The organism is Novosphingobium mathurense (assembly GCF_900168325.1).
Taxonomy (GTDB): Bacteria; Pseudomonadota; Alphaproteobacteria; order Sphingomonadales; family Sphingomonadaceae; genus Novosphingobium; species Novosphingobium mathurense.
In genome coordinates this window covers 789,821-846,124 of record NZ_FVZE01000002.1, presented here as the reverse complement: position 1 = coordinate 846,124, position 56,304 = coordinate 789,821, and the positions used below count along the sequence as shown (strand labels likewise).

The window sequence follows — 56,304 nt, the reverse complement described above, 5'->3', positions numbered from 1 at the left end:
TTTCAGGGCGGATCGCGACGATCGATGAAAGGTATAGGTTGTCGCCCTTGCCTTCCGATCGGATGCCGTGATTCCAAGGGCTTCCATTGCCGACACCGATGTAGAGCAGATCGAGTTCGGGATCGTAGGCCATCGCATCCCAGACGGTACCGCCGCCACCTTGTGCCCACCACTTGCCGTTCCAGGTCTTCTCGGCATCCTTGAGATATGTCTCGGCATTCTTCCCGGGCCGGTCGGGCACCGTGTAGAAGCGCCAGGCCTGTTTCCCGGTCTGTGCGTCATAGGCCGTGACGTACCCGCGCACGCCCATCTCTGCCCCGCCATTGCCGATGATCACTTTCCCGCCGATGACGCGCGGGGCACCGGTAATCGTATAGGGCTGGCTCTGGTCAACGGTAACCTGGCTCCATAGCGTCTTTCCGCTTTTGCGATCGAGAGCGATGAGACGCCCGTCGAATGTTCCCAGGAACAACTTGTCGCCCCAGGCCGCCAGCCCGCGATTGACGACGTCGCAACAGCCATTGACACCCGCCTTGCCGGGAACCTCCGGATCGAAGGCCCACAGTTCCTTGCCCGTCACCGCATCATACGCTTTGACCTTCGACCAGGCAGTGGAGATGTAGATGACGCCATCGATGACCAAAGGCGTCGCTTCCTGACCTCTGGAGGTGTCCAGATCCGCAAACCAGGCAAGTCCGAGATCCCTGACGTTCTGCCTGTTGATGTCGGCAAGCGGCGAATGGCGCTGTTCGTCGTAGGTACGCCCATAAGAAGGCCACGCGTCATTCGCTCCCTCGGCGATAAGCCGCCCGTTGACGCCGTCTTGGGCGAGATCCTGCGAACTGTTGGCAAGACCCATCCCGCAGCCTGACAGGGCTAGGCATGTGCCCGACACGACAACCGCCAGCAACGAGAAACCCTTCGCAACCATTCCACTCTTCCCGCATTCCGGCCGTCAGCTGCGCCGGTTGATGATTTTTTGGACGTATTCGGGGCGACGCACGGTCATCCCCAGCGGTTGATCTCCGGACCGGGAGCCCAGAAGGTCGCAACATCCGCTCCGCAATCGGCAAGGACAGAAGCCACAGCGGGACGAGAGCGAACGCGCTGCAGCCAGGCCGTCGTCAGCGGCTTGTCCCGGAAGGACTCGGGAAGAACCCGTTCCATTCCTGCAAGCCAGGCGAAGGTGGCGAGATCGGCGATCGTCAGCTCGCCCATCAGCCACTTGCGCCCGTCGCCAAGCTGCTTCTCGCAGCGCTCGACCGCCTGCAGGACCTTGGTCCGGCTGTCGACGATCTGCGCAAGATCCACCGCGCCGTCGCGCAGGATCTCCCAGCGCGAACGCAGGTCTGCACTGACGATCCGACCCGCCAGTTCCTCGAACCGTTCATCCGACATGGCCCCGAGAGTTTCCTGCGAGAATTCGATATTGCCCAGCAGGGCCGCAGCCGGAGACAGGCGCTCGGTGATCTGGCGGCACCACATCATCATTTCCCAGTGCGCATAGGGATCGCTTGGCTGGAGCGAGGCTTTGTCCGAAAGCTCGTCGAAATACTGGGCCAGGAAGACGGCATCGGTCATCGCCTCGCCATCGACCACCAAGACGGGGCCTTCCCCTTCGATACCCATGTCCAGGGCCACCGCTTCGCCGATGCCGGGCAGGACGTGTCGCTCGCCGGCAAGCAAGTCGATCGGGCGCCGTTCGACGTCCACGCCGGTTTCGGCAAGGGCCGCCAGCACGATCAGTGACGGGCCGTTCGGCGCGCCGTGATAGAGGATCATCGCCATCAGATCTGCTCCCCGTCGAGAACGGCGACACGCTTCACCATGTCGGTCCGGCCCAAGGCCCAGCATTTCTTCACGGCCGGTCGGGCATAGACCGCCCGCAGCCAGCGCAGGAGATTGGGCGTCTTTTCATCATTGCAAAGCGATGGTTGCGAGAGCGGGATGGCGTAGGCCAGATTGAAGCCATTGATATCGGCAAGGCCATAGGTGTCGCTGGCAAGCCACTCACGCTTGCCCAGCTCTTGCTCCAGCATGTTGATACCCAGGGCCACGCGCCTTTGGCTTTCGGCGATCTCCGCTTCGGAAAAAGTGCCGTGGATCGCCTTGCGCCAGGATACGCGCCGCTCGGGCAAGGGAATGCGCTCAATCGCCGCTTCGAGTTCGGCCGGGTCGCGCTGGCGAACTATCGGACCGACAAAGACGCTCCAGCCGATCATCGAGAAACTCGGAGCCAGCCACTGATCCATGAACTTCATCCACCAGCGGACCCGCCAGCGATCCCGGGCATCCTTCGGCATGAGTTCCGGCCCGGAGAACGCCTCGTTCACGTATTCCATGATCGCCGTGCTCTCGACCAGGACCCGGGATCCATGCGTCATGGCCGGTATCGTACCCTGCGGATTGATGGCCAGGTATTCAGGACGATGCTGATCGAACTGCAACATATCGATGTAGTGGCTTTCGAATTCGACACCCTTTTCCATCAGGGTCAACATCGGCTTGCCTGAATTGGCATTCGGCTCCCAGTGGTACAGTGTCACTTGCGCCATGGCGCTTATCTCCCGTTCGTATTCATGCCCGCCCCTGAATCGGGCCAGATCGCCTTTACCTGCTTGGCATTATGCGGTTGCAGCAGGCAGGAAAAGCCAACTGCAACCGGCATGATCAAAAGGTCTTCCTGGCGGTAACGGCCCATTCGCGCGGCCGCCCAACCGTGCTGTACCCGGTCCCCGCCGTGGCATAGACAGCCACGAACCGCAGGGGGAGCAGGTAATACTTGTCGAAAAGGTTCTGGACCTCGAACGAGATGGAAAGATCCTCGTCCTTGTTCTTCCAGGTCAGTCGTGCATTCGCGAGAACGAAATCGGGCCGGTACTCCAGCGGAGAAGCGAGCGTCAGACGCCCCACGCTGCGCTTGCCGGTATAGGCAAGGTCGAAGCGCGGCGTGATCGATCCGGCATCGCCCAGATCGGCACGGTATTGAATGCCTGCGCTCCACTTCCAGTTGGGCGTGGTAATCGGGTCACCGATCTTGATGGCTCCACCCACAACCTCATCGATCCGTTTCCACTTGCCGTCGATCCAGCTCAGCGACGCATCGATGTCGAGTCCATCGACGAGGTTTGCGAAGACCTCCGCCTCGACGCCGTACATCTTGCCGTCACCGGCATTCTGGATGGCTGCGCAGGTATTCGTACCGGTTCCCACCGGCAATTCATCGAGTACCGAACAATCCGAGATCGGCAACTGGATATTCTTGAAGTCGTTATAGAATCCGGAGAGATTGAGGCGCACACGATGGCCGAAGAAGTCGGTCTTCACGCCCATTTCATAGGCAGTTAGCGTTTCCGGATCGAAAGCACCGTTGATGGCCTGGAGTGCCGTGAAGGGGCGAGCCACAACGCCGCCGCCCTTGAAGCCGGTGCTCACCGTCGCATAGCCCATGATTTCGGGGCTGAAACGATAGTCGGCGGAAATGCGCCAGTCGACCCGGTCACCGTCGTAAAGGCCAACCAGCCCATCGAGCCGACCGACCCCGAAGCTGTCATTCAGCACGCCTCCGTCCAGGCCCTTGCGAACGAAAGTGTAGTCCTTGTGCTCCTTGGTATAGCGCAAGCCCCCGGTCAGAGTGAGTTCTGCGGTCGGACGCACGATGACCGTACCGAATACCGCCTTGCTATCGGCGTTTACCGGATCGTTGCCCTGGAACTGCAGGTTACAGAAGCCCATGCCTCCGCAGAAGGCATAGTCGATGTAGCGGATATCCTGCCGCGTGAAGTAGAGGGTCTTCTGGTCGCTGTAGAATCCGCCCAAGGTCCATTCCGCGTCAGGCCCGATATCGCCGGACAGGCGCAATTCCTGGCTGAAGAAGCGAAACTTCAGGTCATTGAAGCCAGCGCCAACGATGTTGGGATTGGGTGTAAAATCGTCATCGGTGCCAAAGACCTGCCGATAACGCCGATACGCGGTGATCGACTGCAAGCGCAGATGGGAGCTGAACTCGTAGCTCAGGTTGCTCGAAACGCCCCAGCCCTTGAACTTCGTCTTGCTGGGCATGTAGTACGCCTGATCGACAGCGCCGCCCGCCGGAGCGAAGAAATCTGCGTAAGTGCAGAAGCGTCCGCAGATGAAATTGATACCGTCGGTCTTGCTCGTATCGTTAACCGTCAGAACGCTCGCGCTGTAGGAGCGATTTTCATAGGTATAATCGCCCGTGATCGTCCAATCGAGCTTGTCATCCGGATTGAAGCGGAGCGAACCGCGAAGGCCGGTGTAGTTCTTCTCGCCGAACTTATCGACGACGCAATCCGAAGGCGTAGAGGGTCGAGCACCGATGCCCAGGGCGTTGCCGGGATTGGCGCAGCCAAAGTCTACCTGATCGACGTAGCCTTCCTGCCGCTTGTGAACGGCAGCGATACGGGCATAGAGGTTGTCGGTCAGCACGAAGTTGGCACTGCCTCGCAAGTCCGTGCGGTCACGCGAACCATAAGCAACCTCTACCGAACCGCTGTTCTCGTTGCCGGGCTTCACCGAGAACAGCTTGATCGCGCCGCCGATCGAGTTTCGCCCGGTCAGCGTACCTTGGGGGCCCCGCAGGACTTCGACCCGATCGAGATCGAGCAAGTCCATGATCGAACCGGTCAGCGTCGCATAGTAAACGTCATCGACATACATGCCCACACCGGGTTCGTAGGCCGGATTGAAGTCGTACTGGCCGATCCCGCGGACATAGACTGCCATCGACGAGCCGAAGGCACCGCCCATCTGCGTAAGCTGAACGTTCGGTGCCTGAGCGGCGATCTGGGAGATGTCCGTCTGGTTTCTTGAGGCCAGCAGGTTCGCATCGACTGCCGTGATCGACAGCGGTGTATCCTGCAGGTTCTGCGCGCGGAACTGTGCGGTGACGATGATTTCATTGAATGAAGGCGATTGCTCCGCCCGGTCTGCCTGCTTCGCTTCATTGGGCAGGTCCTGCGCTAGGACAGGCGCAGCAGCAAACAGCAAACTGCCCGAAACGGTTACAAGCAGCACGCGACGCAAGTGTGCCCTGGTGAAGATCTGCATCTTGGTCCTCTCCTGAACCGGCACCCGGACGGTGTTCCGAACTCGGCGCCATATGATCGCCTAGATAGCGACATTATGTTTGTATGACATACTATTTTTGGATGGCAAGAGTATAGTCTCGGATGCCATCGATCGAACGCATCGGAACGCAGACAGCCATCTGCATGTGGACCGCAGAAACAAGGGATCCGAGCCCTGTTCCCGCGCGACGACAAGCATCGCTATTGACTGTTAAAACTGGGAAATTCGAAGTTATCTGAAATTGGCCACGCGGCCGGCAAGGCTTCCAGAATGTTCCATAGCGCCAATGATTCTTCACGCGATGGCATTACGACTGCCCCAAGAACCCTGCCGATTCACGATGTCAGGGGATCGATAACCTCTCTCCATTTTGAAAGATTACAAATCATATCAAAAGTTATGGTTGCGCAGGCACTGCCATTTGAAAGTCAGACATCCGATCCACGCCAGAACGAAGCGCCCTCGCTTCTGGCCTAACTTGCCAGGTCGGATCTGATGATCCCGACGGGACGGGGCATACAACGCTTATCGGAACGCGCGCTCCTGCGCGGCACGCTCGACAATTCCCGTCCAGCCCGATTTGCACATGTCGACGTTTCCGGCCGAACAGCCGAAGCCTTCTCCCGACGCTCCGCCCCCAGCGGACTACCAAGTCCCCCATGCGCAGCGCTCACTACAACATCTGGAGCGCAGTCATCCCTCCCCCGAGGACGTTACTCTGGCGCTTTGCAAGGCAAGAACCGTCTCACCAGACGACCTGCTTCCTTCAGAAGCCATCTACGATCGTGACGGTAAAGACCTCTGGTCATTCGAAGGACCGGTGCCGGCCCATTCATCGCGGCATCGCTGGTGCTGGTTCAGCGACATGACGCCGGGCGCAGCACTTGTGTTCAAGACTTACGACAGCGCACCGGACGTCGCTCGATGCGTACCGCACGTCGCCTTCGACAATCCTGACGCGAACCATCACGCAGTGCCGCGCGCCTCGATCGAACAGCGGGCGATCGCATACTGGTTCTGACGCAAGACGCCCCGCCGAAAGCCAAATGGACAGATCCGTCCAAGCTTTGGCGGAGCGCCGAACGACTATTCCAATTCAGGCGTCGGCACGCTGGGTGCGCCAGCCTTCGTGGTAGGTTTCACGGGCCACGCGCGAATAGGGAACCGGCGAAACGATGGCCCGCACCGCGAGCTGTTTGTGCGGCTCGACGGTGGTCTTGCGCGTGCCGCCGTCCTCTTCACCCCAGACGACCTGCACTTCGCTGCCGATGGGGATTTCAGGATCGATCGTCGCGAGCGAAAGCGCCTGCTTCTCGTTGTAGGAGTAGCCGGTGAACATCGACAGACCGACCGTCTTGCCTTCGGCGTCGGTCACGCGATCGTAGTTCGACGAAGCATAGTTCGCGAGAGGCACGTCGAAGAACTTGTACTGCTCACCATCCGGATCGAACAGCGACGCCATGATCTTCGCCATGTCCTCCGGATGCCACGCCAGGGTCACCTTCCTGCGCTGCTCAGCCGGATCGATTGCTTCAAGCGCTTCGCGCCCATGGAAGTCGTGGTCGAACTTCACGAAGGGGCCATAACCCAGTTCCCAGGGATTGAGGTAATAGTCCTCGATCGCCTGCGAGACGAAGCTGCCACCGATCGACCCTGTCGCTTCGTAGCTGTCAGCCCCGAGCCACTCACGATAGCCCTTGAGCTTCTCACCCGTGTAGATCGCCGGCAATGGTGAGGGGATCCAACCCGATTCCAGCGTATTGGAAGGATAGGCACGGCTGCCGCAGGCGATCAGGCCGAATTCCTTGCCTGCCTCGAGAATGGCCGCGCGGACTTCCTCCTGCTCCTCATAGGGCCCCCAGATTTCGAGACCCGGCGCGCCGGACATGCCGTGGCGCAAGGTCCTGATTTCCCGGCCGGCGATTCGCATCGTGCTCATACTGAAGAAACGCAGTTGCTCGAGCGGGCCGCCATTGAGTTTCTCGATGACGTCCCAAGCCTTGGGACCCTGGATCTGGAAGCGCCAGACCGAGCGCGAAACCGGCTTGCCCATGGGTCGCATCGGCGAACGATCGTCAAGTTCGAGCTCGACATCGTAGCCCTGCTGGGCCTGATAACGCAGCCAGTTCGACGCCGGAGCGCGGCCGACGTAGCAGAACTCTTCGGGGGCGAGCCAGAAGATGATCCCATCGCCGATGACATGGCCGTACGGCGTGGTCGGCACATACTGCTTGGCCTTATTGACCGCCCACCCCTTGGGCGAATTGATCATCGTATCGGTCAGAAGCTTGAAGGCATCTTTTCCGCGGATGTACAAATTCACCATGTGGTGGGACTGATCGAACAGAACCGCGCTGTTCTGCCAGGCCCACTGTTCCGAACGCCAGTTCGAGAATTCCGGCGCCACGACAGGATAGACGTAAGCCCCCAACTGCGAATTGCGCAGCATCTCGACGGGACTACCCGCGCCCTGCAAAACCTGCTCAAGATTCATGGCCATCTAAATTCTCCCACGTCACGCGCACAACCTCGTGGCGCTTTCCCCCAGCCTAATACCGGCATGGCCCTTGGGACAAGGAGAATGTTTGCCAGAATTATCGTCACGAATGACATAATAGTCTTTCGCGCAGTCAACAGCTCGGCGCAGGGAATTCTGGGATAATTTCCAGAGTTATGAGACGACAATGTCCCGATTGACAGAATTCCGCTCCTACACAGAAATAACTTTCGTTACCATTATGAATGAAATGCAGGCTCAGCGCAGGATGCAATAAAAGGGCTCGGACAAGGCGAACGAAGGCCGCGCCAGGGAATCTCACCCCGGTGCCGACGGATCCGGAAAAGGGAGCAGGAAGATAAGCGCGCCCTTACCGGACCTCGCGACAATCAAGGGCGCGAAAAACCGGTTCATCGCCGCTCTGGGCGCTTCGCAGGTCTTCTTCGACGAAGAGGATATCGCAAGCTATCGCGACAAGTACGCGGTCGACGACGCACTTCACCTCCCTGCCGGCACGATCGCGCCGGACAACGTCGAGCAGATCCAGGCCGCCTTGCGCATCGCTCGCGACAACGAGCATCCCGCTTTGGCCCCTCAGCCAAGGCAAGAAATTCCGCCAATCCGGTACCGCCACGTCCGGCCAAGAAAAAAGGGGCCGCGTTGCCGCAGCCCCTTCTTCCGGATTTCGAATTGTCGAAAACCTATCAGTCTTCCTTGAGGAAGGCCGGCATGTGGTTCGGATCGCCACCGCCGTTGTCACCGCGCTCGCGGCGCGGGCCACGCTCGCGGCCACGGCCACCGCCGCCGCCTTCGCGACGCGGACCACGACGATCGCCACCACGGCCGCCGCCTTCACGGTCACCGCGCGGTTCGCGGGGCGGACGGGTATCCTCCAGCTCTTCACCGGTTTCCTGGTCGACGACGCGCATCGACAGGCGGACCTTGCCGCGATTGTCGATCTCGAGGACCTTGACCTTCACTTCCTGACCTTCCGACACGACGTCGGTCGGCTTCTCGACGCGCTCGTTCTTCATTTCGGAAACGTGGACGAGGCCGTCCTTGCCACCCATGAAGTTCACGAAAGCGCCGAAGTCGACGATATTGACGACCTTGCCGGTGTAGATCTTGCCGACTTCGGCTTCCTCGACGATGCCGAGGATCCACTTCTTCGCGGCCTCGATCTGGTCGAGATCCGAGGACGAGATCTTGATCACACCTTCGTCGTCGATGTCGACCTTGGCGCCGGTCTCGGCGACGATCTCGCGGATGACCTTGCCGCCGGTGCCGATGACGTCGCGGATCTTCGACTTGTCGATCTGGATCGTCTCGATGCGCGGTGCGTGAGCCGACAGCTCGGTACGGGCCGAGCCGAGAGCCTTGGTCATTTCACCCAGGATGTGCGCGCGGCCGGCCTTCGCCTGCTCCAGCGCCTTGCCCATGATTTCCTTGGTGATGCCGGCGATCTTGATGTCCATCTGCATCGTGGTGATGCCGTTCTCGGTGCCGGCCACCTTGAAGTCCATGTCGCCGAGGTGATCCTCGTCGCCCAGGATGTCCGAAAGGACGGCGAACTCGTCGCCTTCGAGGATGAGGCCCATCGCGATGCCCGAAACCGGACGCTCGATCGGAACGCCCGCGTCCATCATCGAGAGACAGCCGCCGCAGACGGTCGCCATCGAGGACGAGCCGTTCGACTCGGTCACGTCCGAGAGAACGCGGATGGTGTAGGGGAAGTCTTCCTTCGAGGGCAGCACCGGGTGCAGCGCACGCCACGCCAGCTTGCCGTGGCCGACTTCGCGACGGCCCGGGGCGCCGAAGCGACCCACTTCACCGACCGAGTAGGGCGGGAAGTTGTAGTGCAGCATGAACGCCGAGTACGACAGACCTTCGAGGCCGTCGATCATCTGCTCGGAATCCTTGGTACCCAGGGTGGTGGTGCAGATGGTCTGCGTTTCACCGCGGGTAAACAGGGCCGAACCGTGAGTGCGCGGCAGGAAGCCGACCATCGATTCGATCGGACGGACCTGGTCGAGCTTGCGGCCGTCGATGCGCTGGCCGTCCTTGAGGATGGCGCCGCGAACGATCTCGGCTTCGACCTTCTTCATGGTCTTGATCGCGACCATCTGGGTCTGCGGCTCGGCGTCGGCGAAAGCTTCCTTGGCCTTGGCGCGGGCTTCGTTGAGCGCGTTCGAGCGGGCCGACTTGTCGGTCAGCTTGTAGGCAGCGGCAACGTCCTTGCCGACGACCTTCTTGAGCTTCGCCTTGATGTCGGCCGTGTTGTCCGACAGGTCGATTTCCCAAGGTTCCTTGGCGGCCTGCTCGGCGAGGTCGATGATGAGGTTCACGACCTTCTTGCACTCGTCATGCGCGAACATGACGGCGCCGAGCATTTCTTCCTCGGTGAGTTCCTTGGCTTCCGATTCCACCATCATCACGGCATCGCCGGTCGCAGCGACAACGAGGTCGAGGCGGCCGTCGGCCAGCGCAGCTTCCTGCTTCGGGTTAAGCGTGTACGCACCGTCGACGAAGCCGACGCGGCAGGCGCCGATCGGGCCCATGAAAGGCACGCCCGAGATGGTGAGCGCGGCCGAAGCAGCGATCATCGCAACGATGTCGGGCTCGGTCTCGCCGTCATAGCTGAGGACCTGCGCGATGCAGTTGATCTCGTTGTAGAAGCCTTCCGGGAACAGCGGGCGAACCGGGCGGTCGATCAGACGGCTGGTCAGCGTTTCCTTTTCGGTCGCGCCGCGCTCACGCTTGAAGAAGCCGCCCGGGATGCGTCCGGCGGCGGAGAACTTTTCCTGGTAGTGCACGGTCAGCGGGAAGAAGTCCTGGCCTTCCTTCACCGACTTGGCAGCCGTGACGGCGCAAAGCACAACAGTTTCGCCGTAAGTGGCAAGGACCGCGCCGTCAGCCTGACGGGCAATGCGGCCGGTTTCCAGAGTGAGGGTCTTTCCGCCCCACTCCATCGATACGGTTTTGACGTCGAACATAGAGTTTTCCTCAACCCACCGGCCCTATTGCCTGGCGGGGTTTACTGCCGGGGATTCCGTCCCGGTCCGGTGCGGGGCCTTTCTCGGCCCCAAGGCCCCTCGCCGAATTGCGAGGATACCCAGATAGGGTGGCCCAGATGCAAGAAGCGGCCCACTCAGGGGCCGCCTCCGCGTCAGTCTTACTTACGCAGACCGAGCTTCTGGATCAGAGCGTTGTACCGCGCGACATCCTTCTTCTTGAGGTAGTCGAGCAGCGAGCGGCGCTTGTTGACCATGGCCAGCAGACCGCGACGCGAATGGTTGTCCTTGTGGTGCGACTTGAAGTGTTCGGTCAGGTTGACGATGCGCTCGGTGAGGATCGCGACCTGTACTTCCGGGCTGCCCGTGTCGCCAGCGGCGCGGGCGTTGTCCGAAATAATTTCCTGCTTCTTCTCGGCGGTAACCGTCATTCATTCTACTCCGCGACATCCGAAAGGTTGAACCCCCTGACGACGCGGGCTTCGCCGCCCGAAAGCTCCATCAACGCGACCGGAACAAGTCCTTCTCGCGCCCAATGCAGCCCGTCTTCATGGGGCAGCCCGGTCAGAACGCGGCCCTGTCGGACCGCCCTTGCCTGCTCCGGACCGAGGTCGATGGCCGGGATGTCGTCCAGCCCCACCTCCAGTGGCAAGAGTATCTGTTCAAGAGGCGCGCCCTTACCGATTTCGTTCAATTTGTCCAGCGAAATCGCGTGAGACAGGTCGAACGGCCCCGCCTTTACGCGGCGCAGCATGGTCACCGTGCCGCAGCTATCCAGGGCCCTGGCGATATCGCGCGCCAGCGACCGGATGTAGGTGCCCTTGGAGACATGGGCAAGAAATGTCGCTTCTTGAGCCGCTTCGCCGCCGGGATCGCACAGGGAGAGCGCATGGATCGTCACCGCCCGGGACTTGAGCGCAACTTCCTGTCCGGCCCGGGCCAGGTCATAGGCGCGCTCACCGTCGACCTTCAGTGCCGAGTAGGCCGGAGGAACCTGCTCGATCGGGCCGGTAAAGCGCGGCAGCACCGCGCTCACCTGTTCGCGCGTGGGCACGACGTCACTACGGGAAACGACTTCGCCCTCGAGATCGAGCGTGTCGGTCTCCTCGCCGAAGCGGACGGTAAAGGCATATGTCTTGCTGGCATCGAGCATGCGCCCGGTCAGTTTGGTCGCCTCGCCCACGGCGATCGGCAGGATACCGGTCGCCAGCGGATCGAGGGTGCCGCCGTGGCCGACCTTGACCTTCTTGCCGTAGCCCGCCTCGCGCAAGTTGCGCTTGACCGCGGCCACGCCCTGGGTCGAGCCCAGCCTATGCGGCTTGTCGAGAATGATCCAGCCGTGCGGCATTACGAGACGATATCGGAAAACTTCATCGCGCCTTCCAAGGCCGCCGACGCCGGTTTGTCAATCTCGCCGCCCCTGCGGATTACTTCGCGGGCTTCGCCTTGACCGCGTCGATCCGGTGGAGGCCCTTGGATCCCTTGCTGGGCGGACCGTCGACCCGCTCGAACGAAGCGATCTGGTAGCGCTGCCCCTTGACGATGACCGCGCCGAACTTGTCGAGCGTGCCGTTGGGACGGGTATCGATCCCGATATCCTCGACATAAGGCAGATCGTAGGACGGCGACATCAGCTCCGCGCGATACCACTGGCGATGATTGTCGCGGAAATAGATCGTGTGACTGTCGCCTGCGCGCCAATCGTCGACACCGCCATGATCGGCGAAAGGAATGGAAGCTTCGCTGTGCCGGGCCGAAGCAACGGGCGCCGGACCCGCCATTGCCGGCGTAGCGACAAGCAGGCCGAGCGGGATGAGCAATGCGGACATCTTCATGGTTACTTCCTTTCGAATTCTCGAACGGTTTCACCCCCTGCCCTCCCATTTCGGCTCCGGCGCGGGTCACTTCAAGGGCAACGACACTTTGTTACAGGCTCGCGCCGAAGCGGATCAGCCTCCCGCCACGGCTTCGGCCAGGGCATAGTAGTGATCGCTGGCCCAGATTACCGGCGGCAGGACCAGCCGACGCACGATGCCCCAGTCGGGGAACAGGTAAGGGATCACCAGCAGGACGAGAAACAGCAGCGGCAATCCATAAGGGCGCATCCTGGCATAGATCCGCGCGGCATGGCGTGGCAGCGCGCCCTCAACGATGTGCGAGCCGTCGAACGGCGGGATCGGCAGCAGATTGAACAGCGCCAGGAAGACGTTGATCAGGATGAAGTTGTTGAAGTTCATCGCCGCGAACTTCTCGACCGGGCCCAGCTCCGCTCCGGCAAACCGGACCAGCAGACCCAGCATGACCGCGCCAACCGCTGCCAGCACGAGATTGGTTCCGGGCCCTGCCGCAGCGACGGCCATCATCCCCTTGCGCGGATCTCGCAAGCGATGGTGGTTGACCGGCACCGGCTTGGCCCAACCGAATATCGGCATGCCGGTCAGTGCCAGGAACCCCGGCAGCACAACCGTGCCGATCGGGTCGACATGGCGGAACGGATTGAGGCTGAGGCGCCGCTGCTCATAGGCCGTCGGGTCGCCCAGCGCCCTCGCGGTCCAGCCATGGGCCACTTCGTGGAACACGATGGCGAAAATGAGGGGAATGATGAGCGCTGCGGCCTGCAGCAGTGTGTCGTTCATGCCTCCCATCTAGGCACAGAGCGCCGGCGCCGCAATCTCGCCCGGAAGATAAGTCCCGCCAGGCGCGCTGTCGACGCGCGAGTTTTCGGGTGGCAGCCCCACTTCCTGCTGGCGCAGATGACAGCGGAATCTCGGATGTCCAAGTTGCGTCAGTTCCTCAGGCCCGTGCGGCGGCCATTTCCATTCGATTGCGAAAGCAAGCCCCAAAAATCGGAACGTGCGAGCACGAAGTCTTCGGACAATGGCCTCAGGACAGCGCCAGTGCCTTGCTGAAATGCCGGCGGCAGAGCGCAACGTAGCGGTCGTTGCCACCGATTTCGGTCTGCTCTCCCTCGCTGACGGCAGCGCCTTCGGCATCGACGCGCAGGTTCATGGTTGCCTTGCGGCCGCAATGGCAGACCGCCTTGAGCTCGACGAGCGCGTCGGCGATGCCGAGCAGTATGGCCGAACCGGCAAACAGCTGCCCCCTGAAATCGGTCCGCAGGCCGTAGCACAGCACCGGGATGTTCTCGCCATCTGCCAGACGGGCGAGCTGCCAGACCTGCTCCGCACTGAGGAACTGCGCCTCGTCCACCAGTACGCAGGACAGCGAGGCCGCACGATGCAATGCGAGGACGCTTTCCTCCAGATCGGTATCGGCCGCGAAACGATGGGCATCGGCATGCAGGCCGATCCGGCTCTCGATCGCACCTGCCCCACCACGGCTGTCGATGGCCGCGGTCCACAGCATCGTGCGCATGCCGCGTTCGATATAGTTGAAGTTCGCCTGCAGCAGCGTTGCCGACTTACCGGCATTCATGCTGGCATAGTAGAAGTAGAGCTTGGCCATCGCGACGGTGGATAACACGGCCAATTCAGCCCGGCACGAGGACTTCGGCAGTTCTCCCCGCTTGAATGAATTCCTCTGAAGTTCTTTAAGATGAACCACGCAGGCCGTGGGAGTTCGCAATGAAGAAATTGCTCGCCATGTTCGCTGTCTTCGGGTTGGTCGCACTCGTCGCCGCCTATGTGGCGCTGGCTCCTCTATCGACTTCAGGCCCTGGAGCCGTGCAGACCGCGCTCGCCTTTCTCGATGAAGGGGCGGCGCGCATTTCCGCCGTTGCCGGACGCAGCGAAGCCGTCCTGGCCCTGCTCGGCTCAGGGATGGTGCTGGGCCTGATTGCGGCCGTGGCTGTCGGCAAGCGCTCCTCGCCACTCGAAGACGAAGACGCAATACCCGCTGCCGGCCCGGTCTGGCGTCCCGAGGCCCACTCGCACGAAGACCGCATTGCCGGACTGCGCAGGCGGGCCAGCGGCGCGGCTAACCCGGAGCCTGAAATCGAAGGCCCGGTCATCACCGCCGTGGTCGACGAGGTGGACTTCGCCCAGGTAACGGAATTGCAGCTCGCATCCCCAGCCGAGCCTGAAGAGCCTGCAGAAGAAGCGCCTCGCCCGGTCGTCCTCGTGCGCAAGAAGCGAGAGCGCAATCGCGACTGGACCTGGGACCTGAGCTGGCTGGGCGGCCTGCCGAGGCTGGGGACCGCGCAATGGCCGCGCGATGCCCAAGGCACGCCGCTACCCTTCGCAGCGCAAGTCAACCTGTCCGAACTGGCCGGAACCTGCCCGCAAAGCCCGCTTCCCCATGCCGGATCTCTGGCCTTCTTCCTGGGCGAAGGCGCGGTCGTCGCGGTCACGCCGGGCGAGCACGATTTCACCGATCCACCCGCCGACCTGCCACCCGCCTACGAGGAAGACGGCGCACCGCTGCCGACAACACCGACGCGGCTCAGTCGTTACCTTTTCCCGTTCTGGCCTGTCGAACCGTTCGCACAGGATGGCGCCGAAAGCGCGGGCGCGGCAATCCTGCAACAGGGCGGCATGACCTCGGCGGCACTCGTCGAAGATGGCGAGGCCGATTTGTGGTGGTACGGCGTCTTCCACCTGACCGACCACTTGCGCGAGGCCCTGGACGGCGCCCAGCGTGAATACGATGCCGAACTGCGACAGGAGAAAAAGGCCAGGGATGCGCTGGAAGCCCTCGAAGCACGCGGCGATGCCCTGCCCGAAGCCGTCGCCGGAGCGCGTCGCAAGGTCCATGACGTGACCGCAAGGTTGCGCGAGATCGAGGAGCAGGCAAGCGACTTGCCGGCCATGATCGAGGCGCTGGAGGGCTTCACATCAGGCCGCGGTCCGTGGGAGCCACTGACCGAGGAAGAGCGCGGCCTCGTTTCGGATATTCTCGGAGAGATTCATGCCCGCCACGGCAAGCTCGTCGACGGGCGCGTACCGCACGCCCTGGCGCCGCTGAGAGCCCTGTGCATCCGGGCCATGGCAACCGGCGCACCCAAGGCCTTTTCCGCCCTGCCCGACGACCTGCTCGAGAAGATAGGCAAGGACCTCACGGTCCCGCCGCGCGATCATCACCAGATCTTCAGCGACCCGACTCACGGATCGGAAGGTGAAGATCTGCTGCTGCTGCAACTGGCCAGCGACGACATGATGGAATGGCGCTGGGACAACCTCGGGCGCTACCAGTTCCGCATCGACCGCCAGGACGCGATGGGCGGTAACTGGCACAAGGCAAGACTGATCTTCGAACCCGCCTGAATTCGTCCGGCTGCGATCAGTCTTCCTGACCGAGATCGCGCTTCACGCGCGGATCGGACAGGAGCGCGTCGATGCGGCTCGCCTCGTCGAAGGTCTCGTCCGCGCGGAACCGGATCTTGGCCGCGAACTTGAGCTTCAGGCGCTGCGCCACTTCGCGCTGGAAGAAGGCCGTGTGCGTCCGCAGGGCCTTGAGGACAGCTTCCTCGTCCATGCCGAGCAGCGGTTTCACATACACCGTCGCCTGCCGCAGGTCCGGCGTCATGCGCACTTCGGTGACCGATACCGAATGCCCGCTCAACGTGTCGTCATGCACTTGCTGACGGATAAGGACTTCGGAAATCACATGGCGCACCTGTTCCCCCACCTTCAGGAGGCGGACAGAGTGCTGTTCGGGAGTAAATTGCTGGCGTGCCATCGTCTGCGTCCATTTGGGTGCCCGGCGGCAATTTGCAACTCATGAGGCCGGCCCGGCGCCGTCCTCCTGCGGCTTTCCTCATGAGAACTCCTCACAAGGGAAATGGGGCAGCGATTTGCGATCGCCGCCCCATCAATCCTTCGATCCGACCGGTCCCGCGACGCGAAACCGGGGAACGCGCGGCCGGCCTTAGCCGATCGTGCGTTCGCGCTCGCTGACCTCGAAGACTTCGAGGTGGTCGCCCGGCTTGATGTCGTTGGTGTCGGCCAGAACCACACCGCACTCGAGGCCGGTGCGCACTTCGTCGACGTCGTCCTTGAAGCGACGCAGCGAAGCGATGGTCGTTGCCGAAACGATGACGTCGTTGCGGGTGAGACGGGCATGGAGTCCCTTGCGAATGACGCCCTCGACGACCAGCAGACCGGCCGCCTTGTCCTTCTTGCCGGCCGGGAAGACCTGCTTGACTTCGGCGCGACCGACGACCGTCTCGACCTTTTCCGGACCCCAGATGCCGGCCATCTGCTTGGCGACTTCCTCGGTCAGTTCGTAGATGACGTCGTAGTACATCATCTCGGTCTTGGTCTTTTCGATCTGTTCGCGCGCCTTGGCGTTCGGACGGACGTTGAAGCCGACGATCGGCGCGCCCGAGGCCGAAGCCAGGGTTACATCGGTCTCGGTGATCGCGCCCACACCCGAATGCAGGATGCGGACCTTGATCTCGTCGTTCGAGAGGTTGTGCAGCGCGTTGTTGATCGCTTCCACCGACCCTTGCACGTCGGCCTTGATGACCAGCGGGTACTCGATGACGTTCTGCTTGGCGGCCAGCGCCGAGAACATCGTGTCGAGGCTCGCCGGCGCCGTTGCCGTGCGCTTGGCGGTCGCCTGCTCCTGACGATAGGACGAGACTTCGCGGGCGCGCTGCTCGCTCTCGACCACGGTCAGGACGTCACCGGCCATCGGCACGCCGCCGAGACCGAGGACCTCGACCGGCATCGACGGCCCGGCTTCCTTGACCTGGCGGCCCTTGTCGTCGTTCATCGCGCGGACACGACCGCTTTCGGTGCCGACCACGAAGATGTCGCCGCGCTTGAGCGTGCCGCGGTTGACCAGGACGGTCGCAACCGGGCCCTTGCCCTTGTCGAGCTTGGCTTCGATCACGGTCGCCTCAGCGGCGCGGTCCGGGTTGGCCTTGAGCTCCATCAGTTCGGCCTGGAGCAGGATCTTGTCGATCAGTTCGTCCAGACCCTTGCCGGTCTTGGCCGAAACCTCGACGTCCTGCACGTCACCCGACATCTGCTCGACGATGATCTCGTGCTCGAGCAGACGCTCGCGCACCTTCTGCGGGTTGGCATCTTCCTTGTCGCACTTGTTGATCGCGACGATCATCGGCACGCCTGCGGCCTTGGTATGATTGATGGCCTCGATCGTCTGCGGCATGATCCCGTCATCGGCGGCAACCACCAGGATGACGATGTCGGTGACGTTGGCACCGCGCATGCGCATCTGGGTGAAGGCCGCGTGACCCGGAGTATCGAGCACGGTGATCTGGTCGCCGCCCTTGGTCTTGATCTGGTAGGCGCCGATGTGCTGGGTAATGCCGCCAGCCTCGCCGCGCACCACATCGGTGCCGCGCAGCGCGTCGAGCAGGCTCGTCTTGCCGTGGTCGACGTGGCCCATGATGGCAACCACCGGCGGACGCGGCTTCAGCGAGGCATCGGTATCGACGTCCACCGAAGTGTCGATGTCGACGTCGCTTTCCGAGACGCGCTGGATGTTGTGGCCGAATTCGGTGACGAGCAGTTCGGCGGTATCCTGGTCGATCGTCTGGTTGACGGTGACCATCATGCCCATGTTGAACATCGCCTTCACGAGGTCCGCGCCCTTCTCGGCCATGCGGTTCGCGAGTTCCTGCACGGTGATCGCCTCGGGAACGATGACGTCGCGAACCTGCTTTTCGCGCTGCTGGTTCTGACCCGAGAAATGCGCACGACGCTCCTTCTCGCGGGCACGCTTGAGCGCAGCGAGCGAACGTGCACGTGCACCTTCGTCCTCGTTCAGCGCGCGGCTGACGGTCAACTTGCCGGACTGGCGGCGATGATCGGTTGCCTTGCGATCGCCGCCGCGTGCAGCAGGAGCGCCCTTCTTGGCACCGGCCGGTCCCTTGTTGGCACCGCCACCGGCAGCACCGCCGCCCGCGGCACCGGCTTCCTGCTTGCGGGGCGCCGGCTCCGGTCGCTTGACCGGGGTGAAGCGACGCGGTGCGGGCGCCGGGGCAGCGGCTTCCCTGGCCTTGGCTGCAGGCGCAGCGGCAGCCTTGGGAGCATCCTGCTGGGCTTCCTCGGCCTGTTCGGGCTCGACAGCTGGCTCGGCCTTGGCTTCGGGTTCAGGCGCAGGTTCGGCCTTGGCCACTTCCTGCTCTGCTTCCTTGGCCCTGGCGGCTTCTTCCTCGGCGCGGCGATTATCTTCGGCGCGGCGCTTCTCTTCCTCGATGGCGCGCAGCTTTTCTTCCTGCTCGCGACGATTGGCTTCCTCCAGCGCGGCGAGTCGGGCTTCCTCGGCCTCGCGCAGCAGGCGTGCCTGCATCTCCTGACGGGTCTCACCCGCAGGGGCAGCCGGCCGCTTCGGCGCAGGGGCCGGAGCCGGTGCAGGCTGCTGGGGCGCAGCCTTGGCTTCGGGCGCCGGAGCCGCAGTTTCCTCGGCCTTGGTTTCCACGACGTCGCCCGCGCCCGGCTTACCGATGATCTTGCGGCGCTTGACCTCGACCACCACCTTGTTGGTGCGGCCGTGGCTGAAGGTCTGCTTGACCTCACCCGCTTCCACCGAGCGCTTAAGCCCAAGCGGCTTGCGGCCCAGGGTCGGTTTGTTGTCGGTCTCGCTCATATCTCTCGTCGTGCCCTTCAATCTCAATTCGTCGTGACGGGCGCGGCGTCAGCCTGCCCGTTATCATCTACCATACCGGCCGCGTGCCTTTCGGACGTGGCCTGCCCCTGGAAATGCAGGAGGCGCTGCAGCAGCGAAGCGACTCGGTTAGCCGCACCGCGATCGGTCAGCGCCAGGTGAACGACGTTGTCGCGGCCCAATGCCACAGACAGTGTCTCCCGGTCCAGTGGCAAGCGCGTCCCTTTAAGACCGCTTCCCTCCGCCTCGCTACCGACCCTCCAGGCCTGGTCGAGCTTTCGCGAGCCATCTTCGCTCGCATCGGCGGAATGACCAAGCCACTCGACCCGTCCCTCACGCGCGTTTTGCGCAATGCGGTCCGAGCCCATGAGCAACTTGCCCGATTTCAGTTCGAGGCCCAGCCGTTCGGTCAGCGCGCGAATCAGCGCCTGCTCGATCCGATCTGCCAGGTCGTCGGGAATGGACAGTGGCGCACCCTTGAAGGCACGAGCCAGCGCTCCCTTAAGTTTGCCCTTCGCGAGCGCTTTTTCAAGGGCCTCACGCGACACGCCGATCCACGCGCCGCGCCCGGGGGCACGCGCGTGGACGTCCGGAAGGACGAGGCCATCGGGCGAGATCGCCAGGCGCAGGAGTTCGTCCCGCGCAGCCGTCTCGCCGGAAAGGATGCAGGTCCTTTCCGGGCTGGCACTATCGATGTCGGAGCTTACGCGCTCATTGCGAGGATTCCGCATCGGCGGCCTCCTCGGTTTCGGGCGCTTCGTCCGCCGGTTCGTCGTCGAACCAGTGGGCGCGAGCGGCCATGATGATCTCGTTGCCCTGCTCTTCGGTCAGGCCGTACTCGCCGAGCACGCCGCCCTTGTCCTCTTCGCGGGCGCGGCGGTTCACCGAACCGTCGCGGCGACGCTGCTCGGAACGCTTCTTGGCGATGAGTTCGTCGGTGGCGAGGTCGGCAACGTCGTCGAGCGTCTTGATCCCGCCCTTGCCGAGCGTGACCAGCATCGCTTCGGTAAGGTGCGGCAGCTCGGCCACGGCATCCTCGACGCCGAGCGCGCGGCGTTCCTCACGGGCAGCCTCCTCGCGGCGTTCGAGCGCTTCGTGGGCGCGGCTCTGGAGTTCCTCGGCGAGTTCCTCGTCGAAGCCCTCGATCGCGGCCAGTTCGGCCAGCTCGATGTAGGCAACTTCTTCCAGCTCGGTGAAGCCTTCGGCCACCAGCAGCTGCGAGAGGGTCTCGTCGACGTCGAGTTCGTCCTCGAACATCTTGGAGCGCTCGGTGAATTCCTTCTGGCGCTTCTCCGAAGCTTCGGCCTCGGTCATGATGTCGATCTGCGAGCCGGTAAGCTGCGAAGCGAGGCGCACGTTCTGGCCGCGGCGGCCGATCGCCAGCGAAAGCTGGTCATCGGGCACGACGACTTCGATGCGGCTCTCTTCCTCGTCGATGACGACGCGGCTGACGGTCGCGGGCTGGAGCGCGTTGACGACGAAAGTCGCGGTGTCCTCGCTCCAGGGAATGATGTCGATCTTCTCGCCCTGCAGTTCCTGCACGACGGCCTGCACGCGGCTGCCCTTCATGCCGACGCAGGCGCCGACCGGGTCTATCGAGTGGTCATGGCTGATCACGCCGATCTTGGCGCGCGAACCCGGGTCGCGGGCAGCAGCCTTGATCTCGATGATGCCGTCGTAGATTTCGGGCACTTCCTGCGCGAAGAGCTTCTTCATGAACTCGGGGTGTGCGCGGGACAGGAAGATCTGCGGACCGCGGTTCTGGCGCTCGACGCGCAGGACCAGCGCACGCACGCGTTCGCCGACGCGGGCGGCCTCGCGCGGGATCTGCTGGTCGCGGCGGATGACGCCCTCGGCGCGGCCGAGGTTGACGATCACGTGGCCGAATTCGACCGACTTGATCACGCCGGTGATGATCTCGCCCGCGCGGTCCTTGAATTCTTCGTACTGGCGATCGCGCTCGGCATCGCGGACCTTCTGGAAGATCACCTGCTTGGCCGACTGCGCGTCGATGCGGCCAAGGTCGACCGGCGGCAGCGGGTCGACGATGAAGTCGCCGATCTTGGCGTCCTTCTGCAGCTTTTCAGCCTGCTTGAGATCGACCTGCTTGAAGTAGTCCTCGACGTGCTCGACGACTTCGACGACGCGCCACAGACGCAGGTCGCCGGTGCGCGGATCGAGCTTCGCGCGAATGTCGTTCTCTGCACCGTAGCGGTTGCGGGCCGACTTCTGGATGGCTTCTTCCATCGCCTCGATGACGATCGACTTGTCGATCATCTTCTCCGATGCGACGGAGTTCGCGATCGCAAGCAGCTCGGCGCGGTTGGCGGAAATCGCACTGGCCATGGCTTAGTCTTCCTGTTCCTCGAGAATCTCGTCGGCGCCGCTCGTATCCAGCGGGCGGGTTGCAGCAATCAGCTTGTCGGTGAGGACCAGCCGCGCGGAATGAACGTCGGACAGCGGGAAAGTCACCCGGCCCGATTTCCTGTCTTCGAATTCGACCGTTTCGCCATCGAGGCCGACAAGCTCGCCATGCAGCGTCTTGCGATTGCCCTCGACGGGAGCGGTCAGATTGATCCGCGCCTCATGACCGGCCCAGTTGACGTAGTCCTTGGGACGCGTGAGCGGTCGGTCGATGCCCGGCGAGCTGACTTCGAGGCGATATGCCTCGTCGATCAGGACTTCGCCTGCTTCCTCGAGCGCATCCATGCGGTCGGAGATGCGATGCGAGAGCTTCACGCAATCGTCGAGGACGAGCTGCCCGGTCTTCGGGTTCTCGGCCATGATCTGCAGCGCATGCTCATCGTCGCCGACTTCCGAGCGGCCGAACAGCTTCACGCGCACGAGATCGAATCCCAAGGCTTTGACCTCAGGTTCGATGACTTCGACAAGGCGCGCGATATCGACCAAACGAAACTCCACGTTAAAATCACTGGCTTCCCGGCAGCACATCGATGCAACGCGGTTCCGCGCCGGCCCCTTCCGGCGCCAGCCCGAACCTTGTTTCACCAATGTCGGGATGAGGCGCAGATAAGCGCATTCCCTTCAAAACGCAAGGGGCCGATGAAAGCGGCGGCAATCGGTGCGCACCCCCGCAAAACCCGAAGCGCGACCTGCCGTACCGGACGCTGACCACACCGGTAACGACAGGCCGCAACTCCCCCATGCAGCTCTTGCCAGGATAGCCAGCATTCGCCCGACACGCGATTCGCGCCGGGCAAAAGCAGGATATCCGCTAAGGTTTGGACCGGCTTGCGCGGCCGGTCATCAGTCCCGCCCGGCGCATGCTCACGGCCATGCGCCCGGCGACGACGAGGTGATCGAAGAAGTCGACTTCCACTGCCCGCGCGATCGCGCCAAGCCGGCGCGTGGCGGCGATATCCGCCTCGCTCGGGCTGGGATCGCCGGAAGGATGGTTGTGAACGAGGACAAGCCCCGTCGCATCGTCATCGAAGATGCGCTTGAGCAACGGACGATAGCGCCCGCTGACCGATGCGCTCGTCCCTTCGCTGCCGGACAGGCAGGAAACCAGTATGCCGTGGCCATCGAACAGGAGTGCGATCACGACTTCATGGCGCAACCCGCCGATCTGGCTCACCAGCGATTCGAGGGTCGCCCCGGATAGCGGTCGTACGACGCTGACCCCCGGGACCAGTTCTGCCATGAGGGATCGGCTCCATGCCGCTTCAACCTGACCATGTGCAGGACCGTCCCCACCAGCAGCGCCGCCAGGGCCACGAAGGTCGGAGAACCGCGCATCAGCGCGTAGACGAACGGCGGGACGCCGATGTCCGCCCACCGCGCGAAGTGCGCGCTCACGCTGAGGAGTTGTAGGGACGCTGCCCATATCGGCCAGATTCTCCGGGCTTGAACAGCCAGTATTCCAAAACCCGTCAGTCCAACGAAATCGGTCACGAGGGCCGCCGGGTCGACACTGACGAAATGGCTGGGCACGAAGACGATGGCGATCCGCTGGATCACGGCCATCGCGACGATCACCAGGGCTCCGTAACGCTCCGGTGCCCCGCCCTTCCATGTCGCCAGGATGAGGGAAAGGGGCAGCAGCAGGAAGAATGCCAATTGTTCACTTCCCAAACCTGCCCCTCCTCATTCCTCAGGCGACGGCGCGCTCCAGGTCGAGGTCGCGCAACTCGCCGCGATTATCCGGGCACTCGTAAGGAATGTCCATGCGTTCCGCGAGCTTGGACAGGTCGGAGTGCGCACGAACCAGTTCCGAACGCGCTTCCATCAGGTTTCTCTGCATATTTGCGACCCGCATCATCGGGCGCTGCCCTTCGTAGGCGTCTTCGGTCGTGGCGATGCGCCCCCGAGCGATCTCGGCAAGAAGCTCTCCGGCCATGGCGAGCAGTTCATCCATGCCCGTTTCCACCGACTTGATGCTGCGGGAAATCCGCATTCCAGCAATTTCAGGAGTCATGCTCTTCGTCTCCGCTGGCGCCCCTGGCGCTCATTCAGGTTCGAAGGCAATCGGTGCTCAACCCGGCCGCTGCGCTCCGGCAGCACCGACCGTCAGATCAGTCTGCCCAAGGCATCGGCAATGGCCAGCGAAGACGCGAGCGTCATCGCCATGATCATCGCCAGAACGAGAATGGCTACCAGCCGCCCCGTCCTGCCGAATTTCGCATCGAAAGCCTCCAGGCCCGTCGGTCGCCGTCCCTTCTCCCCGCCCCACTCGCGATGCATCGCCATCGGCCTTGCATCGGAGAGGACGAAGACCGGATCGACCGGCAAGTCCTGATCGACGTCTTCCTCGCCGTCGGGCTCATCGTCGACACGTGAAAATTCACATGTGGTTTTGTCACATAGCTCGAGAAGCTGGACGTAGCGCCGCGTGGTATCCTTGCGGTTGGTCGTTCCCCACTTGTCGCGAACCGCGGAAATGCGCTGGTCGACCGTATTGGGCGCGATATTCAGCTCACGCGCGATTTCCTTGGTGGTGCGGTGCATCGCAAGCAGGTCCAACACTTCGACCTGCTTGGCCGTGAGACTGTCCAGCAATGTTCTGGCTTCATCTTCGTTGAACACCGGAATACGACTCGCCCGCCAATTGTATGCCTACCCTACACGACAAACCGGGGCGCCATAAACGAACCCGGCTTTATCCTAAGCTGTCAGTTAATTGCATGGCAAAGCGGCCCGTCCCTGACAAGATCGCGCGCCGCTTATTCCGCCTCCATGATTCTGTGCTTGCGGATACAGTGCCTTATCTGATCGTATGTGAGCCCCAGCGCGGCGGCTGCACGGCGCTGGTTCCAGCGATGGCGGTCAAGCGCCGCGCGCACCAGACCGCTTTCGTAAGCATCGACCGCCGCGCGCAGATCGTCGACGCTGTCGGGACCCGTCACCGATGCCGGCAACACCGGTTCCGGAGCAGACGCCTCTTCTTCCCGAACGCCGGCGCGCGGCTCCATAAGCGCATCCGTGCGATGCCACGGGCTTTCGAAAGGATCGAACACGATCTCCGCGATCGGCTCGTCTTCGCGCGCCCAGCGATAGACCGCCCGCTCCACGACATTGCGCAACTCGCGCACGTTGCCGGGCCAGGCATGTCTTTCAAGCGCGTCGAGCGCGACCGCGCTGAAGCCGGGCCAACCCTGCCACTCCAGTTCGGCGGCCATGCGCCGCCCGTAGTAGTCCGCCAGTTCGAAGACATCCCCTTCCCTCGCCCGCAGCGGAGGCAGATTGATGACCTCGAAACTCAGCCGGTCGAGCAGGTCGGCGCGAAACCTGCCTTCATCGGCAAGGCGCGGAAGGTCGGCATTGGTGGCCGCCACGATCCGCACATCGACGAGCGAAGGCCGCGACGATCCGATGCGGGCAATCTCGCCATACTCGATCGCGCGCAGCAGCCGCTCCTGCGCGGCCATGGACAATGTCCCCAGTTCGTCGAGGAACAGGGTGCCGCGGTCCGCCTCCTCGAAGCGTCCGACCCGGGCCTTGACCGCCCCGGTGAAGGCGCCCGCTTCATGTCCGAACAGTTCGGCCTCGATCAGCGTTTCGGGAAGCGCCGCGCAGTTCATGGTGACGAGCGCCTCGTCCCAGCGCGGGGACAGGCGGTGAAGGCGCTGGGCGATCAGTTCCTTGCCCGTCCCCCGCTCCCCGATGACGAGAACCGGCCGGCTGACGGCGGCAGCCCGGCTGGCCCGCTCCACCGCATCGAGGAAGGCCGTCGACTGGCCGATGAACTGCACATCGCGATCCATTCCCAATAATTAGCGAAATTTCCCATTCATTGGCAATTCATCTTTTACAAGAGCATCGGATTGCCGAAAGAACCACAGGAATTCCGCCATTTCAGGCAATTGGCACGCCCTTTGCTGTGCATGAAGCGTAGTGAACGCAAGACCGGAAATTGAGGGAATTCACGCCATGTCGATGAGCATCGCCAGCACCGAACGCACCGACCGCCAGCCGGAAAGTCCCCGCGTGCGCAGCAAGCTCGACTGGGCGATCATTGCCAGCGTCCTCGCCATGGGCACTCTCAATATCCTGGCCCTGTCCGACCAGGTCGGCCCGACCAAGGCCTATGCCGCTTCGCCGGTTTGCGGAGTACCGCTGCAATGAGCAGGCTCGACGCGGAAATCGAAATCCTCCAGAATCCGGTCATGCACTCCGGCTCCGGCGAGGACCGCTTCGGCACCGCCCCCACCGACACCCAGACCCAGAACTTCGGCCCGACCTATATCAAAGGAAACATCAGGATGGGTATCTTCTCCCGCACGCGCGACATCATCGCCGCGAACTTCAACGACATGCTCGACAAGGCCGAAGATCCCGCCAAGATGATCCGCCTGATCATCCTCGAGATGGAAGAGACCCTCGTCGAGGTCCGCACCTCGAGCGCGCGCACGATCGCCGATCAGAAGGAGCTGCGCCGCCATGTCGCCAAGCTGGAAAAGCTGCAGGATGACTGGGCGGAGAAGGCCCAGCTGGCCCTGAGCAAGGACCGCGAGGATCTGGCCCGCGCTGCCCTGGTCGAACGCAAGAAGGCCGCGGACATGGCCGCGCAGCTGCGCGAGGAAGTCCTCGTCCTCGACGATGCGCTGCGCGCCTACGAGGAAGATATCGAGAAGCTGCAGAGCCGCCTTCGCGAGGCCCGCAGCCGCCAGAGCTCCATCGCCGCACGCTTGCAGAGCGCCGAAAATAGGGTCAAACTGCGCACCCTGCTTTCGAGCGAGCGCGTGGACGAGGCGATGGCACGCTTCGACCAGCTTGAGCGGCGCGTCGATTATGCCGAAGGTCGGGCCGAGGCGCTGGGCCTCGCCGACAGGCGCCAGCCGACGCTCGCCGAGGAAATCGCCGCGCTTGCCGATGGCGACAAGATCGAGGCCGAGCTTGCCGAGATGAAGCGCAGCATGGGCCATGCCCCCGAGACGCCGAGCGACGCATCGGGCAGGCGCGCCGAAGATCAACCGGAATAATTGCGGCGCGCGCTGGCATCCCGGCAGCGCGCACCGCCCGCGATGGGCCAGGACCGGGAAACAGGGACAGCGCACGCTCATTCACAAGCAATGGCGTGCGCAATCAAGGGAAGGAACACCAGTGTCACGCGGACAATTCTATCTCGACAAGTCGAATGCCAAGCTCGCGGGCGTGTGCGCCGGCATTGCCGACTATACCGGCGTCGATGCGCTCTGGATCCGTCTGGCCGCCGTTCTGCTGACGTTCTTCGGCTTCTACCTCACCATCCCGATCTACATCGCGGTCATGGTGCTGGCGGACAAGCGTCCCAACTACCTCTATAGCGAGGAAGAGGAAGAACGCCTGCTGCGCCGCATGGACCGCCGCCGCTCGAGGCAGAGCCGGTCCACCCGCCTGCGTTCGGAAATCTCCGACATCGACCGGCGCGTGGCGGACATGGAAGCCCACTATACGAGCAGCAATTCGCGGCTCGCCGCAGAGATCGAAAGCCTGCGCTGAGCGCGGGCTTCACGAAAGGACCGCTTTTCATGTTCAACTTTGCGGAACTCATCCCCATCGTGGCGCTGTCGATCCCGATCGTGGCGATCTGGACCAGGCACCAGCGCAAGATGGCGGAGCTACAGGTCAAGGCTACCGCCGAAAAGGCCGCCCAGTACGCGACGAGCAACGCCGAACTGGAAGAACGCGTGCGGGTGCTCGAGCGGATCATCACCGATGGCGGCTACGACACCGCACTGCAGATCGAAGCCCTGCGCGACACGCGCGAAGGCGATGCCTTGCGCAAGTCCGAACGGGACACTTCCGTCAACTGAGACCGGCTTGCGGTCGGGCTACAGGGGGTAGAATACGATGGGTTTCGGTGATGTCATCGCCTTTGCCGCCCTCATGGGCGCACTGATCGCCATGGTCGGGATCGTGTCGGGCGCCTACAAGCGCCGGCTTGACTTCCAGCAGCGGAAGCTCGAACTCCTTGCGGGCAAGGAAACGCAGCATGCAAAGCAGCTTGAGGTGCATTGCGCCGAACTGGAGCAGCGCCTGCGCGTCCTTGAGAGGATTGTCACCGATGCCGAGAGCAAGAGCCTGATCGCCATGCAGATCGAGGCCTTGCGCGACAGCGATGCACAAGAGGTTGTCACGCAATGAGTTTCTGGACTGCCGTCGTCGTTCTCTTCGCAATCGCGTCGATTACCTGGCTGCGCTCGCAAAAGTACCGCGCCATGGGCGACCATCGCGGACCGGGCCACAGCGCCCGCGAGGAAGAGCTCGAGCACGAGGTCGAAGCCCTGCGCAAGCGCATCTCCGTGCTCGAACGCATCGCCACCGACGATCGGCGCAGCTCCGACCTCTCGCGCGAGATCGAATCGCTGCGCGACTGATCACGGCAGGCGCGCTTCCAGCTCCGACAGCCAGACCGCCGCGCTCGCGTCGGACGGTGCGCGCCAGTCCCCGCGCGGGCTGAGCGCCCCGCCGGACGAGACCTTGGGCCCGTTGGGGATCGCCGAGCGCTTGAACTGGCTGAAAGCGAAGAACCGGCCAAGGAACTTCTCCAGCCAGCTGCGGATGGTCGCAAGGTCGTAGGCGTTCTTGCGTTCGTCCGGGAACCCGGCCGGCCAGGTCCCCGCCCCCGTATCGCGCCAGGCATGCCAGGCAAGGAATGCCACTTTCGAGGGCTTCTGGCCGAAGCGCATCACGTGATGCAGGAAGAAGTCGTTGAGTTCGTACGGGCCGATTTTCGCCTCGGTGCTCTGGATCGCACCGTCGGCGCCTGCCGGGACCAGTTCGGGAGAGATCTCCGTGGAAAGGATCGCCAGCAGGATCTTCGCCGTCGGCTTGTCGAAGTCGCCGGTCGTCGCGCACCAGCGGATCAGGTACTGGATCAGCGTCTTGGGTACGCCGGAGTTGACCGCGTAGTGGCTCATCTGGTCGCCCACGCCATAAGTGCACCAGCCCAGAGCCAGTTCGGACAGGTCGCCGGTGCCGATCACGAAACCGCTGTTCTGGCTGGCCAGGCGGAACAGATAGTCGGTGCGCAGGCCCGCCTGCACGTTCTCGAACGTCACGTCGTAAACCGGCTCACCGTCGGCGAAGGCGTGGCCGATGTCCTCCAACATGCGGGTCGAGGCGGGTATGATGTCGATCTCGTCGGCGGTAATGCCCAACGCCTTCATCAGTTTCCAGGCATTGGACTTGGTGCCCTCGCTCGTCCCGAAGCCGGGCATCGTGTAACCGCGGATGAATGTGCGCGGCAGACCGAGCCGGTCGCAGGCGCGCGCCGCGACGATCAGCGCATGGGTCGAATCGAGGCCGCCCGAAACGCCGATGACCATCGACTTCGCGCCGGTCGATTCGATGCGGCGCATGAGGCCGTCGACCTGGATGTTGAACGCCTCGTAGCAGTCCGCATCGAGACGCTCGGCACGGTCGGGCACGAAGGGAAAGCGGCTGACCGGCCGGGTCAGCCCGATATCGCCGCCTGCAGGCGCGTGGCGGAACGGCACGGTGCGGAACGTCTCGTCCGGTCGTCCGGCCACTTCGCCGGAATCGTTGAAGGTCGGCAGACGCATGCGGTCGTTCAGGATGCGGTCGCAATCGACGTCGGCGATGCACAGCTCGGGATTGAGCGAGAAGCGCTCGGATTCGGCGAGCAGGTCGCCCAGTTCGTAGATCACGCCCTGCCCGTCCCAGGCGAGGTCGGTCGTGCTCTCGCCGTGCCCGGCAGCACAATAGACGTAGGCTGCGGTCGCGCGGGCCGATTGCGACCGGCAGAGCATGTGTCGCTCGTCGGACTTGCCGATGACGATGTTGGAGGCCGACAGGTTGCACAGGATCGTCGCCCCGGCGAGCGCGCCGAGCGAACTGGGCGGCGTCGCGGCCCAGAAATCCTCGCAGATCTCGGCGAAGAAACGGAAGCCCGGCAGCACTTCGGAAGCAAAGACGAGATCGGTGCCGAAAGGCACGTCATGCCCGTTGACCCGGATCGACTGACCGCGGATGTCCTTCCCGCTGGCGAACCAGCGCTTTTCGTAGAACTCGCGATAATTGGGCAGGTAGGACTTGGGCACCGCGCCCAGCAGCTTGCCGTGGGCGATCGCCAGCGCGCAGTTGTAGAGCCTGCCGTTCTTGCGCAGCGCCGCGCCGATCAGCAGCACGGGCGTCAACTGCGCGCTCGCCTTGACGATCTCGCCGATCGCCGCCTCCACCGCTTCGATCATGGCCTGCTGCAGGTGCAGGTCGTCGATCGCGTAGGAAGACAGGCACAGTTCTGGATAGACCAACAGGTCGACGTGCGCCTCGTGAGCGCGGCGCGCCTCGGCCAGGATCGCATCGCGATTGAATGCGACGTCGGCCGTGCGGACATGCGGCGTAGAGGTCGCAACGCGCACGAAACCGTGTTCGTGCATGGCGTAGAACGGGTGGCTGTGCGTGGCGTTCAAGGTTGCAGGGCTCCGTACGTCTCTATGCGACTCCACTGACAGCAAGACGCTGGCGAGGCAAGGAATCCCCTTGCCCTCACCCGTTCGGCGCTTAAATGGCCTAGCATGCGCAGCCTCGACGATATCCGCGAAGAGTACGAATTCCTCGATGGCGACGAACGCTATCGCCTGCTGATCGAACTCGGCCGCGAGCTGGACACCATGCCCGATGCCCTCAAGACGGACGCAACCAAGGTCCGCGGCTGCTCGGCCAGCGTCTGGGTCTATCCGATGACACAGGACGACGGCAAACTGCACTTTCTGGCCGACAGCAACGCGGCCATCACCAAGGGCATCGTCGCCCTGGTGATCTCCACGGTGCAGGACCGGCCGGCGGCAGACGTCGCCGCAACCGACATAGCCGCCGCGCTCGAGCCCTTCGACCTGAAGAACCAGCTCTCTTCCAACCGGACCCAGGGCGTGCCGAACATGATCACCCTGATTCGCGAAACAGCAGCCCGGTATGCGGCAAGTTAAACGCGGGGTCTGGCTTGCGGCGGGGATCTTCTTCGTCGCACTGGGGACCATCGGCATCTTCCTGCCGATCATGCCGACCGTGGTGTTTTACCTGCTGGCGGCCTGGTGCTTTTCCAAGAGCCACCCGGAATGGGCGGAAAAGCTGCACAACCACCCCATACACGGCCATCACCTGCGCGCCTGGCGCGATCGCCGGGCGATCAGCCGCAAGGGCAAGGTCTCCGCGATCCTCGCGATGACTGCCTCGATTCCCTTCACCTGGCTGCTGACCGGCTGGCCCTGGTTCATGATCCCGGTCGCGGTACTGGTCATCTTGGGGCCCTGGATCTGGACGCGGCCCGAATAGGGCCGCCAGCGTGGATCAGTCCTCGACCGCCTCGCGCAGGACGGCAATGCCGGCCTTGCGCTGTTCGCGCAGTTCGCGCTTGAGCACCGCCGGATCGCGGGCGACCACGAAGCCGAAGCTGACCCCGCCCTCCTTGCCGATCGTTGCATGGTGCAGCCTGTGCGCCTGCACCAGCCGCTTGGCATAGCCGCGCTTGGGCACCCAGCGGAAATAGCGCTGGTGGACGAGGCCATCGTGAATCAGCGTGTAGATCACGCCGTAGACGAGAATGCCCAGGCCAATCCACGTCGCCGGCGCCCAGGCGCTCTCCCCCAGGACCAGCGGAGAGCCGAGAGCGAACATCGAAATGCTCATAGCCGCGCCGACCAGCGCGAAGAGATCGTTCTTCTCCAGCATCTTGTCGTGCGGCTCGTGATGATCGCGGTGCCAGGCCCAGCCGAACCCGTGCATGACATACTTGTGGCTCGACCATGCGACGAATTCCATCGCGGCCACGGTGGCAAGGACGATCAGGCTGGCAAGAGTTGCGGACATGCCTCCGCTATAGCACCGCGGACGCACCCTGCGACACTCTCTTACAAACCCACACGAATTTGCGACGGGTCATATGTCTGGCGTTCATCTTCGTAGCCATATTTCTGAATGCACGGAAACGCCGAGCAGCAACCGCCAATTGCTCCGGGCTTCCGAACTGATGCAGCTAAGGAATTGAACTCATGCGCACCCTGACCAAGATCGTCGCCCCGGCCCTCGTCGCAACGCTGGCCATCGCCACGATCGCCCCCGCCTCGGCCCACGAGACGGTCCGCTACGATAACGTCCGCCATGACAGCGGCCGTCACGATGCAGCGCGCCACACCCCGGCCCGCAACGCTTCGATCCGTAGCGATATCAATGACCTGCGTCGCGACATCGACCGGGCTGCCGCCCGCCGGGCGATCAGCCAGCGCGAAGCCAAGGGCCTGCGCCGCGACGCCGCGGAAATCCAGCGCCTCTATGCCAGCTATGCCCGCAACGGCATCTCTGCCCGGGAGATGCAGATCCTCCAGCGCAAGGTCGATCGCGTCCATGTCGCCCTGCGCATGGAACGCCATGACCGCGACAACCGACGCGGCTGAGGCGGAGCCTCCGCTATCGCTCCCAACATCCACCCTACGATCAGGTACGCTCGTTCCGCTTGAATTGCGGGGCGAGCGCGCCTAATCGCGCCTCATCATGAGCACGAAACCGCGTACACTCTACCAGAAGATCTGGGACGCCCACGTCGTCGACCGGCGCGACGACGGTACCAGCCTCGTCTACATCGACAGGCACATCATCCACGAGGTGACCAGCCCGCAGGCCTTCGAAAGCCTTCGCGCCGCCAGCCGCCCGGTGCGTCGCCCGGATCTTACGCTCGCGGTTCCCGACCACAACCTGCCGACCACGGCGCGCAAGGACGCCTCGGGCAACATCCTGCCCATCGCCGACCCGCAGAGCGCGCAGCAGCTGGCCGCGCTTCAGAAGAACGCGCCCGAGTTCGGCATCCGCTACATCGATTCGACCGATCCCGAGCAGGGCATCGTCCACGTCGTCGGCCCCGAACAGGGCTTCTCCCTGCCCGGCGCTACGATCGTGTGCGGCGACAGCCACACTGCCTGCCACGGCGGCCTCGGCGCGCTGGCATTCGGCATCGGCACCAGCGAGGTCGAGCACGTTCTCGCCACGCAGACCCTGCTGCTCAAGCAGTCGAAGACCATGGAAGTGCGCGTCGAGGGCACGCTGGGCGCCGGCGTCACCCCCAAGGACGTGATCCTGCACATCATCGGCCTGATCGGCACCGCGGGCGGCACCGGCCACGTGATCGAGTATCGCGGCAACGTCTTCGAGGAAATGTCGATCGAAGGCCGCCTGACGGTCTGCAACATGTCGATCGAGGGCGGCGCGCGCGCTGGCCTGATCGCACCTGACGAAGCCACTTTCGCCTACATCAAGGGCCGCCCCTATGCGCCCAAGGGCGAGGAATGGGACAAGGCCGTCGCCTGGTGGAAGAGCCTTGCGACCGACGAAGGCGCAACCTTCGACAAGACCGTCTCGGTCCGCGCCGAAGACATCCAGCCGACCGTCACCTGGGGCACCAGCCCCGAGGACACCTCCGCCATCGGCGGCCTGGTTCCGGCACCCGAAGACTTCGCCGACGCTTCGAAGCAGAGCGCGGTCAAGGTCAGCCTCGAGTACATGGGCCTGACCCCGGGCACCAGGCTGACCGACATCGAAGTGCAGAACGTCTTCATCGGCTCGTGCACCAACAGCCGCATCGAGGACATCCGCGCTGCCGCCGAAGTGCTCAAGGGCCGCCACAAGGCCGACAACGTCAAGTGGGCGATCGTCGTGCCGGGCTCGGGCCTCGTCAAGCAGCAGGCCGAAGCCGAGGGTCTCGACAAGATCATCATCGACGCCGGCCTCGAATGGCGTGAACCGGGCTGTTCGGCCTGCCTCGCGATGAACCCCGACAAGGTTCCCGCCGGAGAGCGCTGCGCCTCGACCAGCAACCGCAACTTCACCGGCCGTCAGGGCCCCGGTGCCCGCACCCACCTGATGAGCCCGGCCATGGCCGCGGCGGCAGCCGTCACCGGCAAGCTGACAGACGTGCGCGATCTGGTAGGATAAGAAGATGTCCGAGGAATCCGAAAGCAATCTCGCCAGCAAGGCCGCCATTGCTGCCGGCGCCGCGATTGGCTCTGCCGCCATTGCCGCCGCCCTGCTCTTCGTGAAGCGCCGCAAGGCGCGTAACGAGGAAAAGCCGCTCCACCCCGAAGACGCGCCAGAGACCGACTGATGGAACCCATTTCACACGTATCCGGCCGCGCCATTCCGTTCGGCCGCAAGAACGTCGACACCGACGTCATCATCCCGGCCGCCTGGCTCAAGACGATCACCCGCGAAGGGCTTGGCCAGGGTGCCTTCGAGGCGGTCAAGCAGGAACCGGACAACGTCTTCACCGACCCGGAATATGCCGGTGCGCCGATCCTGATAGCTGGCGACAACTTCGGCTGCGGCTCCAGCCGTGAGCACGCCGCCTGGGCCCTGCTCGACATGGGCGTGACCTGCGTGATCGCGCCCAGCTTCTCGGACATCTTCTCCAGCAATGCCTTCAAGAACGGCATCCTCACCGTGGCACTGCCGCAGGATGCCGTCGACCGCCTGCTGGAAGTGGCGAAGAGCGATCCCATCGACGTCGACCTGGAAGCGCAGTCGGTGACTACGCCGTTCCAGGACCGCTTCGCCTTCGAAATCGACCCCTTCCGCAAGCATTGCCTGCTCGAGGGGCTCGACGAAGTGGGCCTGACCATGGCGCAGGGCGATGCCATCAAGGCGCACGAGGCGCGGGCGAAAGAGCAAATGCCTTTCCTTGCCCGCACCATCTCGACGGTAGACTGAAAAAACCTTCGCCATGACGAAGGAATAAGGGCAATCGGCGAATCTGGATTGAACCAAGTCAATCCGGGCCTTATCCGCTTCTGGTAAGCAACAGGGGCCCTATTCCCGTGGGCATTATTTTCGAGGTTGTCATATGACGAGTTTTGAAGACCGCGAACGCGCTGAAGAAGCCAAGTTCGCACATGATGCCGATACGCAGTTCCGCATTCAGGCGCGCCGCAACCGCCTCGTCGGAGAATGGGCCGCTGAACGCATGGGCCTTTCGCCGGCCGAGACCGAAGCCTATGCCAAGGCCGTCGTCCAGGCCGACTTCGAGGAAGCCGGCGACGAAGATGTCATCCGCAAGCTGCTCGGCGACATCACCGCCGCCGGCGTCGAGACCACCGAGGCCGAAGTGCGCACCGCGCTTGAGGCCAAGCAGGTCGAGGCCCGCCGCGCCTTTCTCGGCGAAGTCTGAGAAGCACCGGACCTGGGAAACAAAGGGAGCCCCAACTATGGCAATGTCCGCTGAACAGATCGAAACCCTCATCCGGGCCTCGCTTCCCGATGCGCAAGTGACGATCACGGACCTTGCCGGTGACGGCGACCATTATTCCGCGCATGTGGTTTCCGCCGCATTCACCGGCAAGCCGCGCGTTGCGCAGCACAAGATGGTCTACGAAGCACTGGGCGGTCGCATGGGCGGCGAACTCCATGCCTTGCAACTGACGACCGCCGTTCCCAACTGAGCTTGCGTAGAAGATTAAAAGGTCAGCCTTCACCATGTCCGAAGTCAACGCCCGCATCGGCGAGATTGTAAACAAGAACGACATCGTCCTGTTCATGAAGGGGACGCCGCTATTCCCCCAGTGCGGCTTTTCCAGCCGTGCCGTGGCGATCCTTGAGCACCTTGGCGCCCCTTACGAGAGCGTCGACGTGCTGCAGGACATGGAAATCCGCCAGGGAATCAAGGCCTACTCGGATTGGCCGACGATTCCGCAGCTCTACGTGAAGGGCGAATTCGTCGGCGGCAGCGACATCATGATGGAGATGTACGAAGCCGGTGAGCTTCACCAGCTCTTCATCGATTCCGGGCTCGCCACGCAGGGCTGACCTGCGCAAGGCATCGCGCCGCATCACGAGATCGAGACGCCCGGGAGGAAACTTCCGGGCGTTTTCGCATTGCGCGCAAGACGTTGCGGTGGCTGCAAACCTGCGAGCCTGCCGCTGCAAAATAATGCCGGTTCTGGGAAAAGCGTCTCGGGGAGACGGGGCCGTGGAGACTGGTCGGCCCCGTCTCTATTCGAGACTACTTGGGGGTACGAGCATATAAGCATGGACCGTGCCAATTTGGATTTTCGCCGGTTTTTCGGGTTTTTCGCATGAAGCGCCGACCGGCAAGTGCAGGAAAGTGTAAAGTCAGCCGACACAACCCCAACATCGCGTGACGCAACACCTCTCACATTAATGCCTTGCATGCTCCGCCCTGCAGCGCGACAGCAACGCCATGTTCGAATTTCCTCCGACAGATGAGCCCATGCCCGTGGATGGCCCGAATGTCGTCCCGGCCGCAACCGTCGTCATTTTCCGCCAACCGAGGACCGGTACCGCGCCCGAACTGCTGATGCTGCAGCGGGCCAAGGAAATGCGTTTCGCAGGCGGTGCGGCCGTCTTTCCGGGCGGGCGGGTCGATCCCGCCGACCGCGATCTTGCCAAGGTGCTGCTTCCCGACATGCCGATCGAAAGGGCCGCGGCCAAGATTGCCGGCATCCGCGAAACGCTGGAAGAGACGGGGCTGTTGATTGCCGCCCGCACCCCGGTCAGCGCGAAGGAGGCCGCGGACGCCCGGGCCATGTTGCTCAAGGACGGCAGGCTCGCCCCGGTACTCGACCATTTCGGCTGGGAACTGGATACCGACAGTCTCACGCTCTACGCCCACTGGTGTCCGATCTGGGAGCGCGCTTTCGATACCCGTTTCTTCGTTCATGACCTTGGCACCGGCTCGGTCGACGTCGAAGTCGATGCAACGGAGAACACACGCCTGTTCTGGACCAGCGCCGCCGAGGCCCTGGCCATGGCGGAACGCGGTGAAATCAAGATCATCTTCCCGACCAGACGCAATCTGGAAAGGCTCGCCCAGTTCAGCTCCTACGGCGAGGTACTGGAGGATATTGCCCGTCACCCCGTCCGCCGCATATGCGGAAGCTTTGTCGACCAGAATGGCGAAAAATGGCTAATGCTGCCCGAAGGCACAGGCTATCCGGTACTCGGCGAACCCGGCGCGACGCTTCTGCGCGGTTAAGGCATCGCGGGCATCCACCAAGGCGAGTACCCGCCCCGGCCCTCGCTTAAAGCTCGACGGCGTGCCTCTGCGCGAGATGATCGACGACGGGACCATAGATCGGCCGATCGAACTCGATCCCGGCCACATCGTTCTTGTTCCAGCGCACGACGCCGGTCAGCGCTTCCATGCCTTCTGGCCGGATCATGACCCGCGTGCCGACACGGAAGAACAGGCTGCGCGGCCGGATGCAACATCCCTCGACCGAAATATCGGAGATCTCGCCCTCGTCCCGCATGCCCGCCTGCGTGCGACATTGCACGGGCATCGACACAGGCCGACGGATGTAACGGCGAGGCAACATGGGACGGGTCATGATGGCCCATCATGACCGAAACTGGTTGACCAACTTTTAAAGATACTTGCGGACATGCCGGTCCGGCACAGTAGGTACCCAGTACAATTGAGTCATTACTGAGGTTTTAAAGGCACTTGGCAAGAGCACGCCCAAGCATAGACCCTTGCCTTTTCTGCAGCAAAAACGTTCTGAACCGGCCTTCTACCTGCCCCCGAGAGACAAGATCCGCTCAGGCGAAGAGCCCGGCGAACCGTTCGCGCAGGAGCTTCTTCTGGATCTTGCCCATCGTGTTGCGCGGCAGGGCATCCAGAGTCAGGATCGTCTTCGGAACCTTGAACGCGGCCAGATCCTTGCGCAGTTGCTCGCGCACGGCATCGGCATCGAATGCCCCCGCCGGCTGGACCACGGCGACCACCGCCTCTCCGAAATCGGGATGGGGTACGCCGATCACGGCCGCTTCCGCCACGTCATTGCGGTCGTCCAGCAAGGCTTCGACTTCAGCAGGGTAGACGTTGAGCCCCCCGGTGATGATCAGGTCCTTCTCGCGCCCGACCAACTGGACATAGCCGTCGCCGTCGATCACCCCCATGTCGCCGGTGATGAACCAGCCGTCGGGGCGAAACTCGGCCGCGGTCTTCTCGGGCATTTGCCAGTAGCCCTTGAAGATGTTGCGGCCCTTGACCTCGACGATGCCGACTTCCCCCTGGGGCAGCACCTTGCCGGTCTCGAACTCGGCAACGCGCAGCGATACGCCGGGCAGCGGCGGGCCGACATAACCGGCACGACGCTCGCCGTCATAGGGATTGGAGGTGAGCATCCCGGTTTCGGTCATACCGTAACGTTCCAGGACGCGGTGGCCGCAACGCGCTTCGAATGCGCGATGGATGTCGGCGGACAGCGGCGCCGAGCCCGAGATGAACAGGCGCATGTTCGCTGCCGCCTCACGCGTGAACGCAGGATCGGCCAGCAGGCGGACGTAGAACGTGGGCACGCCCATGAGCACGGTCGAATCCGCCATGAGTTCGATCGCCCGCGCGCTTTCGAACTTCGGCAGGAAAACCATCGAGGCACCAGAGAAGAGCACGCAGTGGACCGCCACGAACAGGCCATGGACGTGGAAGATCGGCAAGGCGTGAATGAGCCGGTCCTCCGGCGTGAAGCGCCAGAAATCGATCAGCATCTCGCCGTTTGAAGCGAGGTTGTCCTGCGTCAGCATCGCCCCCTTGGGCTTGCCGGTCGTACCCGAAGTATAAAGGATCGCCGCGATATCGTCGCTCTGGCGCGGGACGGGCGCGGCACCCTCTTGCGGCAGGTCGGCAAAGAGGCGTTCGAGCGTCGTCACCTGCATCCTGCCGCCGCCGATGCGGTTGAACAGTCCGGTACTCTGATCGCGGCAGACGGCCAGGACCGGCGTGGCATCGGTCGCGAAATAGGCCAGTTCGGCTTCGGTGTAATCCACGTTGAGCGGCAGGTAGATCGCCCCGGCCCGGATCGTGGCGATATAGAGGATCAGCGTCTCGACGTTCTTGTCGGTCTGCACCAGCACCCGCTCGCCCGGTGCCACTCCCAGCCCTTGCAGCCGCGCGGCCAGTCGCCCGGCCTCCTGCTCGACCTCACGATAGGTCCAGCGACGCTGCCCGTCATCGACGAGGATGCTGTCTGCATACGCATCGAAACTGCGCGCAATGCGTGAATAGAGATCGCCCGACACTTCCTGCCTCTTCCCTTGCGTCATTTCCGTCGACTTCGAATGAGGGAGGTGCGGGCGATACGCAACCCCTGCCCGGCGGTAAGGCATTCGCACGAATTCGGACAAGCGCCACGCCGTCAGGCGCAACTTATAGAAATATATAACAAATATTGCAGAAGGAAATTCCCCGCGCACTACACTCCTTGCAAATCCCGCCTTCTGGCGCCGCCAAGACGCCAGGAACATTTCCGGATGGCTGGATCGACTAACACAATACATGTCAGGCCAGGACGTTACCTCTGCCCTTGCGATCCAGCTTACCGCCATCCGGATGCGCCAATCTGACACTCAATCGCATCAAGATGGCGCCCCTATGGTCACTGTCGCGCTTGCAACACGACCCTTCTCCTGCGAAACGGGAGCCGATCAGCATATATAAAAACTTGACGAAATCCCACAGGACTAAAACATCTTATCCTGCATTATCAAAAAAATAACCAGATTATTTCAAAAGCGTAATATAAAGCACCAAGAAGAATTCGGATCGTCGCGCTCAAGGAATGCCAGAAGATAATGCCCCCCATTCCACCGAATGATGCCGAGCGGGTCGCAGCGCTCAGACAGCTTGAATTGCTTGACAGCCCGGGGCACTCGTCGTTCGACGAGATCGTCCAGGTCATCAGCCGGTCACTCGATTCCTCGATCGCAATGATCTCGCTGATGGATGAGCAGCGGCAATGGTTCCTTGCCTCGCGCGGGATCGATGTCAGGGAAACGCCCCGGGAGATGGCGTTCTGCAATTATCCGGTGGCCCTTGGCGAACCCTTTCTCATCCGCGACACCCACAAGGACACGCGCTTCTCCGACAGCATTCTCGTGCGCGAAGGACCGCAGATCCGGTCCTATATCGGTTATCCGGTTCGCGCGCCCGACGGCCATATCCTCGGGACCGTGTGCGCAGCCGATCCGGCCTGCGACAAGTTCGATACTTCGCACATAGACCTGATGGGAAATCTCTCCACCCTGGTAGAGCAACTCGTCGCGGCCCATGTCCTCACGCTCGAGCTGGACCGGATTCATCGCGATCTGGCTGCCGAGAAGGAAAGGCTTGAACAGGTCGACATGACCTTCCGCCAGATGGAGCGGATCGCCCGGATCGGTGCCTGGGATTATGACATCGAGACTGCCCGGATCACCTGGTCCGAGAGCATCCACACCATCCACGACCATCCGATCGATCAGCCCATCGATAGCCAGACCGCCATTGACTACATCGTGCCCCAGCACAGACCCATAGTCCGCAACGCCATCCGGGCGATGAAGGACGGGGCTGACGAAGTCAGCTTCGAGGCCGACATCGTTACGCGCACCGGCAAGTCCAAACGGGTGCACATTATCGGCCAAAAGCGCAAGGAATGCGAAGGCCCCAGACGCATCGTCGGCGTCCTCATGGATGTTACCGAACGGCATACGACGCACCTTGCCCTGAAGCGCGCGGCCGAAATCGACGACCTGACCGGCCTGCTCAATCGCAATGCCTTCGCGGCGCATCTCGATGAAACGATCCAGCGAAATGGCGGCGGTGCACGACCGCCTCACCTGCTGATGTTCGACCTCGACGGGTTGAAGGATACCAACGAGATCTACGGGCATACCGTGGGGGACCATGCGCTGCGCGAAATCAGCGCAAGGATCGCCGCGCTTGCGGCGGAGCACTGGTCGGTTTCCCGCTGGGGCGGAGACGAGTTTGCGGTCACGATACCGGGCAACAAGCCGATCGAGGCCATCCAGAAGTTCGCCCGCAAGGTGATCGACGCCATAGCAGTCCCGATCGAACAACCTTGCCGCACGATCTACTTGAGGGCCACTTGCGGCGTCGCGGCAAGCGAGCCGGGTATTTCGGGCAAGGAAATGGTGCGACGCGCCAATCAGGCGCTTCACCTCGGCAAGACCACCGGCATGGGGCTCGTCCATTTCTACGACAAGTCGTTCGAGCAGCGAAAGCAGGCGCGCAAGGCCATAGAGCTGGAAATCCGTTCGGCGCTCGAACAGCATCGCATCTTTGCGCGCTACCAGCCGATCGTCGACCTGCGCACGGGCCGCACAGAGGGCTATGAGGCGCTGCTGCGACTGACGAGCGCGGCAGGCAAGGAAATGACGGCGGCGCAGCTCCTGCCCGCCCTCGTCGATCCGGAACTTTCCAGGCTAGTCGCTTCCCGGATGATATCCCTTATCGCCGCGGACTTCGCCAGCATCTCCCGCTCCGCCGGAACCCCCGGCTTCGTCAGCATAAACGCCACCGAGGCCGACCTGCTGGGCGGCGACTATGCGGACATGCTGCTGTCCACTCTGGCCGCCCATGACATTCCCACCGAGCGCATCACCCTGGAAGTCACCGAAACGATGCTGCTGGTGAACGATCTGGAACGCATGCGCGCCGTTCTCGAGCGGCTCAAGGCGGCAGGAATTTCCATCGCCCTCGACGATTTCGGGACCGGATTTTCCTCACTGACGCACCTCAAGGTCTTTCCGATCGACAAGGTGAAGATCGACCGCAGCTTCGTGTGCGACATCGCGCAGGACCGTTACGCGCATTCGATCGTGGCCGGCGTCATCGCCATGGCCCGCAGCCTTTCGGTCGACGTCATTGCCGAAGGCATCGAGACCCGGGAGCAACTGACGATGCTGCATGAGATGGGCTGCCTGATGGGCCAGGGCTTCCTGCTGTCGAAACCCGTCCACGCCAGCGACTGCCGGCCCCGGGCCGCATTCGACGAAACCACGGACGGCTGTTTACGACAAAACTAATCTTTTCAGTTTAGGGAAGAAGGCGTCGCGCTGCCGGCAAAAGCCGGCAAACTTGGAGAGAAAATGGCGTGCCACTGAGTTCGACAGAGCCACTTAACGACAGGGTCTATGTCGAGCTTGTCCGCAGCCTCTATGCCAACATCACGCCCGCCGTGATCATGATGTTCGCCTTCATGCTTGCGTTCGGCATCATCTGGCTGGAATCCCCGGAATTCGATCCGCTCCTGATCGCACTCGGCGTTGCGAGCATGCTCGCAAGCCTGACCCGGGTTCTCGTAACGGCCGCCTTTCGCAGCATGGCGCTTACCGCCGCCCTGAACCGGCCGCAGGCGCGCAGGCTGGAGCTGGTCTTCGCGTTCCCCTACCTCGGTTTCGCAGCGTTGCTGGGGCTTTATGGCGCCTACGTTTTCTGGATGCCTTTGACCGAGGCCCATACCCTGATCATTGCCCTGCTCGTCGGCTATTGCGCCGGCGTCGCCACCGGCACCGGGTTGCGTCCGAACATCGCCGTTCCCAGCATGTGCCTGGCCATCGGCCCGACGATCCTGATTTCCGCGATCCGCGCCGACCCGATCCACATCGGCCTCGCCGTCATCACCCTCGCCTTCCTCTTCGGCGGTTCGCAGACGGTGCTGATGCGGCACGACACGATGCGCGCGGAGATCGCCAAGCGGCTGGCATCGGTGTCGCTTGCCCGGCGAGACACGCTGACCGCCCTGCCCAACCGACTCGCGCTCCAGGAATATTACGAGGAAAACGCAGCGACGATCTCTCCCAACGGATTGATCGCCGTGCATTATCTCGACCTCGATGGCTTCAAGCCGGTCAACGATACCTATGGCCACGGGGTCGGCGATGCCCTGCTCACATCCGTGGCCAGCCGCCTGCGCGGCGCGATCCGCAGCGGCGACATCGTCGCGCGGCTGGGCGGCGACGAATTCGCCGTCATCCAGTTCGGTCTGCAGCGCGCCGACGAGGCGGACCTGCTCGCGCGACGCATCGGCGCCACTATCGCGCAGCCCTTCGAGATCGGCGATCACAACGTCTCGATCAGCACCTGCATCGGCACCGTTGTGAGTACCGATCGAAGCCAGCGGCTGGACCTGCTGCTGCAGGAAGCGGACGAGAAACTCTACGCCCGCAAACGGGCCCGGAACGGGACTGCGGCCCTGCGCGACTTCGCCTGAATTGCATTCGGGCATATGCCCGCAGGCATCTTCGCGGTTGTCTTGAACACCTGTCCTGACCTAGTTGCGCGGCCTTCAACCATGGAGATAGACGCATGTTGCTCAAGCTTGAGGGAGTCATGTCCCGCGATGAAGTCGCCGCCTGCCGCGCGCTGATCGACAGCGGGGAATGGGTCGACGGCAACGAGACCTCCGGCCACCAGTCGCGTCTTGCCAAGAACAACCTGCAGCTTCGCAGCGGCAGCGCCGAAGAGCGCCAGGCCGGCGAGATGGTCGCGGCCGCGCTGGGGCGCACGCCGCGCTTCGTGGCAGCCGCCCTGCCGCTCAAGGTCTTCCCGCCGCTGTTCAACCGCTACGGCGGCGGCCAGGAATTCGGCGCCCATGTCGACAATGCGATCCGCCAGGTCAAAGGCACCGAGTTCCGCATCCGCAGCGACTTGTCCTGCACGCTGTTCCTGACCGAGCCGGAAAACTACGACGGCGGCGAACTGGTGATCGAGGACCTTTACGGCGAACAGCGGGTCAAGTTGCGCGCGGGCGACATGGTGCTCTATCCCGCATCCAGCCTGCATCACGTTACCCCGGTCACGCGCGGTGAGCGCATTTCCAGCTTCTTCTGGTTGCAGAGCATGGTTCGCGACCATGGCGAGCGCGAACAGCTCTATCGTCTCGACTGCTCGATCCAGACGCTTTCGGCCGAGCGCGGCGGGCAGGATCCGGTGGTTCTGGAACTGACCAATCTCTACCACAATCTGCTGCGGCGCTGGGCTGACACCTAATTGTTAATGAAAATAATTCTCATTAAGCATTGACTCATTGCGACTGACTCGCAATAGCCCCTGTCGAGATTCAATAGGGGAGTTATATGACGCGTACCCGCATTACTGGCGGCCAGGCGGCCGCCAGCTTCGTCGCTCTGAGCTGCGTTGGTTTCATTGCGACAGCACCGGTTCAGGCCACGGCTCAGGAAGCCAAGGACCAGCCGGTTCGCCTGCAAGGCGTATCCGTCACCGAAAGCGCCATTGCAGTGGATTACGGCGCCGATCACGTTCAGAGCCCCAAGGCGACGGCTCCGCTGATCGACACCCCGCGTACCGTCAACGTCATCACCACCGACGTGCTCAAGGACACCGCGTCGTTCGAACTCGCCGATGCCCTGCGCACCGTTCCCGGCATTACGCTGGGCGCCGGCGAAGGCGGCACCGCCAGCGCCGACATTCCGCTGATCCGCGGCGTTGACGCGACCTCGGACACATATGTCGACGGCGCCCGCGACATCGGCTCGCAGACCCGCGAAACCTTCGCGGTCGAGCGGATCGAAGTCTTCAAGGGCTCGACCGGTGCATTCGGCGGCCGCGGCTCGGCCGGCGGCGCGATCAACATCGTTTCCAAGCTTCCGCGGGACGGCAACTTCGCCAATGCCGATGTGACCGTAGGCACCGACGACTTCAAGCGCGTGACCGTGGACGTCAACCAGAAGGTCGCGGACAAGCTTGCCGTGCGCATCAACGGCCTGTGGCACGATGCCGATGTCGCCGGGCGCGACGCGGTATTCAACAAGCGCTGGGGCATCGCTCCCTCCGTTACCTGGGGGATCGGCACGGAAACCACCGCGACGCTCTCGTACTACCACTACGAGACCGACGACATGCCGGACTACGGCATCCCGCTGACATCGCGCGGCCAACTCGATGACGTGCTGCCCGCAGGCTCGCGCCGCGTGGCTGATACCGATTTCGACAACTTCTACGGCCTGACCGACCGCGACTTCCAGAAGACCAAGGTCGACTCGGTGACCTTCCAGTTCCAGCACGACTTCGGCCGCGGCTGGGTACTGTCGAACACCGCCCGCTGGTCGCGCGCGCGCAACAACTACATCGTCACCAACCCGGACGACAGCAAGGGCAACGTCGCCGACGGCATCGTCTGGCGCGGGGTCAAGAGCCGCAACTCGCTCAACCAGAGCCTCGTCAACAACCTGAACCTGGCAGGCCAGTTCAAGACGGCCGGCATCGAGCATAGCATTGCGGTGGGCTTCGAGATGTCGGCTTCCGACACCGACCGCTACTCCTACTCGGTCGATACCGGCGACAGCACCTGCGCCTCGCTGGCGGACTACAACTGCACCACGCTCGACAATCCCAATCCGTCGGATCCGTGGACCGGGACGATTGCCCTCAACCCCGGCAGCGGTGTCCTAACCCGCGCGGAAGACCACAGCTTCTACGCTTTCGACACGGTCACCATCATCCCGCAGCTGCTGCTCAACGGCGGCGTGCGCTGGACCAGCTTCAACATCCGGGCCAGCGGCTCAAGCCGCGGCGTGCCCTACTCGGTCGACAAGAAGACCGACTTCTGGACCTGGCAGGGCGGCGTTGTCTTCAAGCCGGTTGAAAACGCCAGCATCTACTTCTCCTATGCGGACTCGGCCACGCCCCCGGGCGCGGACGTCGGCGAAGGTGCGAATGCAGTTAGCGGCACCAATGCCAATTACGAACCGCAAACCATGGAAAACTGGGAAGTGGGTGCCAAGGCCGATCTTTTCGGCGGTGCGCTCAGCCTGACGGCAGCCGCTTTCCAGATCGACCGCAGCAATATCCGCGATCTTGATCCGGGAACCGGCGATCAGGCGATCATCGCCAACAAGGCCCGCATCAAGGGCTTCGAAGTCGGCGCTTCGGGACGCATTGGGCCGGTCTCGCTGCTCGCCGGATACAGCTACACCGACAGCGAACTGCGTGACGGCAGCGCAAGCGACGGCAACGCCCTGCCCAACACGCCCAAGCACAATGTCGCGCTCACCTCGAGCGTCGACGTGACCGACCGGTTCAGCATCGGCGGCGGCGCCTATCACGCCTCCAAGCGCTATGCCGACACGGCCAACCTCATCGAGGCGGACGGCTACTGGCGCTTCGATGCCAATGCCGGATTCCGCTTCAACGAGAACTTCTCGGTCAAGCTGAACCTGCGCAACCTGACCGACAAGCGCTACGTCACGAAGCTGCGCAACCCGCACTTCGCGGTGCCATCCGCCGGTCGCCAGGCCCTCATCACGCTCAGCGCGAGCTACTGAGGCCGACCTGACGACGCTCCTTCCCTGCCCCCCGAAATCGCATGTTGAGGACGACCATGGAACTATCCATCACCGATACCCTTGACCCGATCGCGTCGGGGCAGGCGAAGGGCGCGACCCGAACGGACGGGCGCGGCCAAACGGACGAAACGATCTGGCTCCGGGCCTCCCCATCCGTTCGGACAGCCGTCGAACCAGAAACAATCCAGACCCTCGAACCGCCCGGTGCGCGCTACGCACCGGGCGGCTTCAATTATCGGGCCTTTGCAGTCGTCGCTGCGATCCATGTCCTGGCCATTGCCGCCCTGCTCGGCTTGGGCGTGGTGAAGGTTCCGCAAGTCCGGCAAAAGCACCTTACGGTGTTTACCGTCTCGCCGCCGGCGCCCCCGCCGGAACCGGCACCGCAACCCGAGGCCGAGCCGCAACCGCTGGTCCAGGATCCGCAGCCGACGGCGGTGAAGCCGATGATCGAGCTGCCTTCCAGGTCCACGCTCGTCATCGATGCCGCCCCGGTCCAGAGCGCAGTTGCCGTCAAGGTCGATGCCCCGCCCGCGCCCAAGGCCGCGCCCGCACCGCCAGCCCCGGTGACCCCTCCCGATTTTTCCGCCGCCCAGCTCAACAACCCCGGCCCCAGCTACCCCTACGCCGCCCGCCGCGCGCGGGAGCAGGGCACGGTGATGCTCAAGGTCCTGGTCACGCCCGAAGGCCGTGCCGGCGACATCGAGATCAACGAGTCCAGCGGCTTCGACCGGCTCGACCAGGCCGCGATCCAGACCGTGCGCAAGTGGCGCTTCGTTCCGGCCAAGCAGGCCGGCAAGCCGGTTGCCGCATGGGTGCTCGTGCCCGTCGGCTTCCACCTGAACTGATCCATGAACGAGGCCGCCATGCCCGATACGACTACAACCCTGCGCGTCGGCGCCAATGCCGCCCCGTCCGGCCGGTCTGGCGGCACGGCCCGTCCGCGCAAGAAACTGACCCGCGGCTTCTGGCTGCGCCACCTGCACACCTGGCACTGGATCAGCTCGGCCGTATCGCTCGTCGGCCTGATGCTCTTCGTGATCACCGGGTTCACCCTCAACCACGCCGCCGACATCAGTTCCCAACCGCAGGTCGTCGAGGGATCGGCAAACCTTCCGGCCGAACTGCGCGAAAGCCTTTCCGGCCTCGCCACCGAGGGCAAGGCCCCGCTTCCCCGCGACCTGCGAACCGAGCTGTCCGGCCAGACCGGCATGACCATATCCACGGCTCCTGCCGAACTGAGCGAGGACGAGGTCTATCTCGCCATGCCGCGTCCCGGCGGCGATGCCTGGGTCGCGATCGATCGCACCACCGGCGACGTCACCTGGGAGAGCTCCGACCGCGGCTGGATCTCCTACCTCAACGACCTGCACAAGGGCCGCGACACCGGCAAGGCATGGCGCCTGTTCATCGACGTCTTCGTGCTTTCGGCAATGGTCTTCATCGGAACCGGCTTCGTGCTGCTCTGGCTCCATGGCCGCAACCGCCCGGCCACCTGGCCGCTTACCGGCCTTGGCTTCTTGGTGCCCTTCCTGCTCGCCCTTTTCTTCATTCACTGAGGACATCATGCGCAAGACTTCGCTTTTCGCCCTGACCGGCGCCGCGACCATCGCCAGCCCGGCAATGGCCGAGACGATGACCGTCGACATCACCATCCCGCGCCTCTCGGTCGCTGAATACCACCGCCCCTACGTCGCGGTCTGGCTGGAAGGCGAAGGCGGCAAGGTCCGCACGCTTTCCGTCTGGTACGACAAGGACAAGCGCGGCGGCGAAGGCAAGAAGTGGCTCAACGAAATGCGCACCTGGTGGCGCAAGGCGGGCCGCAGCGCGTCGATCGACGGTGTCTCGGGCGCAACGCGTGCGCCGGGGCCGCAGAAGCTCTCGATACCGGCCGCCGCCCTTCGCGGACTTCCGGCCGGAAACTACCAGCTCGTGGTCGAGGCCGCGCGCGAAGTCGGCGGACGCGAAGTCGTGAAGCTTCCGGTCACGCTGGGTGGCAAGAGCGCCTCGACCGCCCGCGCCAGCGGCAAGACCGAACTCGGCAGCGTTGCCGCCACCATCAAGCCCTGAAAGGACTGAACTCATGAAAATGCGCAGCCGTCTTGGCGCACGCGCCGCCCTGCTTGCCGTCTCGCTTGCCGCCGTCCTGCCCGGATCGGCCCAGGCGCACCGGGCCTGGTTCCTCCCTTCCGAGACGATCCTGTCCGGCGAAGACGCCTGGATCACGGTGGATGGGGCGATCTCGAACGACCTGTTCTATCCCAACCACTTCCCGCTCGGCCCCGACGGCGTGACGGTCGTAAAGCCGGACGGCAGCGCCGGCGCGATCGAGAATGCGGCACGCGGCAAGATCCGCTCCACCTTCGACCTGCACCTGGACCAGCCGGGCACCTGGAAGATCGGCAACATGCGCAGCGGCGTCTTCGGCCGCTACAAGCTGAATGGCGAGCAGCAGCGCCTGCCGCGCGGTGCGCAGGCGGACGAGATCGAAAAGCTGATCCCGTCCGGCGCGACCGATATCGAGATCCGCGAAAACGTGATGCGCAACGAGTTCTTCGTCACGCTCGGGGCACCGACCGATGCGGTCTTCACGCCGAGCGGCAAGGGCCTTGAAATGGTGCCGGTTACCCACCCCAACGATCTCGTCGCGAACGAGGAAGGCGTGTTCCGCTTCCTGATCGACGGCAAGCCTGCTGCCGGCGTGGAACTGACCGCGATCCTCGGCGGTGGCCGCTATGCCAACCAGCCGGTCGAAGTAAAGGCGACCAGCGATGCCAAGGGCGAAGTCCGCCTCGCCTGGCCGCAGCCGGGCATGTACTGGCTCGAGGCCGAAACCAAGGACAAGAATACCAGCGTCCCCGGTGCAACCGTGCGCGGCCTCGGCTATGTGACGACGCTGGAAGTCATGGCGCCCTGAACCAGCGTCCCGCGCCCTGAAGGAGAACCGCGATCCGCATCGCCATTCCGTCCGTCGACTGGCCCGACGCACTGCTGACCCCGCCCGCGGGAGAAGTCGTGTCCTTCGGCGGGCAATCGATGGCCACGACATGGTCGGTGCGGCTCGTGGCCGACAGCCGCCTGGAGATCGACAGGCTACGCCGCGATTGCCAGGCGGCGCTGGACCGGATCGTCGCGCAGATGAGCCAGTGGGAGCCGGAATCCCACCTCAGCCGTTTCAACCGCGCCGATGCGGGGGAATGGCTTGCGCTCCCGCCCGAATTCGCGGCGGTCATGGCAGAAGCCCTCGAACTGGCCCGGATGACCGGCGGGGCCTTCGACCCCACGGTCGGCGCGGCGAGCGAGGCATGGGGCTTCGGGGCAAGTCAAGTCAGACGGGCGCCAACCGGAGTCGCGCTCAAGATGCTGGCCACAGGGCAAGGCTGGGCCCGGCTGGACTTCGAACCCGGCCCGGCGCGCCTGCGTCAACCGGGCGGTATCGCCCTCGACTTGTGCGCCATCGCCAAGGGTTACGGGGTCGACCGGCTCGCCGAAGTGATCACGGCCGCAGGCGTATCATCGTACATCGTCGAGGTTGGCGGCGAATTGCGCTCGCAGGGCCTGAAGCCCGACTTCCAACCGTGGTGGGTCGATCTCGAGGTAACCGACAGCAGTGAACACGCGCCCTTGCGCATTGCCCTGAGCGGCTTCTCCGTCGCGACCAGCGGCCACGCGCGCCGGTTCCATGACGTGGACGGCATGCGTCTGGGCCATACGATCGACCCGGCATCGGGCGCTCCGCTTCGCAATGGAACCCAAAGCGTGACGGTGCTCGCCGAAACCGCGATGCGCGCCGACGCGCTCGCCACCGCGCTGATGGTGATGGGTGACACTGCGGCGGACTTCGCCTGCCACTACGGCATTGCCGCGCGCATTGTCGCCGATTCCGAGATACTCACCCCCGTACTGGCGGCGATGCTCGACTAGGCCATGGCCTCGCGAGTAACCTGCGCGGCATAGCGGCGCGCGAGGATGGCGCAGACCATCAACTGGATCTGGTGAAAGAACATCAGCGGCAGGATGATCGCGCCGACCTGCGCCTGTGTGAACAACACGCCTGCCAAAGGCACCCCGGTCGCAAGGCTCTTCTTCGAACCGCAGAAGACGAGGACGATGAGATCCTCTCGCGAAAAGCGCATCACCCGCCCGAGCATGTTCGCGGCCAGCAGCACGATGGCGAGGATGGCAATCGATATGCCCGCGATCAGCGCCAGTTCGCCAATGGTCACGCGGCTCCACAGCCCGTCGATCACGGCCGCGCCGAAAGCGGTATAGACCACCAGCAGGATCGAGCCGCGGTCGGTGTAGCCCAACACTTTCTTGTGCCGCGCCACGAACTCGCCGATCCAAGGGCGCAGGAAATGGCCGGCAAGGAACGGCAGCAGCAGTTGCACGGCAATTGTGATCGCCGGATCGCTCGAGAAACCGCCCTGCTTGCCCGTAATCAGCAGCGCGGTCAGCAGCGGCGTCAGGAAGATACCGGCGAGGTTGGAGAAAGAGGCACTGCAGACCGCCGCAGCGACATTGCCCCCGGCAATCGCGGTGAAGGCGATCGAGGACTGCACCGTCGACGGAAGCAGCGTCAGGAACAGCACGCCGGTGGCCAGTGCCGGGTCCAGCCCGGGAATGGCCGAAACCGAGAGGCCGATGAGCGGAAACAGCACGAAGGTGAGCGATGCCACCGACACGTGCAGCTTCCACGCCCGCGCGCCGTCCATGATCGCCTGCCGCGAGAGCTTGGCTCCGTGCAGGAAGAACAACAGCGCGATGCCGGCATCGGCCACTCCTCCCGCGATGTCCGCGAAGACCCCGCGCGCAGGCAGGACCGAGGCGAGCGCAACGGTCGAAACCAGCAGCAGCAGGTAGGGGTCGATATTGAGGCGGGCGAGCAATCGGTTCATCGGATATCCTGTCCGGCGCGCGCCTAGCACGAGATTCTGAGGCAGGCGACGGTACTTTTTCTTGAAACTGTGTCCGGTTGCCCACGCTCAGGCGGAGACCGGCAAGCAGGATGAGCTGCCGGTCGCCACCGGGGGCCGGCTGCCGAGAATGGGAGCGGGACACGTCCCGTGCCAAACCTTTTGCACCTGCGTTTGGTTGCTGTCCCGGCAGGCTTGGAGCGGCGCGGTTACGACAACTTGCCGCGCAGCGCCCGAACAGCTTTCCAGACGTTGGGAAGTCGCTTCAGGCCGATGTGGCGCGAATGACGTCCAGCGCCGCCTCGGCGTCGATGACCTCACCGATCTTGGCACGGATATCGAACAGGTTGCCGTCGTGCGGGCGCGGATCGCGGTCGGCGCAGGCATCGGCAACGACGAGCGGCACGAACCCGTGGCACAGCGCATCGAGCGCGCTGGCCCTCACGCAGCCGGAAGTCGAATAGCCACCGATCAGCAGGGTATCGATGCCTTCCGCGACCAGCATCGGCGCCAGTGCGGTGCCGAAGAATGCAGAAGGATAGAACTTGGTGAGCACGCGGTCGCCCGGCTTCGGCGTCAGTTCCTCGGGGAAGGCGCCCAGCGGCGAGCCGGCCATGAAGTTGCGCAGGCCCGGCACCTTGCGGAAGAACATCCCGCCTTCCTTGCCATCGACATATTCGACATTGGTCAGGATTACCGGCACCCCGGCCTTGCGCGCGGCTTCGGCCAGGCGCACCGCCTGCGCCAACGCTGCCTCACCCCGTGCATAGAGCGGCGATTCCGGATCGAGATAGGCCATGACCATGTCGACGAGCAGCAGGGCCGGCCGCTTGCCGGACTCCAGGCCACCGCCGAACCCTGCACCTGCGTAGTCGTTGTCGAGATCGGATTTTTCAGCAGCCATATTTTGCCCCTTGAGCCGGCAGCGTCTGCGCGCCGGTCAGTCCGTTGAGATCATGAAGCACTCCGGTCTCCTCACGCAAGCCCGCGCTGGAATGGACCGAAAAATGACCGTCCGGCTGACCCGGCGCACGCGTGACGAGCGGTTGCAGGCCGCGGGCATCGTCCATCGGAGGCACCTCGGCAAACCGGCAGGAAACCTGATCGCATGGCGGGTCAGTTCAAGCCGACCTCGAGCCTCCCGACGGAACCTGAAAGGTGTGAAGTCAAAAAATTTGTCACCAGTGTGTAAGATTTGTAGCATTGGTGAACTCCTCTCTCCTCTCTCCTCTCTCCTCTCTCCTCTCTCCTCTCTCCTCTCCCAACCGCAAACAAACGGAACATCAGCGCATGGCTTCATCCGCGATTATCCCGCTCAATCGCAGATCGTACGAAATTCCAGAGACTGCCAACGACGCCGAAGACAACGCAACAAGCGGTCGCGGCATCCCCATCCGGGCCATCAGCCGCGCAATCAGTGTCCTCCAGGCGATCAACCGCGCGGGTTCGCTGAACATGATGGAAATCTCGCAAGCCTCGCGGGTTCCCTATCCCACGGCCTGCCGGATTGTGCAGACCTTGTTGCATGAAGGGCTGCTTGAACGAGAGGAAGGCCGCAAGCATTATCGGCCGACCGCGCTTGTCCAGACACTTTCCCACGGTTTCCAGGCCCATGGAGAGCTCGTCCGGACCGTACGCCCGCATATCGCCCAACTGACGCATGAGATCGGCTGGCCCATTTCCCTTTCGACCCATGTCGGGAGCAACATGGTCCTGCGCGATTCAACCCATTCGCTGACCTCGCTGACCTACAACGACTATCATCCCGGCTACACGATGCCGCTCCTCGACTGCGCGGCGGGACTGGTCCACCTCGCTTTCTGTCCGGCAGAAGAACGCGATACCATTCTCGATAACCTCGACCGTTTCGGGGACGACGAGACGCACAATCTGCTTCAGCTCCTGCGCGAAGGGGGGCTGATCGATACCGTGCACAGCAGCGGTTATGCGGCACGCGGCTACAACCGCTTCACCCTCAACCCCGGCAAGACCTCATCGATTGCCGTACCGCTTCTTGTCGGCAGGCAAATCAAGGGTTGCCTGTCCGTTGCCTTCTTCGCCACGACGATCGACATGCGCGACGCCATACGCGAACTTCTGCCGAAGTTGCGGACCTGCGCCCAGACGATTGGCAAGGAACTCACCGGGGCAAACCTCGAAGCCTGAATACGGCATCAATACGCAAATTTAAGCACATTGCTGCGCCCGCCCACAAGCGGCGCAGCAATGCCGCACTACGAAATCTGCAATAAAGTGCAATAACGCACAAAGCGCCATTCGGATAACCGACTGATTTCGTTTATCTATCGAAAAACCCGATCACTCTGAGCAGTTTGATCTGTTTTCCGGCCTGACCGCATCTCGCTAACCAGGTGTCCTCCCAGCGAAAAAGTCTGCAAACGGAGGGGATACTCATGAGAAAGACGTCGATTTCCGCGCTCGCCATATTGGCGGCCGCCATGGCTCCCGCAATGGCAGTCACACCAGCCCAGGCCGAAGAAGAGGCCATATCGAACCGCGACTGGTGGCCCAACCGGCTTGACCTGAGTGCGCTTCGCCAGACCGAAGCCGGCGCCAATCCCTATGGCACGAACTTCGACTACGCCGCCGAATTCGCGACGCTGGATCTGGCCGCGGTCAAGAGGGACATCGACACCGCCCTCACCACTCCGCAGTCCTGGTGGCCCGCCGACTATGGCAATTACGGCCCCTTCTTCATCCGCATGGCCTGGCACAGTGCCGGCACCTACCGAGTAGGTGACGGGCGCGGCGGTTCGGCCGGTGGCGAACAGCGCTTCGAACCGCTCAATTCCTGGCCCGACAATGTAAGCCTCGACAAGGCCCGCCGCCTGCTCTGGCCGATCAAGCGGAAGTACGGACGCAAGATCTCCTGGGGCGACCTGATGGTGCTGGCCGGCAACGTCGCGCTGGAGAACATGGGCTTCCAGACCATCGGCTTCGCCGGCGGCCGTGCGGACGCCTGGGAGCCCGACCTCGTGTTCTGGGGCCCGGAGAAGAAATGGCTCGACGACAAGCGGCGTGACGGCAAGGGCGGTCTCAAGGGGCCGCTGGCGGCCACCCAGATGGGCCTGATCTACGTGAACCCGGAAGGCCCGAACGGCAATCCCGACCCCATCGCCGCGGCCGCCGACATCCGGCTCGCCTTCGGCAACATGGCCATGGACGACGAGGAAACCGTTGCGCTGATCGCTGGTGGCCACACGTTCGGCAAGGCCCATGGCGCCCACAAGCCGGAGGAATGCGTCGGCGCGGATCCGTCTGGTGCCCCCACCGAACAGCAGGGCTTCGGCTGGGTCAACAAGTGCGGCAAGGGCAATGCCGAGGACACCGTAACCAGTGGCCTCGAAGGCGCGTGGTCGGCCAATCCGATAGCCTTCACCACCCAGTACCTCGACAACCTGTTCGGCTTCGACTGGGTACAGACGCGCAGTCCGGCGGGCGCTATCCAGTGGATCCCCAGTGACGAGAGTGCCTCGGCCCTGGTTCCCGACGCCCACAGGCCGGACGTGCGCCACGCGCCGATCATGTTCACCACCGACCTGTCGCTGAAACAAGATCCCGGTTTCCGCAAGATCGCCCAGAGCTTCCACGAAGATCCGGATCTGTTTGCCAAGGCCTTTGCCCGGGCGTGGTTCAAGCTGACCCACCGCGACATGGGTCCCAGCGCGCGCTACCTCGGCGCAGAATCTCCCAAGGAGAGCTTCACCTGGCAGGATCCGCTGCCCAAGGCGACTTATGCCATGATCGAGCCTGCAGACGTTTCGGCGCTCAAGGCCAAGATCCTCGGTACCGGCCTGAGCGGACGGGAACTGGTCAAGGCGGCCTGGGCCTCAGCCTCGACCTTCCGCGGCACCGACATGCGCGGCGGCGCCAATGGCGCCCGGGTACGGCTCGATCCCGCCAAGGGCTGGGAAGTCAACGACCCCGCCGAACTGGCCGCGGTCCTGACGAAGCTTCAGGGCGTGCAGAAGGACTTCAACCGCTCTGCCAAAGGCGGCAAGCAGGTCTCGCTCGCCGACCTCGTCGTGCTGGGCGGAAATGCCGCGATCGAACAGGCGGCACAAAAGGCCGGCCACACCGTCGTCGTGCCGTTCACGCCCGGCCGCGTCGATGCGACCCAGGCGCAGACCGATGTCGCCTCGTTCGAATACCTCAAGCCCAAGGCCGACGGGTTCCGCAACTACTACAGCACGGAAAGCAGCCTTTCACCGGCCGAGATGCTCGTTGACAAGGCGGACATGCTGAACCTGACTGTGCCGGAAATGACTGTCCTCGTCGGCGGCATGCGCGCACTTGACGCCAATACAGGTCACACGGCCAACGGCGTCTTCACCAGCCGTCCGGGCCAGCTGACCAACGATTTCTTCGTCAACCTGCTCGACATGTCGACGAAGTGGTCGAAGTCCGAGAAATCCCCCGGGCTCTACGAAGGCCATGACCGCATCAGCGGCATGCTCAAGTGGACAGCGACACCGGTAGACCTCGTGTTCGGTTCGAATTCCGAACTGCGAGCCGTCGCCGAGGCCTATGCCGCCGACGATGCCCGAGAGATGTTCGTGAACCACTTCGTCGCAGCGTGGACCAAGGTGATGAACAACGATCGGTTCTAGGCGCTCTGCGGGTCGCGACCGGGCGAGGCGGCGGCGGTATTCCCTCCTGCCGCCGCCGAGCTTGGATCCAAAGCAAGATCTCGAACCAATTACCTGGCCCCGACAACCGGCTGAGCAAGCCAGGACAACCGCTATTCCTGGGTTCCCAAAGCCCGATTCTTCGCCCTTTGGAGTAAGCCCGAGGGCTTACTTGTGCCCTTGTGATCACAATGAGACCATAGCGGCATCGGGGGAGTACGAATCCTACCAGTGCGACAGTCTCCCGGCGCCGAGGGTCATTTGCATGGTCTATCCTTCTGAACTGTCAGACTGGCGAGCGCAGGGGCCGCTCGACGAGGAGGCAATGATGGATGGTCAGGACGAAGGTGCCGGGGAACGGTTCAACAAGGTAGCCGCGTTGGCCTACGCCCGCTGGGAGGCCCTTCGCGAAGATGACGAGTTGCCCTCGATCGCACACAGCGCGATCGAGGAAACCCGCCTGTTCACGCCCAACTGCGTGCAGGTGGCATGGGATCCGGAAGTCACCTTGCCGACGATCTCCTATCTTGGCGAAGATCTGGCGCCACAATTGGCGGAGATCTCCGGCGATCCCTGGCCGAACCTCCCGATCGAGAACCCGATAGTCGTGCTGCTGCATCGTATTTCGCAGCAGGCTGTCGAAGAAGCCGATGCGACGGAGTTCAGGGAATGCGTGACGGACAGCAATGGCATGACGAGGGAATGTCGGGGACTGGCCCTGCCCTTTCTCGGGCGCGAGCGCGGGACATTTCTGGTCGACGTCATGTTTAATCTCGACCAGCCCATGCAGCCGCTCGAACAGGCCGAGGAGCTCGGCGAACTCCTGCTCGAGCAAGAGTTCAATCCGGAAGAGATGCCGCGCCTGGCCAAGGCCCCGCAGCAGCCACCGGTGCTTTTCGTATGCGTCTCCGGGGATCGCGACCAGATTGCCAAAGCGCAGCCGACCCGCCCCTCCGAAGCGACGATGAAGCCCTATCTCCTGCCGATCAGTGCCGAGATCCCGACCAAGGACGAAGCTGGCTCAGGCACGCTCCAAGAGGAAGAACCGCTCC

59 protein-coding genes (2 of these 59 only partly in view) are annotated in these 56,304 nt (G+C 63.3%); 30 read left to right on the top strand and 29 right to left on the bottom strand.

The genetic code is table 11. From position 1 onward, the window contains the following. From B5483_RS10800 to B5483_RS10785, 4 genes are all read right to left on the bottom strand, one after another. Positions 1-931, bottom strand: partial view of a PQQ-dependent dehydrogenase, methanol/ethanol family gene (locus tag B5483_RS10800; RefSeq protein WP_079730290.1) — the start only. The gene continues 1,217 nt to the left of window position 1, outside the view; the window shows 931 of its 2,148 coding nt (coding positions 1-931); it begins with the start codon at positions 929-931; its stop codon lies beyond the left edge, outside the window. Between the two features lie 74 nt (positions 932-1,005). Beyond that, a complete protein-coding gene (locus B5483_RS10795) occupies positions 1,006-1,788 on the bottom strand; it encodes a glutathione S-transferase family protein (protein ID WP_079730289.1) in 783 nt (260 codons plus the stop codon). After that, positions 1,788-2,555: a glutathione S-transferase family protein gene (locus B5483_RS10790; protein ID WP_079730288.1), complete on the bottom strand. Its 768-nt coding sequence runs from the start codon at positions 2,553-2,555 to the stop codon at positions 1,788-1,790. The genes B5483_RS10795 and B5483_RS10790 overlap by 1 nt, the downstream gene beginning before the upstream one ends. 115 nt (positions 2,556-2,670) lie before the next feature. Further along, positions 2,671-5,070 (bottom strand): TonB-dependent receptor, encoded by a 2,400-nt coding sequence (locus tag B5483_RS10785; protein ID WP_079730388.1) that lies wholly within the window; start codon positions 5,068-5,070, stop codon positions 2,671-2,673. A gap of 607 nt (positions 5,071-5,677) precedes the next feature. On the opposite strand from B5483_RS10785, the gene B5483_RS22830 reads away from it, so the two are divergent. Further along, a complete protein-coding gene (locus B5483_RS22830) occupies positions 5,678-6,112 on the top strand; it encodes a CmcJ/NvfI family oxidoreductase (protein ID WP_139383956.1) in 435 nt (144 codons plus the stop codon). A 75-nt stretch (positions 6,113-6,187) separates the two neighbouring features. Here B5483_RS22830 and ligM read toward each other — a convergent pair whose 3' ends face one another. The 8 genes from ligM to B5483_RS10740 all read right to left on the bottom strand — a co-directional run bounded on the left by ligM (position 6,188) and on the right by B5483_RS10740 (position 14,064). Further along, a complete protein-coding gene (gene ligM, locus B5483_RS10780; RefSeq protein ID WP_217698202.1) occupies positions 6,188-7,585 on the bottom strand; it encodes a vanillate/3-O-methylgallate O-demethylase in 1,398 nt (465 codons plus the stop codon). 373 nt (positions 7,586-7,958) lie between these two features. Continuing rightward, positions 7,959-8,168: a hypothetical protein gene (locus B5483_RS10775; protein ID WP_079730286.1), complete on the bottom strand. Its 210-nt coding sequence runs from the start codon at positions 8,166-8,168 to the stop codon at positions 7,959-7,961. A gap of 124 nt (positions 8,169-8,292) precedes the next feature. After that, on the bottom strand, positions 8,293-10,581 hold the full coding sequence (gene pnp, locus B5483_RS10770; protein ID WP_054947717.1) for a polyribonucleotide nucleotidyltransferase: 2,289 nt from the start codon (positions 10,579-10,581) through the stop codon (positions 8,293-8,295). Positions 10,582-10,760: 179 nt separating this feature from the next. Continuing rightward, positions 10,761-11,030 (bottom strand): 30S ribosomal protein S15, encoded by a 270-nt coding sequence (gene rpsO / locus B5483_RS10765; RefSeq protein ID WP_054947716.1) that lies wholly within the window; start codon positions 11,028-11,030, stop codon positions 10,761-10,763. Positions 11,031-11,035: 5 nt separating this feature from the next. Continuing rightward, positions 11,036-11,947 (bottom strand): tRNA pseudouridine(55) synthase TruB, encoded by a 912-nt coding sequence (gene truB / locus B5483_RS10760; RefSeq protein ID WP_079730285.1) that lies wholly within the window; start codon positions 11,945-11,947, stop codon positions 11,036-11,038. A gap of 79 nt (positions 11,948-12,026) precedes the next feature. After that, a complete protein-coding gene (locus tag B5483_RS10755) occupies positions 12,027-12,434 on the bottom strand; it encodes a DUF6491 family protein (RefSeq protein WP_176167999.1) in 408 nt (135 codons plus the stop codon). A gap of 114 nt (positions 12,435-12,548) precedes the next feature. Next, positions 12,549-13,235 (bottom strand): site-2 protease family protein, encoded by a 687-nt coding sequence (locus B5483_RS10750; RefSeq protein WP_054947747.1) that lies wholly within the window; start codon positions 13,233-13,235, stop codon positions 12,549-12,551. 247 nt (positions 13,236-13,482) lie between these two features. Beyond that, positions 13,483-14,064 (bottom strand): thymidine kinase, encoded by a 582-nt coding sequence (locus tag B5483_RS10740; RefSeq protein WP_079730284.1) that lies wholly within the window; start codon positions 14,062-14,064, stop codon positions 13,483-13,485. A gap of 119 nt (positions 14,065-14,183) precedes the next feature. Here B5483_RS10740 and B5483_RS10735 point away from each other — a divergent pair, with 119 nt between their 5' ends. Beyond that, a complete protein-coding gene (locus B5483_RS10735; RefSeq protein ID WP_079730283.1) occupies positions 14,184-15,821 on the top strand; it encodes a DUF1963 domain-containing protein in 1,638 nt (545 codons plus the stop codon). A 16-nt stretch (positions 15,822-15,837) separates the two neighbouring features. On the opposite strand, the gene rbfA is transcribed toward B5483_RS10735, so the two are convergent. The 10 genes from rbfA to pspF all read right to left on the bottom strand — a co-directional run bounded on the left by rbfA (position 15,838) and on the right by pspF (position 25,358). Then, positions 15,838-16,236: a 30S ribosome-binding factor RbfA gene (rbfA, locus tag B5483_RS10730; protein WP_079730282.1), complete on the bottom strand. Its 399-nt coding sequence runs from the start codon at positions 16,234-16,236 to the stop codon at positions 15,838-15,840. 189 nt (positions 16,237-16,425) lie between these two features. Further along, positions 16,426-19,116: a translation initiation factor IF-2 gene (gene infB, locus B5483_RS10725; protein WP_054947709.1), complete on the bottom strand. Its 2,691-nt coding sequence runs from the start codon at positions 19,114-19,116 to the stop codon at positions 16,426-16,428. 23 nt (positions 19,117-19,139) lie between these two features. After that, positions 19,140-19,865, bottom strand: a complete 726-nt coding sequence (locus B5483_RS10720; protein WP_079730281.1) for a DUF448 domain-containing protein — start codon at positions 19,863-19,865, stop codon at positions 19,140-19,142. Further along, a complete protein-coding gene (gene nusA / locus B5483_RS10715; RefSeq protein ID WP_054947707.1) occupies positions 19,846-21,480 on the bottom strand; it encodes a transcription termination factor NusA in 1,635 nt (544 codons plus the stop codon). The genes B5483_RS10720 and nusA overlap by 20 nt, the downstream gene beginning before the upstream one ends. Positions 21,481-21,483: 3 nt before the next feature. Next, positions 21,484-22,044: a ribosome maturation protein RimP gene (gene rimP, locus B5483_RS10710; RefSeq protein WP_054947706.1), complete on the bottom strand. Its 561-nt coding sequence runs from the start codon at positions 22,042-22,044 to the stop codon at positions 21,484-21,486. 325 nt (positions 22,045-22,369) lie between these two features. Continuing rightward, on the bottom strand, positions 22,370-22,732 hold the full coding sequence (locus tag B5483_RS10705) for a JAB domain-containing protein (RefSeq protein WP_231634768.1): 363 nt from the start codon (positions 22,730-22,732) through the stop codon (positions 22,370-22,372). Next, a complete protein-coding gene (locus tag B5483_RS10700; RefSeq protein ID WP_054947704.1) occupies positions 22,729-23,214 on the bottom strand; it encodes a hypothetical protein in 486 nt (161 codons plus the stop codon). Before B5483_RS10700 ends, B5483_RS10705 begins: the two co-directional genes overlap by 4 nt. 34 nt (positions 23,215-23,248) lie before the next feature. Next, positions 23,249-23,572, bottom strand: a complete 324-nt coding sequence (locus B5483_RS10695; RefSeq protein ID WP_138921406.1) for a hypothetical protein — start codon at positions 23,570-23,572, stop codon at positions 23,249-23,251. A gap of 92 nt (positions 23,573-23,664) precedes the next feature. After that, the gene (locus B5483_RS10690; protein ID WP_079730280.1) at positions 23,665-24,180 is read right to left on the bottom strand and encodes a helix-turn-helix domain-containing protein; all 516 of its coding nucleotides are present in this window, start codon (positions 24,178-24,180) and stop codon (positions 23,665-23,667) included. Between the two features lie 137 nt (positions 24,181-24,317). Beyond that, complete coding sequence (gene pspF / locus B5483_RS10685) at positions 24,318-25,358, bottom strand: phage shock protein operon transcriptional activator (RefSeq protein WP_054947702.1); 1,041 nt, start codon at positions 25,356-25,358, stop codon at positions 24,318-24,320. Between the two features lie 166 nt (positions 25,359-25,524). On the opposite strand from pspF, the gene B5483_RS10680 reads away from it, so the two are divergent. The 6 genes from B5483_RS10680 (at position 25,525) to B5483_RS10655 (ending at position 27,953) form a co-directional block, all read left to right on the top strand. Continuing rightward, positions 25,525-25,719: a hypothetical protein gene (locus B5483_RS10680; RefSeq protein ID WP_054947701.1), complete on the top strand. Its 195-nt coding sequence runs from the start codon at positions 25,525-25,527 to the stop codon at positions 25,717-25,719. Then, positions 25,716-26,576, top strand: coding sequence for a phage shock protein PspA (gene pspA, locus B5483_RS10675; protein WP_079730279.1), 861 nt, complete (start codon positions 25,716-25,718; stop codon positions 26,574-26,576). Before B5483_RS10680 ends, pspA begins: the two co-directional genes overlap by 4 nt. A gap of 121 nt (positions 26,577-26,697) precedes the next feature. Further along, positions 26,698-27,075, top strand: coding sequence for a PspC domain-containing protein (locus B5483_RS10670; protein ID WP_079730278.1), 378 nt, complete (start codon positions 26,698-26,700; stop codon positions 27,073-27,075). Between the two features lie 29 nt (positions 27,076-27,104). Beyond that, positions 27,105-27,389 carry a hypothetical protein gene (locus tag B5483_RS10665; RefSeq protein WP_054947698.1) on the top strand — a complete coding sequence of 95 codons (285 nt, stop codon included), beginning with the start codon at positions 27,105-27,107 and terminating at the stop codon, positions 27,387-27,389. 37 nt (positions 27,390-27,426) lie between these two features. Further along, positions 27,427-27,720, top strand: coding sequence for a hypothetical protein (locus B5483_RS10660; protein ID WP_054947697.1), 294 nt, complete (start codon positions 27,427-27,429; stop codon positions 27,718-27,720). Continuing rightward, the gene (locus B5483_RS10655; RefSeq protein WP_054947696.1) at positions 27,717-27,953 is read left to right on the top strand and encodes a hypothetical protein; all 237 of its coding nucleotides are present in this window, start codon (positions 27,717-27,719) and stop codon (positions 27,951-27,953) included. Before B5483_RS10660 ends, B5483_RS10655 begins: the two co-directional genes overlap by 4 nt. On the opposite strand, the gene B5483_RS10650 is transcribed toward B5483_RS10655, so the two are convergent. Next, complete coding sequence (locus B5483_RS10650) at positions 27,954-29,978, bottom strand: NAD(+) synthase (RefSeq protein ID WP_176168009.1); 2,025 nt, start codon at positions 29,976-29,978, stop codon at positions 27,954-27,956. Between the two features lie 138 nt (positions 29,979-30,116). Here B5483_RS10650 and B5483_RS10645 point away from each other — a divergent pair, with 138 nt between their 5' ends. Next, positions 30,117-30,527, top strand: coding sequence for a SufE family protein (locus B5483_RS10645; protein WP_079730276.1), 411 nt, complete (start codon positions 30,117-30,119; stop codon positions 30,525-30,527). Continuing rightward, the gene (locus tag B5483_RS10640; protein ID WP_054947693.1) at positions 30,514-30,873 is read left to right on the top strand and encodes a YbaN family protein; all 360 of its coding nucleotides are present in this window, start codon (positions 30,514-30,516) and stop codon (positions 30,871-30,873) included. The genes B5483_RS10645 and B5483_RS10640 overlap by 14 nt, the downstream gene beginning before the upstream one ends. 15 nt (positions 30,874-30,888) lie before the next feature. On the opposite strand, the gene B5483_RS10635 is transcribed toward B5483_RS10640, so the two are convergent. Next, positions 30,889-31,407 (bottom strand): sterol desaturase family protein, encoded by a 519-nt coding sequence (locus tag B5483_RS10635; RefSeq protein WP_054947692.1) that lies wholly within the window; start codon positions 31,405-31,407, stop codon positions 30,889-30,891. Positions 31,408-31,589: 182 nt separating this feature from the next. On the opposite strand from B5483_RS10635, the gene B5483_RS10630 reads away from it, so the two are divergent. From B5483_RS10630 to B5483_RS10600, 8 genes are all read left to right on the top strand, one after another. Beyond that, complete coding sequence (locus B5483_RS10630; RefSeq protein WP_079730275.1) at positions 31,590-31,991, top strand: hypothetical protein; 402 nt, start codon at positions 31,590-31,592, stop codon at positions 31,989-31,991. Between the two features lie 97 nt (positions 31,992-32,088). After that, the gene (leuC, locus tag B5483_RS10625) at positions 32,089-33,522 is read left to right on the top strand and encodes a 3-isopropylmalate dehydratase large subunit (RefSeq protein WP_079730274.1); all 1,434 of its coding nucleotides are present in this window, start codon (positions 32,089-32,091) and stop codon (positions 33,520-33,522) included. Positions 33,523-33,526: 4 nt separating this feature from the next. Further along, positions 33,527-33,691 (top strand): hypothetical protein, encoded by a 165-nt coding sequence (locus B5483_RS23180; RefSeq protein WP_176167998.1) that lies wholly within the window; start codon positions 33,527-33,529, stop codon positions 33,689-33,691. Next, complete coding sequence (gene leuD / locus B5483_RS10620; RefSeq protein WP_054947689.1) at positions 33,691-34,293, top strand: 3-isopropylmalate dehydratase small subunit; 603 nt, start codon at positions 33,691-33,693, stop codon at positions 34,291-34,293. The genes B5483_RS23180 and leuD overlap by 1 nt, the downstream gene beginning before the upstream one ends. 133 nt (positions 34,294-34,426) lie before the next feature. After that, entirely contained in the window at positions 34,427-34,750 is a 324-nt protein-coding gene (locus B5483_RS10615) for a DUF1476 domain-containing protein (RefSeq protein ID WP_054947688.1), read from the top strand. Between the two features lie 37 nt (positions 34,751-34,787). Further along, on the top strand, positions 34,788-35,021 hold the full coding sequence (locus B5483_RS10610; RefSeq protein ID WP_007013653.1) for a BolA family protein: 234 nt from the start codon (positions 34,788-34,790) through the stop codon (positions 35,019-35,021). A gap of 34 nt (positions 35,022-35,055) precedes the next feature. Continuing rightward, positions 35,056-35,385 carry a Grx4 family monothiol glutaredoxin gene (gene grxD, locus B5483_RS10605; protein ID WP_013832425.1) on the top strand — a complete coding sequence of 110 codons (330 nt, stop codon included), beginning with the start codon at positions 35,056-35,058 and terminating at the stop codon, positions 35,383-35,385. Between the two features lie 394 nt (positions 35,386-35,779). Continuing rightward, a complete protein-coding gene (locus B5483_RS10600; protein ID WP_079730273.1) occupies positions 35,780-36,574 on the top strand; it encodes an NUDIX hydrolase in 795 nt (264 codons plus the stop codon). A gap of 46 nt (positions 36,575-36,620) precedes the next feature. On the opposite strand, the gene B5483_RS10595 is transcribed toward B5483_RS10600, so the two are convergent. Both B5483_RS10595 and B5483_RS10590 read right to left on the bottom strand, forming a co-directional pair. Beyond that, on the bottom strand, positions 36,621-36,917 hold the full coding sequence (locus B5483_RS10595) for a PilZ domain-containing protein (protein ID WP_281251240.1): 297 nt from the start codon (positions 36,915-36,917) through the stop codon (positions 36,621-36,623). A gap of 223 nt (positions 36,918-37,140) precedes the next feature. Next, on the bottom strand, positions 37,141-38,646 hold the full coding sequence (locus B5483_RS10590) for an AMP-binding protein (protein WP_245828950.1): 1,506 nt from the start codon (positions 38,644-38,646) through the stop codon (positions 37,141-37,143). 528 nt (positions 38,647-39,174) lie between these two features. Between B5483_RS10590 and B5483_RS10585 the strand changes: the two genes are divergently transcribed. From B5483_RS10585 to B5483_RS10540, 9 genes are all read left to right on the top strand, one after another. Continuing rightward, a complete protein-coding gene (locus B5483_RS10585; protein ID WP_054947685.1) occupies positions 39,175-41,409 on the top strand; it encodes a putative bifunctional diguanylate cyclase/phosphodiesterase in 2,235 nt (744 codons plus the stop codon). A 68-nt stretch (positions 41,410-41,477) separates the two neighbouring features. Next, positions 41,478-42,596, top strand: coding sequence for a GGDEF domain-containing protein (locus tag B5483_RS23670; protein WP_281251238.1), 1,119 nt, complete (start codon positions 41,478-41,480; stop codon positions 42,594-42,596). Between the two features lie 95 nt (positions 42,597-42,691). Beyond that, positions 42,692-43,375, top strand: coding sequence for a Fe2+-dependent dioxygenase (locus B5483_RS10575; RefSeq protein WP_054947684.1), 684 nt, complete (start codon positions 42,692-42,694; stop codon positions 43,373-43,375). Between the two features lie 86 nt (positions 43,376-43,461). Then, a complete protein-coding gene (locus B5483_RS10570; RefSeq protein WP_079730271.1) occupies positions 43,462-45,669 on the top strand; it encodes a TonB-dependent receptor in 2,208 nt (735 codons plus the stop codon). A 56-nt stretch (positions 45,670-45,725) separates the two neighbouring features. Then, on the top strand, positions 45,726-46,535 hold the full coding sequence (locus B5483_RS23475) for an energy transducer TonB (protein WP_245828947.1): 810 nt from the start codon (positions 45,726-45,728) through the stop codon (positions 46,533-46,535). An 18-nt stretch (positions 46,536-46,553) separates the two neighbouring features. After that, the gene (locus B5483_RS10555; RefSeq protein WP_245828944.1) at positions 46,554-47,246 is read left to right on the top strand and encodes a PepSY-associated TM helix domain-containing protein; all 693 of its coding nucleotides are present in this window, start codon (positions 46,554-46,556) and stop codon (positions 47,244-47,246) included. Positions 47,247-47,253: 7 nt separating this feature from the next. Beyond that, on the top strand, positions 47,254-47,757 hold the full coding sequence (locus B5483_RS10550) for a DUF2271 domain-containing protein (protein ID WP_054947681.1): 504 nt from the start codon (positions 47,254-47,256) through the stop codon (positions 47,755-47,757). A 13-nt stretch (positions 47,758-47,770) separates the two neighbouring features. Next, the gene (locus tag B5483_RS10545) at positions 47,771-48,604 is read left to right on the top strand and encodes a DUF4198 domain-containing protein (protein ID WP_079730268.1); all 834 of its coding nucleotides are present in this window, start codon (positions 47,771-47,773) and stop codon (positions 48,602-48,604) included. A gap of 98 nt (positions 48,605-48,702) precedes the next feature. After that, positions 48,703-49,611, top strand: coding sequence for an FAD:protein FMN transferase (locus B5483_RS10540; protein ID WP_245828941.1), 909 nt, complete (start codon positions 48,703-48,705; stop codon positions 49,609-49,611). Here the strand turns inward: B5483_RS10540 and B5483_RS10535 are convergent. The 3 genes from B5483_RS10535 to B5483_RS23175 form a co-directional block, all read right to left on the bottom strand. Then, positions 49,608-50,585: a bile acid:sodium symporter family protein gene (locus tag B5483_RS10535; RefSeq protein WP_054947678.1), complete on the bottom strand. Its 978-nt coding sequence runs from the start codon at positions 50,583-50,585 to the stop codon at positions 49,608-49,610. The two genes, B5483_RS10540 and B5483_RS10535, sit on opposite strands and share 4 nt — an antisense overlap. Positions 50,586-50,868: 283 nt before the next feature. Continuing rightward, positions 50,869-51,507 carry an isochorismatase family protein gene (locus B5483_RS10530; RefSeq protein WP_079730266.1) on the bottom strand — a complete coding sequence of 213 codons (639 nt, stop codon included), beginning with the start codon at positions 51,505-51,507 and terminating at the stop codon, positions 50,869-50,871. Beyond that, positions 51,497-51,673: a hypothetical protein gene (locus B5483_RS23175; protein ID WP_176167997.1), complete on the bottom strand. Its 177-nt coding sequence runs from the start codon at positions 51,671-51,673 to the stop codon at positions 51,497-51,499. Before B5483_RS23175 ends, B5483_RS10530 begins: the two co-directional genes overlap by 11 nt. A gap of 220 nt (positions 51,674-51,893) precedes the next feature. Between B5483_RS23175 and B5483_RS10525 the strand changes: the two genes are divergently transcribed. The 3 genes from B5483_RS10525 to B5483_RS10515 all read left to right on the top strand — a co-directional run. Beyond that, positions 51,894-52,769, top strand: a complete 876-nt coding sequence (locus B5483_RS10525) for a helix-turn-helix domain-containing protein (protein WP_079730265.1) — start codon at positions 51,894-51,896, stop codon at positions 52,767-52,769. A 248-nt stretch (positions 52,770-53,017) separates the two neighbouring features. After that, positions 53,018-55,234, top strand: coding sequence for a catalase/peroxidase HPI (katG, locus tag B5483_RS10520; protein WP_079730264.1), 2,217 nt, complete (start codon positions 53,018-53,020; stop codon positions 55,232-55,234). Between the two features lie 283 nt (positions 55,235-55,517). Further along, positions 55,518-56,304, top strand: the 5' portion of a protein-coding gene (locus B5483_RS10515; protein WP_079730263.1) for a hypothetical protein. It continues 650 nt past the right edge of the window; only the first 787 of its 1,437 coding nucleotides appear in the window; it begins with the start codon at positions 55,518-55,520; its stop codon lies beyond the right edge, outside the window.

Bases quoted from the DNA above. Each gene is read 5' to 3' on its own strand.
- B5483_RS10795 (WP_079730289.1), bottom strand. From the start codon at position 1,788: ATGGCGATGATCCTCTATCACGGCGCGCCGAACGGCCCGTCACTGATC.
- B5483_RS10790 (WP_079730288.1), bottom strand. From the start codon at position 2,555: ATGGCGCAAGTGACACTGTACCACTGGGAGCCGAATGCCAATTCAGGC.
- B5483_RS10785 (WP_079730388.1), bottom strand. From the start codon at position 5,070: ATGCAGATCTTCACCAGGGCACACTTGCGTCGCGTGCTGCTTGTAACC.
- B5483_RS22830 (WP_139383956.1), top strand. From the start codon at position 5,678: ATGTCGACGTTTCCGGCCGAACAGCCGAAGCCTTCTCCCGACGCTCCG.
- ligM (WP_217698202.1), bottom strand. From the start codon at position 7,585: ATGAATCTTGAGCAGGTTTTGCAGGGCGCGGGTAGTCCCGTCGAGATG.
- B5483_RS10775 (WP_079730286.1), bottom strand. From the start codon at position 8,168: ATGCTCGTTGTCGCGAGCGATGCGCAAGGCGGCCTGGATCTGCTCGAC.
- pnp (WP_054947717.1), bottom strand. From the start codon at position 10,581: ATGTTCGACGTCAAAACCGTATCGATGGAGTGGGGCGGAAAGACCCTC.
- rpsO (WP_054947716.1), bottom strand. From the start codon at position 11,030: ATGACGGTTACCGCCGAGAAGAAGCAGGAAATTATTTCGGACAACGCC.
- truB (WP_079730285.1), bottom strand. From the start codon at position 11,947: ATGCCGCACGGCTGGATCATTCTCGACAAGCCGCATAGGCTGGGCTCG.
- B5483_RS10755 (WP_176167999.1), bottom strand. From the start codon at position 12,434: ATGAAGATGTCCGCATTGCTCATCCCGCTCGGCCTGCTTGTCGCTACG.
- B5483_RS10750 (WP_054947747.1), bottom strand. From the start codon at position 13,235: ATGAACGACACACTGCTGCAGGCCGCAGCGCTCATCATTCCCCTCATT.
- B5483_RS10740 (WP_079730284.1), bottom strand. From the start codon at position 14,064: ATGGCCAAGCTCTACTTCTACTATGCCAGCATGAATGCCGGTAAGTCG.
- B5483_RS10735 (WP_079730283.1), top strand. From the start codon at position 14,184: ATGAAGAAATTGCTCGCCATGTTCGCTGTCTTCGGGTTGGTCGCACTC.
- rbfA (WP_079730282.1), bottom strand. From the start codon at position 16,236: ATGGCACGCCAGCAATTTACTCCCGAACAGCACTCTGTCCGCCTCCTG.
- infB (WP_054947709.1), bottom strand. From the start codon at position 19,116: ATGAGCGAGACCGACAACAAACCGACCCTGGGCCGCAAGCCGCTTGGG.
- B5483_RS10720 (WP_079730281.1), bottom strand. From the start codon at position 19,865: ATGCGGAATCCTCGCAATGAGCGCGTAAGCTCCGACATCGATAGTGCC.
- nusA (WP_054947707.1), bottom strand. From the start codon at position 21,480: ATGGCCAGTGCGATTTCCGCCAACCGCGCCGAGCTGCTTGCGATCGCG.
- B5483_RS10695 (WP_138921406.1), bottom strand. From the start codon at position 23,572: ATGACTCCTGAAATTGCTGGAATGCGGATTTCCCGCAGCATCAAGTCG.
- pspF (WP_054947702.1), bottom strand. From the start codon at position 25,358: ATGGATCGCGATGTGCAGTTCATCGGCCAGTCGACGGCCTTCCTCGAT.
- B5483_RS10680 (WP_054947701.1), top strand. From the start codon at position 25,525: ATGTCGATGAGCATCGCCAGCACCGAACGCACCGACCGCCAGCCGGAA.
- pspA (WP_079730279.1), top strand. From the start codon at position 25,716: ATGAGCAGGCTCGACGCGGAAATCGAAATCCTCCAGAATCCGGTCATG.
- B5483_RS10665 (WP_054947698.1), top strand. From the start codon at position 27,105: ATGTTCAACTTTGCGGAACTCATCCCCATCGTGGCGCTGTCGATCCCG.
- B5483_RS10660 (WP_054947697.1), top strand. From the start codon at position 27,427: ATGGGTTTCGGTGATGTCATCGCCTTTGCCGCCCTCATGGGCGCACTG.
- B5483_RS10655 (WP_054947696.1), top strand. From the start codon at position 27,717: ATGAGTTTCTGGACTGCCGTCGTCGTTCTCTTCGCAATCGCGTCGATT.
- B5483_RS10650 (WP_176168009.1), bottom strand. From the start codon at position 29,978: ATGCACGAACACGGTTTCGTGCGCGTTGCGACCTCTACGCCGCATGTC.
- B5483_RS10645 (WP_079730276.1), top strand. From the start codon at position 30,117: ATGCGCAGCCTCGACGATATCCGCGAAGAGTACGAATTCCTCGATGGC.
- B5483_RS10640 (WP_054947693.1), top strand. From the start codon at position 30,514: ATGCGGCAAGTTAAACGCGGGGTCTGGCTTGCGGCGGGGATCTTCTTC.
- B5483_RS10635 (WP_054947692.1), bottom strand. From the start codon at position 31,407: ATGTCCGCAACTCTTGCCAGCCTGATCGTCCTTGCCACCGTGGCCGCG.
- B5483_RS10630 (WP_079730275.1), top strand. From the start codon at position 31,590: ATGCGCACCCTGACCAAGATCGTCGCCCCGGCCCTCGTCGCAACGCTG.
- leuC (WP_079730274.1), top strand. From the start codon at position 32,089: ATGAGCACGAAACCGCGTACACTCTACCAGAAGATCTGGGACGCCCAC.
- B5483_RS23180 (WP_176167998.1), top strand. From the start codon at position 33,527: ATGTCCGAGGAATCCGAAAGCAATCTCGCCAGCAAGGCCGCCATTGCT.
- leuD (WP_054947689.1), top strand. From the start codon at position 33,691: ATGGAACCCATTTCACACGTATCCGGCCGCGCCATTCCGTTCGGCCGC.
- B5483_RS10615 (WP_054947688.1), top strand. From the start codon at position 34,427: ATGACGAGTTTTGAAGACCGCGAACGCGCTGAAGAAGCCAAGTTCGCA.
- B5483_RS10610 (WP_007013653.1), top strand. From the start codon at position 34,788: ATGGCAATGTCCGCTGAACAGATCGAAACCCTCATCCGGGCCTCGCTT.
- grxD (WP_013832425.1), top strand. From the start codon at position 35,056: ATGTCCGAAGTCAACGCCCGCATCGGCGAGATTGTAAACAAGAACGAC.
- B5483_RS10600 (WP_079730273.1), top strand. From the start codon at position 35,780: ATGTTCGAATTTCCTCCGACAGATGAGCCCATGCCCGTGGATGGCCCG.
- B5483_RS10595 (WP_281251240.1), bottom strand. From the start codon at position 36,917: ATGTTGCCTCGCCGTTACATCCGTCGGCCTGTGTCGATGCCCGTGCAA.
- B5483_RS10590 (WP_245828950.1), bottom strand. From the start codon at position 38,646: ATGACGCAAGGGAAGAGGCAGGAAGTGTCGGGCGATCTCTATTCACGC.
- B5483_RS10585 (WP_054947685.1), top strand. From the start codon at position 39,175: ATGCCCCCCATTCCACCGAATGATGCCGAGCGGGTCGCAGCGCTCAGA.
- B5483_RS10575 (WP_054947684.1), top strand. From the start codon at position 42,692: ATGTTGCTCAAGCTTGAGGGAGTCATGTCCCGCGATGAAGTCGCCGCC.
- B5483_RS10570 (WP_079730271.1), top strand. From the start codon at position 43,462: ATGACGCGTACCCGCATTACTGGCGGCCAGGCGGCCGCCAGCTTCGTC.
- B5483_RS23475 (WP_245828947.1), top strand. From the start codon at position 45,726: ATGGAACTATCCATCACCGATACCCTTGACCCGATCGCGTCGGGGCAG.
- B5483_RS10555 (WP_245828944.1), top strand. From the start codon at position 46,554: ATGCCCGATACGACTACAACCCTGCGCGTCGGCGCCAATGCCGCCCCG.
- B5483_RS10550 (WP_054947681.1), top strand. From the start codon at position 47,254: ATGCGCAAGACTTCGCTTTTCGCCCTGACCGGCGCCGCGACCATCGCC.
- B5483_RS10545 (WP_079730268.1), top strand. From the start codon at position 47,771: ATGAAAATGCGCAGCCGTCTTGGCGCACGCGCCGCCCTGCTTGCCGTC.
- B5483_RS10535 (WP_054947678.1), bottom strand. From the start codon at position 50,585: ATGAACCGATTGCTCGCCCGCCTCAATATCGACCCCTACCTGCTGCTG.
- B5483_RS10530 (WP_079730266.1), bottom strand. From the start codon at position 51,507: ATGGCTGCTGAAAAATCCGATCTCGACAACGACTACGCAGGTGCAGGG.
- B5483_RS23175 (WP_176167997.1), bottom strand. From the start codon at position 51,673: ATGGACGATGCCCGCGGCCTGCAACCGCTCGTCACGCGTGCGCCGGGT.
- B5483_RS10525 (WP_079730265.1), top strand. From the start codon at position 51,894: ATGGCTTCATCCGCGATTATCCCGCTCAATCGCAGATCGTACGAAATT.
- katG (WP_079730264.1), top strand. From the start codon at position 53,018: ATGAGAAAGACGTCGATTTCCGCGCTCGCCATATTGGCGGCCGCCATG.